The organism is Nonomuraea sp. NPDC050556, from assembly GCF_044457355.1.
Classification (GTDB): domain Bacteria; phylum Actinomycetota; class Actinomycetes; order Streptosporangiales; family Streptosporangiaceae; genus Nonomuraea.
Window position 1 is genome coordinate 54811 of the sequence record NZ_JBITGU010000008.1, and the last position, 54215, is coordinate 109025.

55 protein-coding genes and 1 tRNA gene (2 of these 56 only partly in view) are annotated in these 54215 nt (G+C 69.5%); 25 read left to right on the plus strand and 31 right to left on the minus strand.

The genetic code is table 11. The features are described from left to right. On the minus strand, positions 1–353 hold the 5' portion of the coding sequence (locus tag ACIBG8_RS52440; RefSeq protein ID WP_397350933.1) for a hypothetical protein. 136 nt of this gene lie to the left of the window's left edge; only the first 353 of its 489 coding nucleotides appear in the window; its start codon is at positions 351–353; its stop codon lies off the left edge, out of view. An 82-nt stretch (positions 354–435) separates the two neighbouring features. Between ACIBG8_RS52440 and ACIBG8_RS52445 the strand changes: the two genes are divergently transcribed. Beyond that, positions 436–810, plus strand: coding sequence for a VOC family protein (locus ACIBG8_RS52445; protein ID WP_397350934.1), 375 nt, complete (start codon positions 436–438; stop codon positions 808–810). A gap of 167 nt (positions 811–977) precedes the next feature. On the opposite strand, the gene ACIBG8_RS52450 is transcribed toward ACIBG8_RS52445, so the two are convergent. Continuing rightward, on the minus strand, positions 978–1751 hold the full coding sequence (locus ACIBG8_RS52450) for an alpha/beta fold hydrolase (protein ID WP_397350935.1): 774 nt from the start codon (positions 1749–1751) through the stop codon (positions 978–980). 56 nt (positions 1752–1807) lie between these two features. On the opposite strand from ACIBG8_RS52450, the gene ACIBG8_RS52455 reads away from it, so the two are divergent. Then, positions 1808–2236, plus strand: a complete 429-nt coding sequence (locus tag ACIBG8_RS52455; protein WP_397350936.1) for a MarR family winged helix-turn-helix transcriptional regulator — start codon at positions 1808–1810, stop codon at positions 2234–2236. Here ACIBG8_RS52455 and ACIBG8_RS52460 read toward each other — a convergent pair. Next, positions 2233–2793 carry a TetR/AcrR family transcriptional regulator gene (locus tag ACIBG8_RS52460; protein ID WP_397350937.1) on the minus strand — a complete coding sequence of 187 codons (561 nt, stop codon included), beginning with the start codon at positions 2791–2793 and terminating at the stop codon, positions 2233–2235. The two genes, ACIBG8_RS52455 and ACIBG8_RS52460, sit on opposite strands and share 4 nt — an antisense overlap. Before the next feature lie 62 nt (positions 2794–2855). On the opposite strand from ACIBG8_RS52460, the gene ACIBG8_RS52465 reads away from it, so the two are divergent. Beyond that, positions 2856–3719, plus strand: a complete 864-nt coding sequence (locus ACIBG8_RS52465) for a haloalkane dehalogenase (RefSeq protein WP_397350938.1) — start codon at positions 2856–2858, stop codon at positions 3717–3719. On the opposite strand, the gene ACIBG8_RS52470 is transcribed toward ACIBG8_RS52465, so the two are convergent. Together ACIBG8_RS52470 and ACIBG8_RS52475 are read right to left on the minus strand one after the other, a co-directional pair. Continuing rightward, positions 3716–4195 carry a cupin domain-containing protein gene (locus tag ACIBG8_RS52470; protein WP_397350939.1) on the minus strand — a complete coding sequence of 160 codons (480 nt, stop codon included), beginning with the start codon at positions 4193–4195 and terminating at the stop codon, positions 3716–3718. The two genes, ACIBG8_RS52465 and ACIBG8_RS52470, sit on opposite strands and share 4 nt — an antisense overlap. A 61-nt stretch (positions 4196–4256) precedes the next feature. After that, entirely contained in the window at positions 4257–5519 is a 1263-nt protein-coding gene (locus ACIBG8_RS52475; protein WP_397350940.1) for a Glu/Leu/Phe/Val dehydrogenase, read from the minus strand. Between the two features lie 250 nt (positions 5520–5769). Between ACIBG8_RS52475 and ACIBG8_RS52480 the strand changes: the two genes are divergently transcribed. From ACIBG8_RS52480 to ACIBG8_RS52495, 4 genes are all read left to right on the plus strand, one after another. Then, positions 5770–7323: an alkaline phosphatase D family protein gene (locus ACIBG8_RS52480; RefSeq protein ID WP_397350941.1), complete on the plus strand. Its 1554-nt coding sequence runs from the start codon at positions 5770–5772 to the stop codon at positions 7321–7323. Continuing rightward, a complete protein-coding gene (locus ACIBG8_RS52485; protein ID WP_397350942.1) occupies positions 7313–8017 on the plus strand; it encodes a class I SAM-dependent methyltransferase in 705 nt (234 codons plus the stop codon). The genes ACIBG8_RS52480 and ACIBG8_RS52485 overlap by 11 nt, the downstream gene beginning before the upstream one ends. 68 nt (positions 8018–8085) lie before the next feature. Next, positions 8086–8664 carry an RNA polymerase sigma factor gene (locus ACIBG8_RS52490; RefSeq protein WP_397350943.1) on the plus strand — a complete coding sequence of 193 codons (579 nt, stop codon included), beginning with the start codon at positions 8086–8088 and terminating at the stop codon, positions 8662–8664. Beyond that, positions 8657–9856, plus strand: a complete 1200-nt coding sequence (locus ACIBG8_RS52495) for a CU044_5270 family protein (protein WP_397350944.1) — start codon at positions 8657–8659, stop codon at positions 9854–9856. The genes ACIBG8_RS52490 and ACIBG8_RS52495 overlap by 8 nt, the downstream gene beginning before the upstream one ends. Here the strand turns inward: ACIBG8_RS52495 and ACIBG8_RS52500 are convergent. The 6 genes from ACIBG8_RS52500 to ACIBG8_RS52525 form a co-directional block, all read right to left on the minus strand. Beyond that, entirely contained in the window at positions 9822–10307 is a 486-nt protein-coding gene (locus ACIBG8_RS52500) for an endonuclease/exonuclease/phosphatase family protein (RefSeq protein WP_397350945.1), read from the minus strand. The genes ACIBG8_RS52495 and ACIBG8_RS52500 overlap by 35 nt on opposite strands. A 51-nt stretch (positions 10308–10358) precedes the next feature. Continuing rightward, on the minus strand, positions 10359–11567 hold the full coding sequence (gene rocD, locus ACIBG8_RS52505) for an ornithine--oxo-acid transaminase (RefSeq protein ID WP_397350946.1): 1209 nt from the start codon (positions 11565–11567) through the stop codon (positions 10359–10361). Positions 11568–11569: 2 nt separating this feature from the next. Further along, a complete protein-coding gene (gene ddaH / locus ACIBG8_RS52510; RefSeq protein ID WP_397350947.1) occupies positions 11570–12364 on the minus strand; it encodes a dimethylargininase in 795 nt (264 codons plus the stop codon). Between the two features lie 109 nt (positions 12365–12473). Beyond that, entirely contained in the window at positions 12474–12938 is a 465-nt protein-coding gene (locus ACIBG8_RS52515; protein ID WP_397350948.1) for an Lrp/AsnC family transcriptional regulator, read from the minus strand. A gap of 17 nt (positions 12939–12955) precedes the next feature. Continuing rightward, entirely contained in the window at positions 12956–14833 is a 1878-nt protein-coding gene (locus ACIBG8_RS52520) for a serine/threonine-protein kinase (RefSeq protein WP_397350949.1), read from the minus strand. Beyond that, complete coding sequence (locus ACIBG8_RS52525; protein ID WP_397350950.1) at positions 14833–15762, minus strand: isopenicillin N synthase family dioxygenase; 930 nt, start codon at positions 15760–15762, stop codon at positions 14833–14835. The genes ACIBG8_RS52520 and ACIBG8_RS52525 overlap by 1 nt, the downstream gene beginning before the upstream one ends. A gap of 100 nt (positions 15763–15862) precedes the next feature. Here ACIBG8_RS52525 and ACIBG8_RS52530 point away from each other — a divergent pair, with 100 nt between their 5' ends. After that, entirely contained in the window at positions 15863–16999 is a 1137-nt protein-coding gene (locus ACIBG8_RS52530) for a hypothetical protein (RefSeq protein WP_397350951.1), read from the plus strand. A gap of 376 nt (positions 17000–17375) precedes the next feature. Here the strand turns inward: ACIBG8_RS52530 and ACIBG8_RS52535 are convergent, their stop codons facing one another. Next, the gene (locus ACIBG8_RS52535) at positions 17376–19223 is read right to left on the minus strand and encodes a S8 family serine peptidase (RefSeq protein WP_397350952.1); all 1848 of its coding nucleotides are present in this window, start codon (positions 19221–19223) and stop codon (positions 17376–17378) included. Between the two features lie 158 nt (positions 19224–19381). On the opposite strand from ACIBG8_RS52535, the gene ACIBG8_RS52540 reads away from it, so the two are divergent. Further along, entirely contained in the window at positions 19382–20161 is a 780-nt protein-coding gene (locus ACIBG8_RS52540; protein WP_397350953.1) for a class I SAM-dependent methyltransferase, read from the plus strand. Here ACIBG8_RS52540 and ACIBG8_RS52545 read toward each other — a convergent pair. The 4 genes from ACIBG8_RS52545 to ACIBG8_RS52560 form a co-directional block, all read right to left on the minus strand. Continuing rightward, a complete protein-coding gene (locus ACIBG8_RS52545) occupies positions 20158–20868 on the minus strand; it encodes a vWA domain-containing protein (RefSeq protein WP_397350954.1) in 711 nt (236 codons plus the stop codon). The genes ACIBG8_RS52540 and ACIBG8_RS52545 overlap by 4 nt on opposite strands. A 19-nt stretch (positions 20869–20887) precedes the next feature. Continuing rightward, positions 20888–21799 (minus strand): hypothetical protein, encoded by a 912-nt coding sequence (locus ACIBG8_RS52550; RefSeq protein WP_397350955.1) that lies wholly within the window; start codon positions 21797–21799, stop codon positions 20888–20890. 265 nt (positions 21800–22064) lie between these two features. After that, positions 22065–22784 (minus strand): DUF5941 domain-containing protein, encoded by a 720-nt coding sequence (locus ACIBG8_RS52555; RefSeq protein ID WP_397350956.1) that lies wholly within the window; start codon positions 22782–22784, stop codon positions 22065–22067. Continuing rightward, entirely contained in the window at positions 22781–24286 is a 1506-nt protein-coding gene (locus tag ACIBG8_RS52560; protein ID WP_397350957.1) for a CDP-alcohol phosphatidyltransferase family protein, read from the minus strand. The genes ACIBG8_RS52555 and ACIBG8_RS52560 overlap by 4 nt, the downstream gene beginning before the upstream one ends. A 119-nt stretch (positions 24287–24405) precedes the next feature. Here ACIBG8_RS52560 and recO point away from each other — a divergent pair, with 119 nt between their 5' ends. Further along, a complete protein-coding gene (gene recO / locus ACIBG8_RS52565) occupies positions 24406–25143 on the plus strand; it encodes a DNA repair protein RecO (protein WP_397350958.1) in 738 nt (245 codons plus the stop codon). Continuing rightward, entirely contained in the window at positions 25140–25916 is a 777-nt protein-coding gene (locus ACIBG8_RS52570) for an isoprenyl transferase (RefSeq protein WP_397350959.1), read from the plus strand. Before recO ends, ACIBG8_RS52570 begins: the two co-directional genes overlap by 4 nt. On the opposite strand, the gene ACIBG8_RS52575 is transcribed toward ACIBG8_RS52570, so the two are convergent. Both ACIBG8_RS52575 and ACIBG8_RS52580 read right to left on the minus strand, forming a co-directional pair. Next, entirely contained in the window at positions 25909–26343 is a 435-nt protein-coding gene (locus tag ACIBG8_RS52575; RefSeq protein WP_397350960.1) for a hypothetical protein, read from the minus strand. The two genes, ACIBG8_RS52570 and ACIBG8_RS52575, sit on opposite strands and share 8 nt — an antisense overlap. Before the next feature lie 71 nt (positions 26344–26414). Beyond that, positions 26415–26828, minus strand: a complete 414-nt coding sequence (locus ACIBG8_RS52580) for a hypothetical protein (protein ID WP_397350961.1) — start codon at positions 26826–26828, stop codon at positions 26415–26417. A gap of 123 nt (positions 26829–26951) precedes the next feature. Here ACIBG8_RS52580 and ACIBG8_RS52585 point away from each other — a divergent pair, with 123 nt between their 5' ends. Then, positions 26952–27692: a helix-turn-helix domain-containing protein gene (locus ACIBG8_RS52585; protein ID WP_397350962.1), complete on the plus strand. Its 741-nt coding sequence runs from the start codon at positions 26952–26954 to the stop codon at positions 27690–27692. A 1-nt stretch (position 27693) separates the two neighbouring features. Here the strand turns inward: ACIBG8_RS52585 and ACIBG8_RS52590 are convergent, their stop codons facing one another. Continuing rightward, positions 27694–28242: a CGNR zinc finger domain-containing protein gene (locus tag ACIBG8_RS52590; RefSeq protein ID WP_397350963.1), complete on the minus strand. Its 549-nt coding sequence runs from the start codon at positions 28240–28242 to the stop codon at positions 27694–27696. Between the two features lie 94 nt (positions 28243–28336). Here ACIBG8_RS52590 and ACIBG8_RS52595 point away from each other — a divergent pair, with 94 nt between their 5' ends. Then, on the plus strand, positions 28337–29257 hold the full coding sequence (locus ACIBG8_RS52595) for a DMT family transporter (RefSeq protein WP_397350965.1): 921 nt from the start codon (positions 28337–28339) through the stop codon (positions 29255–29257). Here ACIBG8_RS52595 and ACIBG8_RS52600 read toward each other — a convergent pair. The 5 genes from ACIBG8_RS52600 to ACIBG8_RS52620 are packed head-to-tail and all read right to left on the minus strand — an operon-like array spanning position 29171 to position 32491. Further along, positions 29171–29560, minus strand: coding sequence for a Fur family transcriptional regulator (locus ACIBG8_RS52600; RefSeq protein ID WP_397350966.1), 390 nt, complete (start codon positions 29558–29560; stop codon positions 29171–29173). The two genes, ACIBG8_RS52595 and ACIBG8_RS52600, sit on opposite strands and share 87 nt — an antisense overlap. Continuing rightward, on the minus strand, positions 29557–30390 hold the full coding sequence (locus ACIBG8_RS52605; protein WP_397350967.1) for a metal ABC transporter permease: 834 nt from the start codon (positions 30388–30390) through the stop codon (positions 29557–29559). The genes ACIBG8_RS52600 and ACIBG8_RS52605 overlap by 4 nt, the downstream gene beginning before the upstream one ends. Next, positions 30387–31166 (minus strand): metal ABC transporter ATP-binding protein, encoded by a 780-nt coding sequence (locus tag ACIBG8_RS52610; RefSeq protein WP_397350968.1) that lies wholly within the window; start codon positions 31164–31166, stop codon positions 30387–30389. Before ACIBG8_RS52610 ends, ACIBG8_RS52605 begins: the two co-directional genes overlap by 4 nt. Beyond that, the gene (locus ACIBG8_RS52615) at positions 31157–32038 is read right to left on the minus strand and encodes a metal ABC transporter substrate-binding protein (protein ID WP_397350969.1); all 882 of its coding nucleotides are present in this window, start codon (positions 32036–32038) and stop codon (positions 31157–31159) included. The genes ACIBG8_RS52610 and ACIBG8_RS52615 overlap by 10 nt, the downstream gene beginning before the upstream one ends. Before the next feature lie 45 nt (positions 32039–32083). After that, complete coding sequence (locus tag ACIBG8_RS52620) at positions 32084–32491, minus strand: DUF6703 family protein (protein WP_397350970.1); 408 nt, start codon at positions 32489–32491, stop codon at positions 32084–32086. Positions 32492–32786: 295 nt separating this feature from the next. Here ACIBG8_RS52620 and ACIBG8_RS52625 point away from each other — a divergent pair, with 295 nt between their 5' ends. From ACIBG8_RS52625 to ACIBG8_RS52640, 4 genes are all read left to right on the plus strand, one after another. Continuing rightward, positions 32787–33659, plus strand: coding sequence for an IS982 family transposase (locus ACIBG8_RS52625; RefSeq protein WP_397350971.1), 873 nt, complete (start codon positions 32787–32789; stop codon positions 33657–33659). A 313-nt stretch (positions 33660–33972) separates the two neighbouring features. Beyond that, complete coding sequence (locus ACIBG8_RS52630) at positions 33973–34266, plus strand: antibiotic biosynthesis monooxygenase family protein (protein WP_397350972.1); 294 nt, start codon at positions 33973–33975, stop codon at positions 34264–34266. A 93-nt stretch (positions 34267–34359) separates the two neighbouring features. Continuing rightward, on the plus strand, positions 34360–35745 hold the full coding sequence (locus tag ACIBG8_RS52635) for a glycine--tRNA ligase (RefSeq protein ID WP_397350973.1): 1386 nt from the start codon (positions 34360–34362) through the stop codon (positions 35743–35745). 106 nt (positions 35746–35851) lie between these two features. Then, on the plus strand, positions 35852–36412 hold the full coding sequence (locus ACIBG8_RS52640; RefSeq protein ID WP_397350974.1) for an LGFP repeat-containing protein: 561 nt from the start codon (positions 35852–35854) through the stop codon (positions 36410–36412). Position 36413: 1 nt separating this feature from the next. Here the strand turns inward: ACIBG8_RS52640 and ACIBG8_RS52645 are convergent, their stop codons facing one another. Further along, positions 36414–36857, minus strand: coding sequence for a hypothetical protein (locus tag ACIBG8_RS52645; protein WP_397350975.1), 444 nt, complete (start codon positions 36855–36857; stop codon positions 36414–36416). 47 nt (positions 36858–36904) lie between these two features. Continuing rightward, on the minus strand, positions 36905–38218 hold the full coding sequence (locus tag ACIBG8_RS52650; protein ID WP_397350976.1) for a cytochrome bc complex cytochrome b subunit: 1314 nt from the start codon (positions 38216–38218) through the stop codon (positions 36905–36907). A gap of 230 nt (positions 38219–38448) precedes the next feature. Here ACIBG8_RS52650 and ppdK point away from each other — a divergent pair, with 230 nt between their 5' ends. The 3 genes from ppdK to ACIBG8_RS52665 all read left to right on the plus strand — a co-directional run bounded on the left by ppdK (position 38449) and on the right by ACIBG8_RS52665 (position 43743). Further along, positions 38449–41082: a pyruvate, phosphate dikinase gene (gene ppdK, locus ACIBG8_RS52655; RefSeq protein WP_397350977.1), complete on the plus strand. Its 2634-nt coding sequence runs from the start codon at positions 38449–38451 to the stop codon at positions 41080–41082. A gap of 284 nt (positions 41083–41366) precedes the next feature. After that, positions 41367–42587, plus strand: coding sequence for a deoxyguanosinetriphosphate triphosphohydrolase (locus ACIBG8_RS52660; RefSeq protein ID WP_397350978.1), 1221 nt, complete (start codon positions 41367–41369; stop codon positions 42585–42587). 19 nt (positions 42588–42606) lie between these two features. Further along, entirely contained in the window at positions 42607–43743 is a 1137-nt protein-coding gene (locus ACIBG8_RS52665; protein ID WP_397350979.1) for an NAD(P)/FAD-dependent oxidoreductase, read from the plus strand. Here the strand turns inward: ACIBG8_RS52665 and ACIBG8_RS52670 are convergent. Continuing rightward, entirely contained in the window at positions 43740–44585 is an 846-nt protein-coding gene (locus tag ACIBG8_RS52670; RefSeq protein WP_397351222.1) for a M23 family metallopeptidase, read from the minus strand. The two genes, ACIBG8_RS52665 and ACIBG8_RS52670, sit on opposite strands and share 4 nt — an antisense overlap. A gap of 153 nt (positions 44586–44738) precedes the next feature. Between ACIBG8_RS52670 and dnaG the strand changes: the two genes are divergently transcribed. Both dnaG and rpoD read left to right on the plus strand, forming a co-directional pair. Next, positions 44739–47537 carry a DNA primase gene (gene dnaG, locus ACIBG8_RS52675; protein WP_397350980.1) on the plus strand — a complete coding sequence of 933 codons (2799 nt, stop codon included), beginning with the start codon at positions 44739–44741 and terminating at the stop codon, positions 47535–47537. Between the two features lie 400 nt (positions 47538–47937). Next, complete coding sequence (gene rpoD, locus ACIBG8_RS52680; RefSeq protein WP_397350981.1) at positions 47938–49041, plus strand: RNA polymerase sigma factor RpoD; 1104 nt, start codon at positions 47938–47940, stop codon at positions 49039–49041. A gap of 206 nt (positions 49042–49247) precedes the next feature. On the opposite strand, the gene ACIBG8_RS52685 is transcribed toward rpoD, so the two are convergent. Then, on the minus strand, positions 49248–50111 hold the full coding sequence (locus ACIBG8_RS52685) for a protein phosphatase 2C domain-containing protein (RefSeq protein WP_397350982.1): 864 nt from the start codon (positions 50109–50111) through the stop codon (positions 49248–49250). 209 nt (positions 50112–50320) lie between these two features. Here ACIBG8_RS52685 and ACIBG8_RS52690 point away from each other — a divergent pair, with 209 nt between their 5' ends. Beyond that, positions 50321–50491, plus strand: a complete 171-nt coding sequence (locus tag ACIBG8_RS52690; protein WP_397350983.1) for a hypothetical protein — start codon at positions 50321–50323, stop codon at positions 50489–50491. A 502-nt stretch (positions 50492–50993) separates the two neighbouring features. Here ACIBG8_RS52690 and ACIBG8_RS52695 read toward each other — a convergent pair. Beyond that, a tRNA-Asn gene (locus ACIBG8_RS52695) sits at positions 50994–51066 on the minus strand. A 122-nt stretch (positions 51067–51188) separates the two neighbouring features. Between ACIBG8_RS52695 and ACIBG8_RS52700 the strand changes: the two genes are divergently transcribed. Then, entirely contained in the window at positions 51189–51491 is a 303-nt protein-coding gene (locus ACIBG8_RS52700) for a YtxH domain-containing protein (protein ID WP_397350984.1), read from the plus strand. 2 nt (positions 51492–51493) lie between these two features. On the opposite strand, the gene ACIBG8_RS52705 is transcribed toward ACIBG8_RS52700, so the two are convergent. After that, a complete protein-coding gene (locus ACIBG8_RS52705) occupies positions 51494–51970 on the minus strand; it encodes a hypothetical protein (protein WP_397350985.1) in 477 nt (158 codons plus the stop codon). Then, the gene (locus ACIBG8_RS52710; RefSeq protein ID WP_397350986.1) at positions 51967–53244 is read right to left on the minus strand and encodes an amylo-alpha-1,6-glucosidase; all 1278 of its coding nucleotides are present in this window, start codon (positions 53242–53244) and stop codon (positions 51967–51969) included. The genes ACIBG8_RS52705 and ACIBG8_RS52710 overlap by 4 nt, the downstream gene beginning before the upstream one ends. Before the next feature lie 77 nt (positions 53245–53321). Between ACIBG8_RS52710 and ACIBG8_RS52715 the strand changes: the two genes are divergently transcribed. Beyond that, positions 53322–54215, plus strand: the 5' portion of a protein-coding gene (locus ACIBG8_RS52715; protein ID WP_397350987.1) for a UDP-glucose dehydrogenase family protein. 387 nt of this gene lie beyond the right edge of the window; the window shows 894 of its 1281 coding nt (coding positions 1–894); the start codon lies at positions 53322–53324; the stop codon falls past the right edge of the window.

Sequence of the window (54215 nt, forward strand, 5' to 3'; positions counted from 1 at the left end):
TGCGGATACGCCGCCTTGAGCTGCTTCTTCGTCGACCCCAGCCCGATCCCCTCAGGCGTCTTCATCCCCTTCTGGGCGAAGATCAGCGCCACCCCCACGTTCTTCGAGATGTACACCCCCACGCTGTCCCGCCCCGTCGGGTGCGCCTTGAGGTCCCAGCCCGAGCACTGGCCCTTCATCTTGAGCGAGATCTTCCCCGTGGCCTTGGCGTCCTTCGCGCTCATCCCGAGCTTCACGCTCCCGTACCCGTACGGCCCCAGCGACGTCCGGGCCTGCGCCTGCGCCCCCGCGGGCGCCACGGACACCAGCAGTGCCGCACCGGCTACCAAAGCGGCCATTCTCTTGATCGTCATTTCGTCCTCCCTCTGTCCAAAGCTTGGATGTCGGCGAGGTGGGAAAGGTTCACCGCAGGGAGCCCTCGGTGAGGAGGACGCGATGTCCGTCGACCTGAACCACACCATCGTGCCGTGCCGGGACAACCAGGCGTCGGCCGAGTTCCTGGCCTCGATCCTGGGGCTGGAGGCCGAGCCCGTGTGGGGGCCGTTCGTCCCGGTGCAGACCGCCAACGGGGTGACGCTCGACTTCATGGTCAGTGACGATTTCGGGTGGCACCACTACTGCTTCATCGTCACGGACCAGGAGTTCGACGAGATCTTCGCGCGGGTGCGCGAGCGGGGGCTCGCCTTCTGGGCCGACCCGGGGCACAACAAGGCGGGCGAGATCAACCATCTGTACGGCGGGCGCGGGTTCTACTTCGACGACCCCAACGGGCACAACATGGAGGTCATCACCCAGCCGTACTCGCGGTGACCGAGGCCCGAGCGCCCCTTCATGAAGGGCAACTCTTCTGAAGGCGACCCTCCTCTGAGAGCAACCCTCTTCTGAGGGTGGCCCTCCTTTTGAGAGAGCCGGAGGAGGGGGAGAGCCGGAGGGAATGCGATGAGGGCCTGAGGAGGCCAGGGGTCTTGGGTGGGGCGTCAGGCGGTTAGGGTGGCGAGGATCTGGGCGGCGAAGGCGCGGGGGTGGGTGAGGTTGCCGTTGTGCCCGCCGGGAAACTCCACCACCGGAGCGCCCAGCACCTCGGCGAGGGCGAGCGTCTCGCGGTAGACGTACACGTCCTTGGGCGTCGTACGGCCGACAGCCGGGACGATGCGCGTGCCACTCGCCTTGAGCAGTGACACGTCAAGCTCGTCCTGCTGCACAGCGGTGAAGTCGTGCTCGATGAAATAGGCGAAGTTCGCCTCCCGCTGCGGCGTCATCGGCTGCGGCGTGAGCCCGGTCTCCGCGTCGTCCCCACCGGGCACGATCCCGAGGCTGGCCGCGATGGGCCGGATCGCCCCGGCCAGCCCCGCCTCCCGGTACAGCTCACGCAACGACCCGAGCTGCTCCCGATGCGCGTCCCCCGAGTCCAGCAGCCAAGGCGCCACCGGCTCGTGCGCCACCAACGTGGAAACCAGCCCGGGGTGCGACGCGGCGACGTGCAGCCCGATCACGGCCCCCATGCTGCACCCCACCATGACGGCAGGCCCGCGCCCGAGGTGGTCGAGCAGCTCGCGGACGTCCTCGGCGTGCTCGGCGATGCCGACCCCGCCGGAGGAAACGCTGCGGGACAAACCGCGCCGGTCGTAGGTGACCACGGTGTGGGTCTCGGCGAGCACGGTCGCCATGTCGATACTCCGCCCGGCGTCCCCCTCACCGCTCTCGGAGATCAGCAGGAGGGGACCATTTCCACGCATTTCGTAATGAATCATGGGAACACCATAACCCATCATTTTTGATGCATCAAGTCTGATGTATCTTGGAGAGCATGAACGGAGTAGAGCTCTTCCTGCTGGGCCGTACGCTCATGAAGATCGGTGAGGAGGCGATGCCGACCGAGGGCATCGGCGACCACTCCACCAGCGTCCGCACGGTGCTCGTCGTGGCGGGCGACGTCCGCGACCATCCCGCCACGACCGTCGGCGAGATCACCGCGCGCACCGGGCTGCCGCAGAGCGCCGTCTCCGCCGCGGTCGCCAGGCTGCGTACGGCGGGCTCGATCGTGACGGAGACCGATCCCAAGGACCGCCGCCGCACCGTCATCACCCAGGCGCCCGAGGTGTCGGGACGGGTCGCCGAGGTGCGCGCCGCCACGATCGACGACGCCCTCGGCAAGGCCCTCGACACCGAGGACCCCGCCCGCGTCGCCAGGATCGTGGCCCTCCTGGAACGGCTGGCGGCAGAGCTCGCGACCTAGAGCGTGTCCAGCCATGCCGTAAGGCGGCGGCCCTCCATCACCATCAGCTCCGGGTCGCGCAGCGCGTTGGTGAGCACCGAGATGCCCTGGTAGGCGGCGAGCAGCGCGACGGCCAGCTCGCGGGCGTCGTCGCGGCCCATCTCCTTGAACTGCCGCTCCATCCAGTCGAGGAACGTCCTGATCACCGCGCCGATCCGCTCGTCCAGCCCGTCGGCGCGCTTGTCGAGCTCGGCCGCGAGCGTCCCGGTGGGGCAGCCGTAACGGGCGGCCAGGTCGCGCTGGTCCACCCATCCGCCGACCATCGTCTTGAGCCGCTCCCGCGGGTCTGGCATCGCCTCGAGCGCCTCGATCATCGTGCGCAGGTCGCTGTCCTGCGCGTCGATGGCCGCCTCGACCAGTTGGTCCTTGGTCTTGAAGTAGTAGTACACGTTGCCGACGGGCACGTCGGCCGCGCGGGCGATGTCGGCGAGCGTCGTCTTCTCCACGCCCTGCTCGTGCAGGACCCGGGCGGCCGCGCTCGCCAGCCTCTCCCGCTTTCCCCCTCGCGAGTTAGTCACCTGACTGATTATAGGCTATGGTCGATTCAGTCAGCCAACTAACTCAACCGCAAGGACCTGACATGCCCCTCGTCAGCACGCTCGACTCGAAGATCTCCTACCGTGAGCTCGGCGCCGGAGCGCCGATCGTGTTCCTGCACGGCAACCCCACCTCCTCCTACCTGTGGCGTAACGTCATGCCCGCCGTCGGCGGCCGGACGAGGAAGCTGGCCCCCGACCTGATCGGCATGGGCGAGTCCGGCAAGCCCGCTATCGACTACACCTTCGCCGACCACGCCCGCTACCTCGACGCCTGGTTCGACGCGCTCGACCTGGACGGCGTCGTCCTGGTGGGGCACGACTGGGGCGGCGCGCTCGCCTTCGACTGGGCCTCGCGCCACCCGGGCAGGGTGCGCGGCATCGCGTTCACCGAGACCATCGTCAAGCCGATGACCTGGGAGGAGTTCCCCGAAGGCGGCCGTGAGCTGTTCAGGGCGATCAAGACGGAAGGGGTCGGCGAGGCGATGATCCTCGACGAGAACGCCTTCGTGGAACAGGGGCTGCCCGCCACCGTGGTCCGTCCGCTCGACCCCGCCGACCTCGACGCCTACCGTCGGCCGTACCCCACGCGGGAGAGCAGGGTGCCGCTGCTGAAGTGGCCCCGCTCCATGCCGCTGGGCGGCGAGCCGGCCGACGTGGTGTCACGGGTGGAGGCGTACGACACGTGGCTGGCGAACAGCCCCGAGGTGCCCAAGCTCCTGCTCGCCTTCGAGCCGGGCGTCGGCGCGATGATGACCGCCGAGCTCGTCGCCTGGTGCGCGGCCAACATGGCGAGCCTGGAGATCGAGCGGTCGGCGGAGGTGGCCGGGCACCACACGCCCGAGGACCACCCCCTCGCCATCGCGCAGGCCATCACCGCCTGGACGGCCAGGCACGGGCTGATCTAGACCCAGTGGTTGTCGTGACGCAGGTAGAAGTCGGTCTTCTCCTCGTCGCTCATCGACGCCATCTCGGTGATCCCCTCGAAATAGCCCTCACGCGGGGCTCCGGGAGCGAAGTGGATGAGCATCGAGGCGGGTTCGCCGGACTCGTTGCGGAAACCGTGCACGCCGCCGATCGGGACGTGCACCCAGTCACCCGGCGTGCAGTCGATCCACTCGTCGCCGTTGAAGATCTTCACGGTCCCGAGGAGCACGTAGAAGGACTCGGTGAGCGTCCGGTGGAAATGCGGCCCGGGGCCGGTCGGCCCCGGGCCCATGTTCCAGCGGTACAACCCGAACAGGCCCCCGGTCGAGGCGCCCGTCGCCAGGTAGTCGGCGGTGTTGCCGCTGGGGTAGACCAGTTCGTGCTCCTGCCCGTTGGGCCGGTAGGTCGCGCTGGTCTCACCCTTGTCGCCGAAATAGCGTGGCTCTGGATATGTCATGCTCGCGAGTCTCTCACCTGCCGCTGGAGCGACCCTGGACGGCCCGCCCCAGCGGTGAGGGTCAGGGGTAGAGCCCGCGCATCTGGTGGGCCTCGGCCACGCGGCCGACGCCGATGACGTGGGCCGCCTGGCGCAGCGTGATGCCGCGCTCCGCCGCCGTCGACTTCACCTCGCCGAAGGCGCCCTCCATGAGGTCGCGCAGCTTGACCTCGACCTCGTTGGCGCTCCAGGAGTAGGCCTGCATGTTCTGCACCCACTCCAGGTACGACACGATCACCCCGCCGGCGTTGGCCAGGATGTCGGGCACGATCGTGGTGCCCGCGTCGGTCAGGATCTCGTCCGCCTCGGGCGTGGTCGGCCCGTTGGCGCCCTCGACGATGAGGCGCGCCCTGATCCTCGGCGCGTTCTCCAGCGTGATCGCGCCTTCGAGGGCTGCCGGGACGAGGATGTCCACGTCCAGCTCCAGCAGCTCGTCCAGGCCGAGCGCGTCGGCGTCGCGGTAGGCGGCGATGCCGTTGGCGCGCAGCTCGGCCACGTCGAGGCCGTTGGCGTTGTACACCGCCCCGGACACGTCGGAGACCGCCACGACCTTGCACCCGGCGTCGGACAGGTACTGCGCCGCCAGCGCGCCGACCTTGCCGAAGCCCTGCACGGCGACCGTGACCCCGTCGGGGGAGCGGCCGAGCGCGGACAGCGCGGCGATCTGCACGCCGCGCGAGGTGGCCCCGGCCCTGCCCAGCGAGCCGCCCAGCGTCATCGGCTTGCCGGTGACCACGCCGGGCACCGAGTAACCGGCGTTGACGCTGTAGGTGTCCATGATCCAGGCCATGGTCTGCTCGTCGGTGCCGACGTCGGGGGCCGGGATGTCCTTCTCCGGGCCGATCAGCGGCAGGATCTCGTTGACGTAGCGCCTGGTGAGCCGTTCGAGCTCGCGGGTGGTCAGCGCGGTCGGGTCCACGGAGACGCCGCCCTTGGCGCCGCCGTACGGGATGCCGACCAGCGCGCACTTCCACGTCATCCACATGGCCAGCGCGGTGACCTCGTAGATGTCCGTGCCGGGATGAAACCGGATACCGCCCTTGGCGGGGCCGCGCGAGACGTTGTGCTGGACACGGAAGCCCTGGACGACGTCCATGCGGCCGTCCTCGCGGCGCACGGGCACCGATACGGTGAGGGAGCGGCGCGGAGTGGCGAGCATCGTGCGCAGGCCGTCGTCGAGGCCGAGCTGCGCGGCTGCCTGGTCGAGTTGGAAGAGGGCGGAATCGAGGGCCTGGCGGCCAGGGGTGATCAGGGCCGGCGTCCTTGACGGCACCATGACGGTCATGGAAGAGGATCCTCCTGTTATGGACGCCCTAAAAACGGGAAGGCGCCATTGCCTTACCTTTATGGGCGTTCTGTCGGGATCAGCCTAGAGCGGGGTGTTTGGCGTTGTATAGAGCGACTCGTTGCGTCTCTTGCTGCTCAACGGCTGATCTGTTGTCATCAATCCAAGCCGGTGATCGCGGGACTGGGAACGTGCCACTCTGGCACGCTGAAATTTGGGACTGTGCCGAACTGTCGCACCTGGGGGAAGCATGTCCGAGCTCGTGATCGGTCCGATGCTGCGCTACGTCGACTCCGCCAGCGCGTCGATCTGGGTGGAGACCAGCCAGCCGTGCCAGGTCACGATCGAGGGGCGCACGTCGCCCACGTTCACCGTGCACGGCCACCACTACGCCGTCGTCGACCTGCTCGACCTGACCGAGGACGTCGCGTCCTACAGCGTCCTGCTGGACGACACCGAGGTCTGGCCGCTGGCCGGGGCGGAACCCAGCCGGATCAGGCTGATCCCGCCCGAGGGGGTCAAGCGCATGGCGTTCGGCTCCTGCCGTACGAGCGTGCCCCACGACGCGGCGCACGTGCGCACGCACGGCGAGGACGTGCTGCGGGCCTTCGGCAACCACCTGGCGTTCGCCGCCGACGAGGAGTGGCCCGACCTGCTGCTGCTCCTGGGCGACCAGGTCTACGCCGACAGCCCCTCGCCCGAGATGCTGGAGTACATCCAGGCGCGCAGGGACACCGAGCCGCAGAAGGAGATCGCCGACTTCGAGGAGTACGCCGAGCTCTATCGCAGGGCGTGGACCGACCCGGAGATCCGCTGGCTGCTGTCCACGGTGCCCACCGCGATGATCTTCGACGACCACGACCTGCGCGACGACTGGAACACCTCCATGACGTGGCGCAGGAAGATGGCCAAGACCTCCTGGTGGAAGCGCCGGGTGATCGCCGGTCTCGGCGCCTACTGGGTCTACCAGCACCTGGGCAACCTGTCGCCGGCCGAGCGGGCGAGCGACCCGCTGCTGGCCGAGCTGGTCAAGGGCGGCGGCGCCGAGGCGCTCGACGCCTTCGCCGAGCGGGCCGACGCCGAGCCGAGCAGCAACAGGTGGAGCTACTCGCGCGAGCTGGGCGACACCAGGCTGATCATGGTGGACACCCGGTGCGCGCGCGACCTGACGCCAGGCAACCGGCGCATGCTCGACGCGGGGGAGTGGGCGTGGCTGGAGGAGCAGGTCAGGGCGCCCTCAGCGCGGCTGGTGATCGGCTCGTCGATCCCGTACATGCTGCCCGAGGGCGTGCACCACGTGCAGAACTGGAGCGAGGCCCTGTGCGACGGCAAGTGGGGCCGTACGGTGGCCCGGCTGTCCGAGGCGTTCAGGCAGGCCTTCGACCTGGAGCACTGGGCCGCGTTCCGCCGCTCGTTCGACGCCATGGCGCACCTGCTGAAGGAAGCCGACAAGCCGGTGATGATCCTCTCCGGCGACGTGCACTTCTCCTACGTGGCGCGGGCCGGGAAGATCTTCCAGCTCGTCTGCTCGCCGATACGCAACCCGCTCAGCCGTACGCTGCGCCTGGCCAACGTGTTCACCCAGTTCGGGCTGGCGACGCTGGTCGGCAGCTTCCTGGCGCGGCTGGCCCGCATCCCCAGGCCGCCGCTGAAGTGGCGGGTGACCAGGGGCCCGTGGTTCCAGAACGCGATCGCCGTGCTGCGGCTGCCCGACGAGGTGAGCTGGTGGGAGGCGTCGAGCGCCGAGCCGGGCAAGCCCATGTTGAACCGCATCGAGTCTGTACAACTGACGCATGACGAATGACCGCTACACCGCTTCCGTGGGCTTCTACGACCTCTGGCACGAGGACGGGCACGTGCCCGAGGTCCGCGCCGCGCTGCCCGCCCTCCTGTCCGGCGTACGGCGGAGCGTCCTGGAGATCGGCGCGGGCACCGGGCTGATCACCCTGACGATCGCCGACGCCGTTCCCGGCGAGGTGTTCGCGCTCGAACCGTCGGACGGCATGCGCAACGTGCTGCTCTCCCGGCTGGCCGAGCGGCGCGACCTGCTGCCCCGGGTGACCGTACTCCCGTATGGAGCCCTGGACCTCGACCTGGACGAGCAGGTCGAGGCCGTGGTGATGATCGCGGTGCTGTACCACTTCACGCCTTCTGAGCGGGTCGGGCTCTGGGAGCTCCTGGGGGAGAAGGTCGAGCCTGGCGGGCTGCTGGTGTTCAACTGGCGCGAGCGGCCGCCGCTCGTCGAAAGGCCCCTGAGGCTGGACCTCTCCTCGCAGGTGGGCAGGCACACCTACGAGATGTGGAGCGAGATCCTCGACGACACCACGGCGCGCTGGGTCTACCGGGTCACCCAGGGCGACCGGGTGATCAGCGAGACGAGCGAGACGGGGCGCGGCTACCGGGTCTCCCTGGAGCAGCTGCGCAAGGAGCTGAACGCGGCGGGATTCGACCAGGCCGACGCGCCCGAGCCGCTGTACGCGTGGCGCCGCGGGAAATAGTGGGAACCGGGTCCGATCATGCGGCCAAGTACAGGGTGACCGCATGAAACCCCCGAGAGGACCCGTTCGTGGTGACCCTCACGATGGATGACTCGACGCTGATCGGCAACTCGGTCGGCGATCCCGAGCTGTTCGCGTCCCTGTTCGACAGGCACGCGGACGAGGTCCACCGATACGCGGCCCGCAGGCTGGGCCCGGAGCTGGCGGAGGACGTGACGGCCGAGGTCTTCCTCGTCGCCTTCCGTTCCCGCGCCCGCTACGACCGCTCGCGATCCGACGCCAGACCCTGGCTGTACGGCATCGCCACCAACGTCGTGGCGCAGCACCGGCGCGCCGAGCGGCGGCGCACGCAGGCCATGGCCAAGGTCACGGTGGACCGGCCCGGCTCGTTCGACGAGCGCAGCGCCGACCGCGTGACGGCGGAGCAGCTCCAGCCGCGCCTGGCCAAGGCGCTGACCAAGCTTTCCGCCGCAGAGCGCGACCTGCTGCTCCTGCTGGCCTGGGCCGACCTGACCTACGAGGACGCGGCCGTCGCGCTCGGCATTCCCGTGGGCACCGTCAGGTCCAGGCTGCACCGGCTGCGTGCCAAGGTTCGCCGGGCGCTCGGCGGCATCGACCCGTTCAAGGAGGAGCCCACCCATGGATGACGAGATCCGGATGTTCGCAGAGGGGCGCCCGTCTGCTCCGCCGTACCGGGAAGAGGCCAGGCAGGAGGCGCGGCGGCGGCTCGTCCGCGAGACGCAGGGCCGTGGTGGGTTTCGCCTCCCGCGCTTCACCCTGCAGGTGGCGGGGGCGTTCGCGCTGACCGTCGTCCTGGTGGGCGGGGTCAGCGTGGCGCTGACCTCCGGGTCGGGTTCCCAGGGAAGCGTGGGTTCCGCCAGCGTCTCCGTCGAGCCGCAGCTGACCTTTCCCGAGCTGACGCCCCGGCCCGACCAGTACCTGCTGGTCGAGTCCGAGACGATGTTCACCTCGGAGGGGGACGGGCGCTACCTCTACCGCACCTACCGCAAGTTCTACCGGCCCGTCGACGGCAACAGGCAGGGCCTGCTGTGGATCGAGGGACGCTCGCCGAAGGAGTGGCCGGGCAACCCCCTGCCGGAGAGCGCCAAGGACTGGCAGGGCGGTTCGTGGATGGAGATCGACGGGCACTGCCCCGGGACGTCCGACGCCTTCCGCAACGACTACGCCTACCTCAGCACGCTGCCCACCGACGCCGAGGAGATGAAGAAGCGCCTTTACAAGCCCGCGCCTGAAGGGAAGGACATCTCGCCGGACCAGGAGGCGTTCACGGCGTTCGGCGACATGGTCAGGGAGACCTACCTGCCGCTGGCCCAGCGCAAAGCGCTGGTGGAGGCGGTGAAGACGATCCCGGGCGTCGAGGTGGCCGAGGGCGTCGAGGACTCGGCCGGGCGTAAGGGGATGGCCCTGGGCCGGGTGTCCGAGACGGGGCAGCTGGCGCAGTGGATCTTCGACCCCGAGACCTACACGTTCCTCGGCGAGCGCGGCACGGTCGTGGACGCGGCCAAGGCGCAGGCGCCGGTCGGCAGCGTGATGGCGCTGACGGCGCAGCTCAAGGTGACCGTGGTGGACGCGCTGCCCGAGGTGGAGGACGCCGACAAGGACGGCAGCTGCGAGATGGCCACCCAGCAGCCCACCAACGCCCCGACCCCCATGCCGACCGGCCCGTCCCCGAGCGACTCCGCCGCTCCGACCGACTCCGTCGCCCCGACCCCGACGCCGACCGGCTCGGCCCCGCCCAGCGACGAGTTCACGGTCTCCTCGACGCTCAGGCCGGAGGCGACGATCACCAAGACGGTGACGCCCACTCCGACGGGCTGAGGGTCACCATGAGCGGGAGGTGGTCAGAGGCGTCAGTGGCCACGATGCGCGCCTCGACCACCTCCAACCCGCCGCCTGCCAGCACGTAGTCGAGGCGCTCCACAGGCGCCTCGGACGGGTACGTGGGACCGGCTGCCGCGTCGGTCAGCCCGCAGGTGGAGGCGGGCTCGTTGAGGTCGCCCATGAGGATCGTCGGCGTACGCGGGTCGCCGACGACAGCCCTGACGGCGTCGAGCTGGGGCGCGCGCAGGTGCGGCTCCTCGGCGGTCGGGTGGGTCACGAAGACGGTGAGCCCGGCGGTGTGCGCTTCGAGCAGCTCGCGGTAGCCGTTGGGGGTGCGCGGCAGGCCGACCACGTCGGCCCCCTCGATGAGGGCGGCGATGCGGTCGAGGTCCTCGACGTTGTCCTGGCCGACGGCCTGCGCGATGTTGAAGGCCATGCCCGTGATCATCACGACAGGGTACGGCTCGCGCCACGCAGAGCGCGAGCCGTACTCATCTTTCTACTGGAAGGACGCGATCGCGTCCGCCAGCTGCTCGACCGCCCAGAGGAGGTCCTCCTCCGAGATCACGATCGGCGGGGCGAGCCTGATCGTGGAGCCGTGCGTGTCCTTGGCCAGGACGCCGCGGGCCATCAGCGCCTTGGACACCTCGCGCCCGGTGGCCAGCGACGGGTCGATGTCGACGCCCGCCCACAGGCCGCGCCCGCGCACCGTGATGACGCCCTTGCCGATCATCTCGCCGAGCCTGGCGTGCAGGACCTCGCCGAGCCTGGTGGCGCGCTCCTGGAACTCGCCGGTGTTCAGGATCTCGATCACCGCGTTGCCGACGGCGCAGGCCAGCGGGTTGCCGCCGAACGTGGAGCCGTGCTGGCCCGGCTTGATGACGCCCAGGACGTCCTCGTTCGCCGCGATCGCGGAGACCGGGACCACGCCGCCGCCGAGCGCCTTGCCCATGACGTAGATGTCGGGCACGACACCCTCGTGGTCGCAGGCGAAGGTCTTGCCCGTGCGGCCGAGACCCGACTGGATCTCGTCGGCGATCATCAGCACGTTGTTCTCCGTGCAGAGCTCGCGCACCTGGGTCAGGTACCCGTCCGGCGGCACCAGGACGCCCGCCTCGCCCTGGATGGGCTCGACCAGCACCGCGACGGTGTTGGCGTCGATGGCCTCGCGGATCGCCTCGGCTGAGCCGTACTTCACGATCTTGAAGCCCGGCGTGTACGGGCCGAAGTTGTCCCGGGCGTCCGGGTCGGTGGAGAAGCTGATGATCGTGGTGGTGCGGCCGTGGAAGTTGTCCTCCATCACGATGATGTTGGCCTGCTCCGGCGCGACGCCCTTGACCTCGTAGCCCCACTTGCGCGCGACCTTGACCGCCGTCTCGACGGCCTCGGCGCCGGTGTTCATCGGCAGGATCATGTCCTTGCCGGTCAGGTCGCCCAGCCCGGCGCAGAACTGCGCGAACTGGTCGTGGTAGAACGCCCGGCTGGTCAGCGTGAGGTTGCGCAACTGCTCCTGCGCCGCCTCGATGATCTTCGGGTTGCCGTGGCCGAAGTTGAGGCTGGAGTAGCCGGACAGGAAGTCCAGGTACCGCTTGCCCTCGACGTCGGTCACCCACGCGCCGTGCGCCTCGTGGATGACCACGGGCAGCGGGTGGTAGTTGTGCGCGCTGCGGCGCTCGCTTACTTCGATCAGCTCTTGGCTGGTGCTCATGGTTATTCCCCCCTGATTTCCAGTGTGCAGCACTTGGGCCCGCCGCCTGCTTTACGCAGCTCCGACAGTTCCACCGGGATGACCTCGTAGCCGCGGCGCTTCAGCTCCAGCTGGAGGTCTGCGGCCTCGGAATTGATCACGACGCTGCGGCCGTCGCTGACCGCGTTGAGTCCGAGAACGGCGGCGTCCTCGGCGCTCGCGAGCACCGCGTCCGGGAACATCCGGCGCAGCACCTCCTGGCTCCCCTTGGAGAACGCTCCGGGGTAGTAGGCGATATTCCGCCCGTCGAGCGGGAAAAGTGCCGTGTCGAGGTGGTAGAAACGCGGGTCGACCAGCTTGAGGCTGATCACCGGGAGGCCGAGGAACTCCTGCGCCTCCATGTGGGCCGCCACATCGGTGCGGAAACCGGTACCGGCCAGGATGACCTCGTCGAGGGTGAGGAAGTCGCCCTCGCCCTCGTTGGTGAGCGTCGCCTCCTTGGTGGCGTAGCCGTTCTCGGCGAACCACCGCAGGTAGGCGGGGCCTTCGGCGGCCCGCTCGGGGAAGGCGAAGCGGGCGCCGTAGACGCGCCCGCCGACCACCAGCGCGCCGTTGGCGGCGAAGACCATGTCGGGCAGGCCCTCGATCGGGTCGATCAGGCTCACCTCGTGCCCGAGCTCCTCGTAAGCCGCCTTGAGCCCCTCCCACTGCCGGACCGCGACGTCGCGGTCGGCGCCCGCCTCCGGGTCCATCCACGGGTTGATGGCGTACTCGACCGTGAAGTGCTCGGGACGGCACATCAGGTAGTGCTTGGGCATGCAGTGCTCCGTCGTCATATGCATGTGAGGGGACGGAGTAAGCGTAGAAACAGCATTTACGCAGGCCAAGCGCCTTGTCTTGCGTGTAGGCGCAGGTCTGTTGCGCGTCTCAGGCGCTCAGTGGCGATCCGTTGCGCGTCTCCGGTTCGACGAGCCGGGAGAGCACGATGGAGCTCTTCGTACGGACCACGAAGGCCTCGGCGGCGATGCGCTCGATCACCCGTTCCACGTGCCTGACGTCGGTCGCGCGGATGTGCAGCAGCGCGTCCGCCTCGCCGGTGATGGTCGCCGCGGCGACCACCTCGGGGTAGCGGGCGACGGCTATCGCGATGTCGGACGGCTTGGTCTTTCCGGCGCAGAACAGCTCGACGTACGCCTCGGTGGTCCAGCCGAGCGCCTGGGGGGCGACCCTGGCGCTGAAACCGGTGATCGCGCCGACGTCCCTGAGACGGTCGACGCGGCGCTTGACGGCGGAGGCGCTCAGGCCCACCTGCTGGCCGATCTCGGCATATGTGGTGCGCGCATCCTCGACGAGGGCGGCGATGATGTCACGATCCAGGCGGTCCAGTTCCACGAAGTCAGGTATACCGCCTAGCCGAGGCTACGGATGTCGAGCTTGCCCGCGTCCGTGGCCACGACGATCACGCGCTCGGTCGCCGCGAGGGCGGTGACCCGGCCCTGGAAGCCGGTGATGCGCCCGGCGTCCTGGCCGTCACGCAGGTTCCAGACGCGGACCTCTCCCGACGCGTCGTGCGCGGTGATCGCCGTGGAACCGCTGGTGATCAGCGCGCTCGTCCCTCGGTCGTCGGGGCTGCGGTCGCTGAACTGCCACCTGCCCCTGCGTTTGCCGGTCTTCAGGTCGTAGACGCGCAGGGTGGCGTCGACGTGCGTGGTGACGGCGACCGGCTTTCCGCCGAGGACGGCGTAGGCGACGTGCTCGATGCCGCCGATCTCGCCGGTGGGGATCGTCCTGGTGACGGTGGCCGTCTCGAGGTCCCAGACGCGCAGTTTCTCCGCGCCGTCGCCGGTGACGGCGATCCCCGGCCCGAAGGCCACGTCGTCGGCGCCCTGCCAGTGGACGGTGTTCTGGGGGCCGACGGGCTTGCCGGTGAGCGGGTTCCAGAACCGTACGGTGCCGTACAGGTCCTTGAGGCCGTCGTAGTTCTGCGAGACCGCGGTGGTGAGCGTCATCCAGAAGACGGGGGCGGAGGCGCGGTGGGTGGCGCTGTTCGCGCCCGTGCCCAGGTCCCAGATGCGGATGCGGCCGTCGGCGTGGGCCGAGGCGAGCGTGGTCCTGTCGGCGGCCAGCGCGGTCACGGGGGAGCCCTTGGCGAGGAGGCGTTTCCTCAGCTCTCCTGTCGTCAGGTCCCAGATGGCCAGGGCGCCTCTGCTCGAACCGGTGATCGCCAGAAGGCCCGAGAGGGCCAGCTTGTAGGTGGCCTCGCCACCCAGGTCGATCAGCTCACCGACCGGATCGCCGAACTCGTGGGTGGGGGAGGGGGTTGGGGTGGCCTTGCTGATCGCGGTAGGGGTCGGTTTTTCCGGATTTTTCGTTTCCTTTGTGCGGAGTACGGCGAAGGCCGAGGCGCCCGCCACCGCGGCGGCAGCCGTACCCAGGATGAGGACCCGCCGGTTGACTCGCCTGCGTCCGCCGGGAATCGTGCGCTCCGCCTCGCCGCCGGTCAGGCGGTCCAGGAGCTGCGCCGCCGTCGGGCGGGCCGCTGGGTCCTTGGCCAGGCACGCGGCGATCGGCTCGACCCACGCGCCAGGCAGCCCGCGCAGGTCGGGCTCGCCGCTCAGGACGCTGTGTAAGAGCGCGGGCACCGTACCCGCCGTGAAGGCCGGATGCCCCGTCGCCGCGAACACCATCGTGCCCGCCCAGCTGAACACGTCGGACGCGGGCCCCACCGGCTGCCCGCCGGCCTGCTCCGGCGACATGTAAGCGGGCGTGCCCAGCGAAGCCGACGTGGCCGTGCCCGTGGCGTCCAGCGCCTTGGCGATGCCGAAGTCGATGACGACCGGACCCTCCCGGCCCATCAGCACGTTGCCCGGCTTGAAGTCGCGGTGCACGATGCCCGCCCGGTGGATCGCCGCCAGCGCGGTCAGCGTCGCGATCGCGAGGCGGTCGAGGCCGCCGCCCGCGCGCGGACCCTGGGTCTGCACCAGGGCGGCGAGGGTTTCGCCTTCGACGAACTCGCTCACCAGGTAGGGCTGGTCGTGGAAGACTCCTACGTCCAGGACGCTCGCCGTACAGAAGAGGGCGACCCTGCGGGCGGCCTCCGCCTCGGCCACGAACCGGCGGTGCGCGCGCGGATCGTCGGCCAGGCGGGCGTGCAGGAGCTTGACCGCCACCTTGCGGCCGTCGGGCGCGACCCCCTGGTAGACCGTGCCCTGCCCGCCGGTGCCCAGGGCTCCGGTGAGGCGGTAGTGGCTGATCTGCGGGGGTTCTCCCGGCCGCAGGGGGCGCATCAGTCGATGACCTCCGCGCGCAGCTGCGGGAAGACCTTGGAGACCTTGCCCAGGAGGTAGTCGCCGTAGGTGCCGGTGAAGGCGCGCAGGTCCTGGCCGTCCCAGCGCTCCCTGCCGCCTTCCGAGTACGGCAGGGCGGGCACCTCGTCGTGCCAGCCGGGGTCGAAGAAGAACGGGAAGCTCAGCCGTTCGTTGCCGCTGAGGTTGCGCACCCGGTGGGGCGTGGAGCGGTAGAGGCCGCCGGTGAGCTTGTCGAGCATGTCGCCGATGTTGCAGACGAACGTGCCCTCGATCGGCGGCGCGTCGATCCAGCCGTCCTTGGTGTGGACCTGCAGGCCGCCGTTGCCGTCCTGGAGGAGGAGGGTGAGCAGGCCGTAGTCGGTGTGCTCGCCGACGCCCCAGCCGTCGTCGTCCGGAGGCGCGGGCGGGTAGTGGAAGATCCGGAACAGGATCGTCGGATCCTTGGTGTAGCTGTCGGCGAAGTAGCCTTCGTCGAGCCCGAGACTGAGGGCGATCTTTCGCATGATTCGCTGGGCGACCGCCGCCATCAGGTCCAGATATTTCAGGACAGCGGTCTTGAGCTCGGGCACTTCCTCGGGGAACAGGTTGGGCCCGTGCAGCGGCAGGTCGCTCGGCGGCCCTTCCGCGCCGAAGTAGACGCCTTCCTTGAGGTCGGGCCTGCCCGAGGTGAGCTCGCCGCCCACCGGGAAGAACCCGCGCCAGGCGCGGCCGCCGCGCTCCATGGAGATCGCGTTCTTCCGCTCCAGCGGCAGCTCGAAGAACGCCCTGGCGGCCGTGTCGAGCTCGGTGATCAGCTCTGATGGCACGCCGTGGCCGCTGACGTAGAAGAACCCGCTGTCGCGGCAGGCCCTCCCGATCGCCTCGTGGCTGTCGGCTGCGGCTATATCGATCACCGGCAATTCGCTCACGGGCCCATTGTTCCGCATATCTGGCGATTAGCATCGAAATCCAGGGACCCCTGGAGGCCAGATGCGCTTCTTCTCTCGACCCTCACGACCCGTCCGGTCAGTGGACGCGGGTGAGGTCACCCGCATCGCTCCCGCCGTTTCCTACGACGGCGACCTCTACCACCTGCCCGACTGGACGGCCCGCCGTACGGCGGAGCGCGACCTGGGCCGTGCGCACGCCAGTGAGGGGCACATCGACACCCTCACCCTCGAGACGGGCAGCGTGCCACGCTTCCACGAGCTGGAGGACGAACGGCTGGCAGAACTGGCCCAGATCGACGACGCGACCGCCAGGGAGACGTCGCGGGCGCGGGCCGAGTTCGAATCCCAGAAGATCAAGCTGGCCGAGTCGCAACGAGCCTTCGCCGAGGCACGCAAGACACTGGACGACTCGCAGCGCCGGGTCACGGAGCTGGAGCTCCCCTCCAAACGCCCCGGCGACGGCCGTCCCAGCTCGATAGCCCTGTCCGGCAGCCGGTGGCCGTTGGTCCGCAGATGGCTCCCGGCGGCGTTGCTGTTGCTCCTGCTGCTGATCGTCGAGGTCCCGATCCTTTACCAGGTGATCCTGAACTGGGGCGACAGCATCTACATGACCGCCCTGCTGGCGGCGGGAGCAGCCCTGATCATGCTGGTGGCTCCCCACATGTACGGCAGGGCATTTCGCGGATGGCAGGAACACGGCGGTTCGGCCCGCGGCCGAGTATTGCTGATCCTGGTAGCCCTGGTGTGGCTGGGCTTGATCGTCGCGGTGGCAGTGTTGCGCCGAGACGCCCTGGTGAAGCCCTTGGTAGTGGACGGCCAGGCCATAGGCCCCACCTCGTCCGGCGTGGGCCAGCTCCCCACGATGGTGTTGTTGCTGGCCCTGCTGATCGCCACCGCCCTGATCGCCGCCGACCTGGGCCGACGCATGCACAACCCCAACGACCGCCGCCTCCGCGAACTGCGCGCGAAGAGGGACCAGGACCAGGAGACGTGTGCGCGTGCCCAGGGGGTGTACCAGCAGGACGCGGCGTATGCGGAGAGCGTCGCCCAGTACGCCCAGTCGGGCGAACGGCGGCGGGCGAGCTTGGTGAGGCAGGTGGACAACGGCTTCGACAGCCTGGCCACGGCGTATTTGGGCGGCGTAGTGGAAGGATTGCACGACCCGGAGGCGGCGAGCTGGGCAGAACGCATCCTCAGAGGCCGCCGAGTCCGCTGACCCCGCACCACGACCCACCGCGATGCCGCCCAGCCGCTCACCCTTGGCTGCCAGCGGCAGGCTCTGGCGACGTCCCTCCGTGACTGCGGCAGCGGACGGACCCTTGCCTGAGCACTCCCGCACGACCCTCACCGACCAACGACGGCCCATGGCCTGTTCGCGGTCGGGCTTCATGGGGAAGGTGGGTCCCCGCCCTCAGCAGATCCACAGATCTCAGGCGTCGCTTCTCGTCATCCTGCGCGACGCTGCGATCTGAAGCTCTTCTTCCCACACTGACGGCAACTGCCAGAGGTCGTCAGCCACAGCAGGACCAGGGGCGGGAGGTGGGGGTGACCCCGTGCAGAGGGATGGCACGGGGTCACCGCTCGTTGGAGGGTTAGGGCTTGGTGTAGCCGCCCGTGTAGGCGCCGGAGCCGCTATACGCGTGCACCCGCACCCGGTAAGTCCCCGCCGTCCCGTTGTACGTCAGTGACTCGTCCGGCCCCGACCCATTGCTGCTCGCCACAGTCGTCCACCCGAAGATGCCCTGCTTCTGCAGATACAGGTCGAAGTCCACCCCGGTAGGCCCGTCCAGGCATGCCCGGTGTGTCCCCGCCACCGCCGTGTAACCCGTGCTGCTGGGGTAGTACACGTTCTGGCCGCTGGTCAGGGAGCCGCTGATCGGGGTCTGGTAGCCGGTGCAGTTCCCCGGCGTCGTCCCGACGGTGATGTTCTTGCTGGTGGAGTTCGTGGCTCCGCCGTTGTCGGTCACGGTCAACGTGACCGTGTACGTCCCCGCGGCCGCGTAGGTGTGCGACACGGTCGCGCCGCTGCCGGAGGTGCTGTCGCCGAAGGTCCACGCGTACGACGCGATCGACCCGTCGGGGTCGGTCGAACCGGACCCGTTGAACGAGCACACCCGGGTCGTGTTGTCGCACGACTGCGTGAAGCTCGCCACCGGCGGCTGGTTGCCACCCGTGGTCGGCGGATACTGCGTGGCGTCGTGCACGTCGAGCAGCGGTTCCTTGACCCCGTCCGTGGAGTCGTCGGTCCAGTTGGAGTTGCCCGTCGCCTTCAGCTTGTCCCGTACGGCCAGCGCACCCGTCCGGTTGGTGGGCTTGTTGGTGCCGCTGGTCAGGACCGCCGCCGCGCCCGCGACGTGCGGGCTGGCCATGGACGTGCCGCTGATGGTGTTGTAGCCGCCGTTCATCCACGTGGAGTAGATGCACGTGCCGGGCGCCGCGACCTCGACGGTGGTGCCGAAGTTGGAGTACCAGGCGAGCGTGTCGTCGGTGTCCGTGGCTCCGTCCGTACGGCAGGGCACGGTGATGTTACCGACCAGCCCACCGGGCAGCCCGTCGAAGTCGGTCAGCGCCGAGACCGTCACCACGTCGGGGTGGTTGGCGGGGAAGAAGCCGGAGGCGTTGGCCGAGCTGTTGCCCGCTGCCACGACCACGACGACGCCCGCGTTGGTGGCGTTGGTGATGGCGTTGCTGATCGCGGAGCTGCTGCAGCCCTGGCAGCCGAGGCTCATGTTGATGACCTCGATGGTGCTGGCCCTGGCCACGACCCAGTCGATGCCGGCCGCGATGGCGGACAGCGTTCCGGAACCCGCCGAGTTGAGCACCTTGACGGCGTGGATCCTGGCGCCGGGGGCGACGCCGACGGCGCCGATGGCGTTGTCGATGGCGCCGATGGTGCCCGCGACGTGGCTGCCGTGGCCGTTGTCGTCGTCACCGGTGCCCGAGCAGGAGCCGCTGGTGCAGTTGGTGCTCGCCACCACGTTCAGGTCGGGGTGGTCGAGGTCGACACCGGTGTCGACGACCGCTGCGTCCACGTTGATGCGGACGTCGTCGACGCCGTCGATGTCGAGGTTGATGTTCTGGTCGGCGTAGATGCGCTTGATGCCGCTGGGGACGGTCTGGGCGAAGGCGTGCACCTCCTGGTCGGGTTCGACGGTGAGGACACCCGCCTCACCGGCCAGCTTGGCTGCCTCCGCCGGGCTGAGCAGGGCCGTGTAGCCCCTGAACGCATACCGGTAGGTGCCCACCAGCACGCCGTTGTGCTCCGCGACCTGCTGCTGCGCCTGGCTCGCCACCTGCGCCCGAGTGACGTTGGCGAGCTGGACGATGTAGCGCTGCTGGTCGGCGGTGCTGACGGATGTGGCCTCCGCGGCGATGGCCCAGCTGGACATTGCCAGGCATAGGCCGGAGGCCAGGGCTAAGACGGTCGAGGTTCGACGCATGGAAACGCCTTTCTCGAGGGGGGTGACATGAGCTGTGCTCATGCGGTCTGCCCGCAACATCGCATATGACAGCAAGTCGGGCAATACTGAAAAATCTGTCATAGATCACCAGGCGTAATCCATTTGTCCGGTTCGCCGGCCGTATCCGAAGATCAGGTATGACAGTCACCAGGGAGTTGCTCGCCTACTACGAGCAGGACATCGAGCACACGCGGCTCAGCGAGGGGCGTAACAGGCTGGAGTTCTGGCGCACCCAGGACGTCCTGCGCAGAACCCTCCCACCGGCGCCCGCGCGCGTGCTCGACGTCGGCGGCGGCACGGGCGCGCACGCCGCCTGGCTGGTCGCCGACGGCTACGAGGTCGAGCTGCTCGACCCCGTCCCGCTGCACGTCGAGCGGGCAGCCGAGCTGGACGGCGTGACCGCGCGGCTGGGCGACGCCCGCAGCCTGCCGGTCCGTGACGCGAGCTTCGACGCCGTGCTCATGCTCGGCCCGCTCTACCACCTGGCCGAGCGGGCCGACCGCGTGCTGGCGCTGTCCGAGGCCAGGCGGGCCGTACGGCAGGGCGGCTACGTGGCCGCCGCGACCATCAACCGCTACGCGGGCCTGCACGACACCTTCTACACCGGTTCCTACCTGCGCGAGCCAGAGCGGCGAGCCGTACACACCTCTGTCGCCGACGGGGTCATGCTGTCGCCGAAGCGGGGGTTCACCGCCTACTTCCACGACCCTGACGAGGTGCCCGGCGAGTTCGCCGACGCCGGGTTCCCCTCGGTCACGCGGTACGGCCTGGAGGGCGCGTTCTGGCTCTACGGCGACGTCGGCGACTGGCTCGACGACCCTGAGCGCCGCTCGCTCATGCTCGACGCGCAGCGCTCCATGGAGTCCGTGCCGTCCCTGCTCGGGATCAGCGGCCACCTGCTCACGGTCGCCCGTTAGAGCAGGTCCGCCGTGGTCGCGCCCGCGGCGGTGAGCGCCTCGTGCCAGAAGCTCTCCAGCAACGGGAACCGGTCGGGGTCCGAGCCCTTCTTGCGCAGGAACCCGTGCACCACGACCGTGTAGCCGGTCAGGTCGGGGAGCAGGTGGCTGCCGACCAGCTCCTGGATCTTCTGCTTCCTGGCGCCCTCGGACAGGTCGAGCTTGTTCACGTCGAGGTCGCCGCGGTTGTTGATGAGGTCGCTGAACACGATGATCTGGTGCGGCTGGCCGGGATGGCGCTGGGCGCTCATCTGCTTGACCACGTACCGCAGCGCGCCGAGCACGTCGGAGCCCTTGCCCTCGGTCGGGCAGTCGAACAGCTGCAACGCCCTCGGCAGGATCTGCGTGATGCGATGCGCCCTGATCTTGTCGCCGACGACCGGGTTGTCGTTGGGGTTCTCCGCCTGCGTCGCGGCGACGGGCACCGGCTCCTGGCGGCACGGGCTGCTCTCCGACGTGCCGGTCACGGCGGCGAACGCCATCCAGTCGCAGCCGTCGGCGAAGGCGGGCAGCTTCTCCTGCACGTCGGTGCGGGAGGTGGCCGGTTCCGCGTAGGAGGTGGAGTCGACCACCGTCCCGCACACCGCCCTGGCCTCGCTGCCGCACCCGGCCACCAGGGCGCACACCCCCAGCAGCACGACCGCCAGCGCTCCGCGTAACCCCGTCATCGTTCCCCCCGCTCGCCGCCTACTCCCCGTCACGCGACCCGGCCACCCACCCGCCGGCCCGCCCGTTCCCCGCCTGCTCGCCGTTCTTCCAGGGCCCGTCCTCGAAATCATCCGGTCTGACGAGGCGTTCCTCGGGCTGTTGCGCCCCGTCCTCACCCGAGGCCGCCACCCGGGGGAGTTCCCTGCGCGCTGGCTCGTCCAGCTCGGGTACGGCATGCCGCCCGGCGCTCCACGCCTCGATGCGGAGGTCGGCGTCGCCGAGCAACCGCCCGAAGCTCTCCCGCCCCGCGATGGCCGCCGGGCTGTCCATGGTGGAGTCCATCGCCACCACCTCGCCCTTCCACAGCGCCACGATCTCCTCCCGGCGCGGATGGGCCTGCATCACCCCGGCACGGTAGGCGGCGATGCGTTGCTCGGCCCGCGCGTGGATCGCGTCGACCGCGTGGTTGCGCCCGACCAGCACGCTGTCCCACTCCTGCTTCAGCCGGTCGATCCTGGCCCTGGCCCGCAGCACCGCGTCCCCGGCCGCGCGCGACGCCTCCCGCCGCTCCTTGGCCGCCCGCCGCCGCCGCGACTCCCCGATGGAGATGAACGCGTCCCCCTCGGACTCCTCGGAGGGGGGTACGGCAGGCAGCGCGAACAGCTCGGGACGCGACGTCTCGCGCGTGATGACCTCGTGCGCGCCGCCGGCCTCCCTGGCCAGTTCGGTGCGCGTCTCTTCAAGCTGCTGGTCCAGGAGCGCGATCCGCTCCTTGGCCCACGCCCGTACCGCGCTCACGTAGGCGGGCTGCACGTCCGGATCGGTGAACTCGCCCAGCGCGTGGCTGCGAGCGTCGCGCACGCCCTGCCGGTGCGCCTCCCGCAGCTCGCGCTCGCGGTCGGCGAGGGGGTCGCCGTCCCCCCGCCTGAACAGGCGTGACCAGAGCCCCATCCGCGTCTCCCGGCTCTGCCGGAACGATCCCGGCCCGAGTGTCCCTGACCACCCAGCCTAATCTCTCGCTTTGCCGCTATAGCGCGAAAAAATCACCCATAACGAATGCGCGTAGCGGTGCCCGACCCTGTGCGCCCGCTGACCGTAACCCTGGACAGACCCCAGCCCCGTACGGCGGGAGGCGCATCTCCCGGCCCCGCCGTACCCCCAAAGAGACGGAAAGACCCCCGCACAGACCAGCCGTGCGGGGGTGAATCCAGAAAAATCAGCCCTTGTCGGCGTCGCCGGTGGCCTGCTCCATCGCGTCCTCAGGAGAAGCCTCCAGGTCCTGCTCGGCGTCCGCGCCCGCCTGGGCCGACGCCTTGTCCAGCCGCACCCAGGACGTCACGCTCTCCACCGCGAACAGCACCAGCAGGTACCCCGTGAGCACGATCAGCACCGGCGTCAGCCACCCCACCGCGGCCGCGGCCCCGATGATCAGCAGCCGCAGCTCCCACCCGAGCCCCGCGTGGAACACCCACGCCGGCGGCCAGATGCTCTGCCGCGTCCGGTAGACCGTGTCATACGTGTGGTAACCCACCACGTAGAGCAGCACGAACAGCAGCCACTTGGGCGCGTCGGCCGCCAGCCCGGTCAGGATGACGACCACGAACTCGGTGCCGCGCAGCAGCGGCGGCGTCAGCCAGTCGAACCGCCCCAGGTGGTCGCGCGAGGCCGTCGGCAGCACCAGCACGACCATGATCAGCGCGGGCACCAGCAACATGAAGCCGCGCTCGGGCAGCCCGATCAGCGACACCGCGATGACGCCCGCCAGGGCGAGCAGCGTGGTCGGCACCGGCGGCAGGCCGAAGCCCAGCTTCGGCGCCAGCGCGTGCACCAGCGGGCCGTCGTCGCGGTAGGCGAGCAGGCGGGCGGTCTGGATGCGCCGGCGCTCCTCGTCGGGGTCCGGCGCCGGGGTCGAGAGATCCTGCGGTTGTGTGATCATGATGCGAGCGACCTCATGAGACGTCCGGCGAGGGTGTAGCAGGCGGCGACGGAGCCCCAGATCACCATCGTGAGGAAGGTGACCTGAGCGTCGAAGAAGGCGGCGGTGATCGCGATGACCGCGAACCGCTCGCCGATGGGGAACACGACCATCTTGCGCGCCCAGTGGACGGCGCGGTAGCGGCCGGCCCTGGTCCACATGCGCAGCACGCCGCGGATGCCGGTGCTGCGCTCGATCTTGCGCTTCTCCAGCGCCTTGCGCAGCCCCACGTCGGAGGGCGCGTCGAGCGGCGTGGTCGGCAGCGGGGACGGCGGCTTGCGCCGGTTGGAGATGCCGAAGGAGAAGTCGAGCAGGTGGCGCACCGACTGCAGGGACAGCGCGACGAGCGCCAGGATCCAGATGTCGTCGGAGTGCCCGGACACCACGTAGCCGACCGCGAGCCCGGCGAAGACCACGTACTCCTTGAACCGGTCGAACGTCGCGTCCAGCCAGGCGCCGAGCACGCCGAACTTGCGCGCGTAGCGGGCGACCTGCCCGTCGACGCAGTCGAAGACGAACGCGAAGTAGATCAGCACGCCGCCCGCGACCATCCAGACCCGCTCGCCGGTGGCGAAACAGGCGGCGGCCGCCACGCCGAGCGCGATCGAGATCAGCGTCACCTGGTTGGGGGTGAGGCCGCGGTGCGCCGCCCAGCGGGCGATGAAGCGGGAGTAGGTGCTGACGAAGTAGGTGGTGAAGAAGCCGTCGGCGCCCTTGACCGCGTTGTTGAGCCTGGCGCGGTCCTCGTCCATGCCGGAGATCTCGGCGCCGGCCTCGTTGGCCTCCTCCTGCGTGGTGACCCGGCGGTAGAACAGGTCGCGCCGGCCGCGGATGCCGACCGACACGCCCTTGCGCACCAGGCCGAACACGACGAGCTGGACCAGGTCGTCCTCCTGGCCGAACAGGTGGGTCAGCTCGGCCAGCTCGCGGCAGGTCTCGGCCAGCACGGGCAGGTGCTTGGCCTGCAGGTGCAGCGGGCCGAGCAGCACCGTGTTGGGCCTGGTGACCGCGAGCTGCGCGGTGCCGACCGAGATCACGCGGGACTTGCCCGCGCGGACGCGCACCAGCAGGCCTTCGAGGGTGCGCTCGCCGATCTCCGGCTCCGCCTCCTCGATCGGGACGGGCTCGTCGTCGGGGGCGTCCTCGGGCCGTGGCTCCTTGGCGACGAGCGCCAGCGCGGCGCGCTTGGCCTTGGTGATCTGGTAGATCAGCTCGTCGTGCACGATCGAGTTGTCCGGCAGGAGGAGGAGGTTGTCGGTCGTCGACTCGGCCACTTCGGCGAGGGCGCGAAGGGCGGCGGCGGTGTCTCCTGGCTCGATCGCGGCAGGCTGCGGATCCAGGGAGAGGATCTGGCTGCGCAGGCGCTCGCCCACGGTGGGGGTACCGGGCAGCGCGGCCAGCCTGAGGCCGGTCGGAGCGGTGTCGGGGCCGGGCGAGGAGCCCAGCAGGACCACGCGGGTCATGTCTCCCTTTCAAGGCTGTTGCGGGGGGTTGTACAGCGGGTGAAGCGGGGGTAGACGTCAAAGTCTAGTGAGCCTTGAGTAAAGCCCGTCCACCCGGCGGAGGTCCGTAGACTAGGGCGGTGAGTCTCTATCGTGACGAGGGTGTTGTTCTGCGTACGCAGAAGCTCGGCGAAGCCGACCGCATCGTCACTATTCTCACGAAACGCACAGGAAAGGTGCGCGGTGTCGCAAAAGGTGTGCGGCGCACCACTTCCCGCTTCGGCGCCCGCCTCGAACCCTTCACCCACGTCGACCTGCAGCTCCACGTCGGCCGCACCCTCGACGTGATCACCCAGGCCGAGACCATCAGGCCGTACGGCGAGGCCCTGGCGATCGACTACCCCCGCTACACCGCGGGCACGGCGATGCTCGAAACGGCCGACCGCCTCACCCAGGGCGAGAAGGAGCCGGCGCTACGCCACTTCCTGCTGCTGGTCGGCGGGCTCCGCACGCTGGCCGAGGCGACCCACGAGGCCAGGCTGGTGCTCGACGCCTACTTCCTGCGCTCGCTCGCCGTGGCCGGATACGCCCCTGCGCTCGACGCGTGCGCCCGCTGCCAGGCTCCGGCGGTCAGGGCGTTCGCGATCGTGGCCGGCGGCGTGGTGTGCGGTGCGTGCAGACCGGCCGGCTCCGCCGTACCGGCAGGGGAGACGATCGCGCTCATGACGGCGCTGCTGCGCGGCGACTGGACGTCGGCCGACGCGTCGGAGGGGCGCCACCGCAGCGAGTGCAGCGGGCTGGTCGCCGCCTACCTGCAATGGCACCTCGAACACGGAATACGCTCTCTCAAACACGTCGAAAGGGAGCCAATAGCGTGAGCGTCCGTCCCCCAGCGCCCCACCCCTCAGGAGCCATCCCGCCTTCCATCCCGCGCGAGTTCGTGCCCAGGCACGTCGCGATCGTGATGGACGGCAACGGCCGCTGGGCCAAGCAGCGCGGCCTGCCGCGCACCGAGGGGCACAAGGCGGGCGAGGCCTCGCTGTTCGACGTCATCGAGGGCGCGATCGAGCTCGGCATCCCCTACCTCAGCGCCTACGCCTTCTCCACGGAGAACTGGCGGCGCTCGCCCGACGAGGTCCGCTTCCTCATGGGCTTCAACCGCGACGTCATCAGGCGGCGCCGCGACGAGCTCAACGCGATGGGCGTCCGCGTGCGGTGGGCGGGCAAGCCGGGGCGGCTGTGGAAGAGCGTCATCTCCGAGCTGCAGACGGCTGAGGAGATGACGCGGGGGAACAGCACGCTGACGCTGCAGTTCTGCGTCAACTACGGCGGCCAGGCCGAGATCGTCGACGCGGCGGTGAAGCTGGCCGCCGACATCGCGTCAGGCCGGGTCAATCCCGGCAAGGTCAACGAGAAGGTCTTCTCCCGCTACCTCCACGTGCCCGAGGTCCCGGCGGTCGACCTGTTCCTGCGCTCGTCGGGGGAGCAGCGCTTCTCCAACTACCTGCTGTGGCAGTCGGCCTATGCCGAGATGGTGTTCCTCGACCGGCTCTGGCCCGACTTCGACCGCCGCGACCTGTGGGAGGCGTGCGAGATCTACGCCAAGCGCGACCGCCGGTACGGCGGAGCCGTACCGAACCAGGTCACGTGAAGCTCTTCCATCCGGTGCACTTCCAGCGGCCCGAGTAGACGCAGCCGCGGAAGCTGCGCCCGCCCCACTGGTCCACGGCCCAGGTCTGGGCGCGACCCCACCTGTCGGGCTTGGCGTAGCACCCGTGCCAGGTCCGGCCCCCGGTGTCGGACCAGTCGAGGGTGATCTTCTCGCCGCGCTTGAGCCTGGCCGTGGAGTAGTAGATCTTCCTGCCCTTGTAGGGGCGGTCCTTCGACATCCACAGGTTGACGAACCCGCTGCCGACCTCGGCGTACCCGATCTGCTTCTCCCCGCCTGCGATCTCCAGGTTGATCTTGGGGCCGCAGCTGTGGTCGATGACCCCGGATCCCGCCGCCGTGGCGTTCGCCGGGCTCATCGGCATGACCAGCGTCGCGAGCCCTGCCGCGACGACGAGTGCCTTCCGCATGTTTCCTCCCTGTCCTGAACCTGTGGGGAGATCATGCGGCGGGCGGTGTTGAGTCCGTGTTGAGTCCGCGTCTACAGGCAGCGCAGCTTCCACCACGTGCCGTAGGCCTTGGCGATCGGGCGGTCCTGGCCCTGGAACCGGATGAAGACCCGGTAGCTGGTGCCGCAGGTGAGCGAGATCAGGCGGGACCACGCCACGGGGCGCAGGGACCAGTCGCTCCCGCCCTGCGTGCCCGCGCCGGGGTGACCGTACCGGAGGAGCTGGCAGGAGTGGATCTTCATGTAGACGGGTGCGTTGTTGATGGCGCACCAGGCGTAGGCGCGCCCGCGGTTGTTGCCGGCGATCGTGAGATCGAGCTGGTAACCGTACGCGTAGCGGTACACGTCCCGGTGCAGGACGGGCCCCGCGGCCTGCGCGGGGGCGGCGAAGAGCGTGGCCGCTGACACGATGAGCGCGCAGACGAGCGCGCATACCCTGCCTGCCATCTGTCGTCTCCTTGCTCGGGATGAACTCGGACACTGCTAGCTGGCCACGCGGGAATCGCTCTTGTCATCGCCTCCGGCCTGCGCATAAATAGCAACAACAACCGCAACAACGCGGAGCAGCCGATGGGGCGAGGCGGACGTAAGGATCAGCCGATCGACCGGGAGGCGGGGCCCGTCGCGGAGTTCGTCGACGACCTGCGCCGCCTGCGGGGCGAGCTGTCCCTGCAGGAGGTCGGGCGGCGCATGCGCTACCACTCCAGCACGATCTCCCGCCGGCTCAACCCGGGGGAGCTGCCGCCGCTGGACTTCGTCCGCTCCTACGTGGCGGCGTGCGAGGCGGACCCTGCCGCGTGGGAGGCGCGCTGGCGCGAGCTCGCCCAGGAGCCTCCGCAGGAGAGCGGGCCACGGCAACGGCTGCGTCCCCTGCTCGCGGCCGGGATCGCCGTGCTCGTCCTGGCCGCCGGAGGGGTCTTCCTCCTGCGTGACACCGGCCCGCCGGACGCCACTTCCGCGTCCGGGCCACCGCCGGTCGTCCCGGCCAACGGGTTCCCCTGGCAGGTCAAGAACATGTACAAGCAGGTGACCTCGCGCGAGTGGACCCAGCAGGCCGACGGCGACCTAGAGGTCTGGGCGAACCTCACCTGCCCGGTGGGCACCACGGAGTACTGGATCGCGCTGCGCCCCGGCGGCTCCTCGGCGAGGTACAGCTGCAACGCCTGGCAGATGCACCGGTGGTCAGGCCTGCGCGCGGGGCGCTACAACTTCGAGCTCTGGAAGGACAACGACGGCCGCGCGGTGACGGGCACCGGCGCGGTCCGCTCCACCTCGCCGATCATCCAGCACCAGAAGGCGTCACCCCTCTGAGTCAGGCCCTGCGCCGCGCCCTGTAGGCGGCCACGTGCATCCGGTTTCCACACGTACGGCTGTCGCAGTAGACGCGCGAGCGGTTGCGCGACTCGTCGAAGAACACCCGGTCGCAGTCGGGGGCCGAGCAGGTGCGCAGCCGTTCGAACTCGCCGTCGACCAGCAGGTGCGCCAGCGCCACCCCGCAGTCGGCGGCCAGGTGCTCGGTCAGCGACGACCCGGGCGCGAAGTAGTGGACGTGCAGCGGGTGCCCGTCGTGCTCGGTCAGCCGCGGCGTGATGCGCGTCTCGGCCAGCAGCAGGTTGAGCTGGCGCACCGCGGCGGGCTGGTCGGTCGCGGTGAACACCCGGTGGAAGGCCTCGCGCAGCAGCCTGACCTGCCCGAGGTCGCGGGCGGTGAGGTCGCCGATGCCACTGACCTGTCGGGAGTCCACGAACTCCTGCAACTCGGCCAGATCGCCCAGCCCGTCGTCGCCGCCCGTGGAGGGAGAGGTGTTGATCAGCTCGACGACGGTGGCGAGCGAATACACCATGTCATGCCCAAAAGGCATATTGACTCCTGTCAAAGCCCGGCTCTAGCGTGTAAGGAGCGTATCTCTCTTACGAGCCTTCGGGGGCACCTCCATGAGTCCACACCGTCGTATCGTGCTGATCGCGGTGGCGGGGGCTCTGATCATCTCCACGTCGGCGCCGTTGGTGCGGCTGTCCGGGGTTTCCCCGGCTACGTCGGCGTTCTTCCGCTGCCTCTACGCGGTGCCGCCGCTGCTCGCCATGGCGATCGCGGAGCGGCGCAGGCACGGGCCGCTGCCCGCCCGACCGCGCAACCTGGCCTGGGTGGCCGGGGTGCTGTTCGCGCTCGACCTGCTGTTCTGGCACCACGCCATCTCCTACGTCGGCGCCGGGCTGGCCACCGTGCTGGGCAACCTTCAGGTGTTCCTGGTGGCGTTCGGGGCGTGGCTGGTGTTCAAGGAGCGGCCGACGCGCAACCTCATGATCGCCACCCCGGTGGTCTTCTGCGGCGTCGTGCTCATCTCCGGGCTGTTCGACAGCGCGGCCTACGGGGCGAACCCGCTGCTCGGGGTGGTGTTCGGGCTGGCCACCTCGATCGCCTACGCCGCCTACCTGCTCCTGGTGAAGGGCGGTTCCGGCGGGCCTGGCCGTACGGGCGGGTTGCTCGCGCACTCCACGGCCGTGGCCGCGCTGGTCATCGCGGTGCTGAGCCCGTTCTCCGGCGGCGCCGACTTCGTGCCGACCTGGCCGGCGCACGGGTGGCTGCTGCTGCTCGCGCTCGGCCCGCAGGTGCTGGGCTGGACGCTGATCACCTACACGCTGCCCAGGCAGCCCGCCGCGCTGATCTCGCTGCTCCTGCTCGTCCAGCCGATGACGACCATGACGATCTCCGCGATCATCCTGTCGGAGCGCCCCTCCGCGCTGCAGCTGGCCGGGTGCGCGGTGATCGTCCTCGGGGTCCTGTACGGATCACGCTCTGGGGGAGGTGGTCGAGCACGAGGCACACGTGCCGAAGACCTCGACCGTGTGGGTGATCTCGGTAAAGCCGTGCTCTGAGCCCACGGCCTCGGCCCAGCGCTCGACCGCGGGCCCCGCCACCTCGGCCGTGCGCCCGCACCTGCGGCACACCAGGTGATGGTGATGGTCGTCGCTGGCGCAGGCACGGTAGACGGACTCGCCGTCGTCGGTGCGCAGGACGTCGACCTTGCCGCCGTCGGCCAGCGCCTGGAGCGCCCGGTAGACGGTGGTCAGCCCGATCTTGGCGCCGTCGGTGCGCAGCTGGGCGTAGACGTCCTGCGCGCTACGGAAACCGTCGTTCCTGCGCAGGATGTCGTGCACGGCGTCCCTGCGACTGGTCATACTGTCTCCTCGGGTCTGCTTCGCCGTACGAATTTACCGACTGTGAGAGCCAGGACGAAGCCGGCGAGCGCGAGAAGGACGATGGAGGCTCCAGGCGCCACCTTGGGCGACACGGTCGACACCAGCAGCCCGCCGACGGCCGCCACGACGCCGAAGACCATGGCCAGTCCCATCGTGGCACGGAAGCCGCGCGTCAGTTGCTGACTCGTCGCGACCGGGATGACCATCAGCGCGCTGACCAGCAGCAGGCCCACCACGCGCATGGCGATGACCACGGTCAGCGCGGCCGTGACCGCGATCAGCAGGCTGAGGAAGCGCACCGGCAGCCCGCTGGCCTTGGCGACCTCCTCGTCCTGGCAGAGCACGAACAGCTCGCGGCCGAAGATCGCCACCACGGCGATGACGGCCACGGCGAGCGCGCCGATGATCCAGATGTCCTGCCTGGTGACGCTGGCGATCGCGCCGAACAGGTAGGAGTTGAGCTTGGCGTTGCTGCCGCCAGGCGCGATGCCCATGAGCATGACGCCGCCCGCGATGCCGCCGTAGAACAGCAGCGCCAGCGCGACGTCGCCGCTCGTCCTGCCGCGCGCCCTGACCAGCTCGATCGCGATCGCGCCCGCCACGGACACCACCACGGCCGTCACCACGGGCGCCGTGCCGGTCAGGAACCCCAGCGCGACCCCCGTCAGGGCCACGTGCCCGATGCCGTCGCCGAGCAGGGACAACTTCCGCTGCACGATGAACGTGCCCACGGCCGGCGCGCACAGCCCCACCAGCAGGGCGGCGACCAGGGCGAGCTGGAAGAACTCGCGGCCCAGCAGATCGCTCATCGTTTCACCTGCAACCCGGTCAGCGGCCCGCCGACCACTTCTTCCTCGTGCGGGTGCACGTGCTCGTGCCCCGGTTTCGCGCACTCGCCCTCAGGCTGCGGCGGGCGCCCGTCGTGGTCGACGCGGCCGTCCCTGATGACGACGCCGCGGGTGATGACCGGCTCCAGCGGGCCAAGCTCGTGCGCCACCAGGACCACGGTCCTGCCGTCGCGCACCAGCGTGGTCAGCGTGTCCGCGAGCAGCGACTGGCTCTCCGCGTCGACGCCGGCCGTCGGCTCGTCCATGACGAACGTGTCCGGCTTCCCCGCCAGCGCGCGGGCGATGAGCACCCGCTGCTGCTGGCCGCCGGAGAGCGACTGCACGGGGTCCTTCGCCCGAGCCGCCAGCCCGACCGCCTCCAGCGCCTCGGCCGTCGCGGCCCTGTCTTCCTTCGTCGTACGGCGCAGCCTGCTCTGCCTGGCGATCCGCCCCGAGGCCACGACCTCCTGCACCGTGGCGGGAACGCCGCCGCCGACCGCCAGGCGCTGCGGCACGTAGCCGATGCGCCACCAGTCGCCGAACCTCGCGGGCTGCTCGCCGTACAGCAGGGTCTTGCCGCCGGACAGCGGGGTGAGGCCGAGCAGCGCCCGGACCAGCGTCGACTTGCCCGAGCCGTTGGCGCCCATGATCGCGACGACCTCGCCGGGGCAGACCGTCAGGTCGACGCCGCGCAGGATCGGACGGCGGTCCAGGGTCACCTGGCCGCCGATCATCTGGAAGACATTGCTCACGAGCATCCCAGCGCCGTTCTGATGGTCTTGAGATTCTGCCGCATCTCCGACAGGTAGTCGCCGTGCGCCGGCTTGCTCTCCAGCGGGTCGAGCACGGCCGTCCGCGCGCCCACCTCCTTGGCGAGCACCTCGGCGACCTTGGGGCTGACCAGGGACTCGGTGAAGATCGTGGTGACCCGCTCGCTCATCGCCAGCTTGGCGACCTCGGCGATGCGGGCGGGGGACGGCTCGGTCTCGGGGTCGAGGGTGATGCCGACCTGCTTGAGGTGGTAGCGGTCGGCGAGGTAGCCGAAGGCCTCGTGGCTGGTGACCATGGTCTTGGAGGAGCAGGAGCTCAGGCCCTTGGCCATCTCCTGGTCCAGGGTGGTGAGGGCCTTCGTGGTCTCGGCCGCGCGCTGCTCGTACGCCTGGGCGTGGTCGGGGTCGGCCGCGCCGAGACGCTTGCCGAGCTCGGTGGCGACGGTCGCCAGGCGGGCGGGGTCGAGCCACAGGTGCGGGTCGTAGGCGGCGTGCTCGTCGGGGGTCGTCGCCTGGAGGGTCTTGACGGCGGAGGCGGCGTCGAACGACTTGTCCTCCTGCTGCTGCCCGACGGCCTCGTCGACGGCGGGCTGGAGGCCCTTGATGTAGACGGTGAGGCTGGAGTCCTGGAGGGTGGCGACCTGCTGGGCGCTGAGCTCGATGTCGTGCGGCTCCACGCCGGGGGCGGTGAGTCCGGTGACCTTGATGTCAGGGCCGGCGACCTGCTCGGTGAGCCACTGGAGGGGGTAGAAGGCGGCGGTGACCTTGGGGGCGGCGTTGGCGGCGCCCGTGCCGCAGGCGGTGAGCGTGGTTCCAGCGAGCAGACCCGCAAGGGCAACCCGGACATGTCCTGACATCATGTGAGTCAGTATGCGGCAAAATGAAAACGGTTGTCAAAATCGCTCTCAGAAGGCTCCGAACCGGGTGGCGATCACCAGCACCAGGAACGTCACCATGACCACCCGCAGCAACTTTCCCCCGACGGAGAGGGACGGCCAGGACAGGTAGCCCAGCCAGGCCACGAAGAGGGCAACAGGAAGAACCGCCACCCCACCGAGCCAGCTCTGCACCGCGAACCCGGCGAGCAGCAGGACGACCATGACGGCGGGCGCGACCCAGCGGGGGACCTGCGTGAAGAGGTACGCCATGGGCGTGGCGCTGCGCTCCTCCACGGCTTTGCGCAGGCCGGTGGCCCCAGGGGTGAAGAACTGCTCACCTGGGGGAAGGGGGCGCTTGGCCTTGCTTGTGGGGGTACGCCCGGGTGGGGTGCGCTGGGCCATGGGATGCCTGGGCCGATCGTCCTTGGAAGCCACCCCTGGAGCCTAGCGCCGACCCCCACGATCCGCCCGCCCACAACCCACCCGCCTGCCTCACCCACCAACCCACCTGCCGTATCCATCCCTCCACGCCCGCCCGCCCACCCTCCGCCCGCCCACCCGCCCGCCCCCGCTCCTGCAGTGGCTGAGGACCTCTGGCAGTGACCGCCCGTTCGTGCCTCCGCCTCAACTGCTGCTGCCGCTAGCTAACCCGGTGTGCGGGTTTCTGGGGGTCTCGGAGACCCTCGTACGCTGCCGATGAAGCCGTCATCTCGCGTACGAGGGTCCCGCCATGGACATTACGACGTTCGTCATCACCGTGTTCTGTCTCATTGACGACTGGTTGGCCGATCAACGCCTGCGCAGTCGCGGCCCGGCCCCGACCTTGGCCGACAGCGAGGTCCTGACGATCGAGTGTGTCGGAGAGTTCCTCGGCATCGACACCGACGTTGGGCTGTATCAGTACTTTCGGCGGCACTGGGCGGCCTGGTTCCCCGCCCTGTGCCGGGTGCACCGCACCACCTTCACCCGCCAGGCGGCCAACCTGTGGGCCACCAAGCAGCGCCTGCACCAGCACCTGCTCGACCACGTGTCCTACGACCCACAGATCTCCCTCATCGACAGCATCACCATCCCGATCTGCCGCTTCGCTCGCGCCTATCGCTGCCGCCGCCTGCGTGAGGTGGCGGCCTGGAGCCGCGATGAGGTCGCCAAGCAAACCTTCCTCGGCCTGCGCGGCCATCTACGCGTGTGCTGGCCAGGCATTATCGTGGACGCCCGGCTCACCGCGGCCAACATCGGCGACATCACCATGGCACCCACCCTGCTGGCCGACGCCCGCGGCTGGGTCCTGGCCGACCGCGCCTACGGCGGCGCCGCGCTGACCCAGCAGCTGCGCGAACAGGGCCTGCACCTGCTCGCACCGCTGCTGGCCAAAACCGCAACCAACCGCCCACCGCGCTGGAGCGTGGGCAAACGCCGCCGCATCGAAACGGTCTTCGGCCAGCTCGCCACCCGCTATCACCTTAAACAGGTCTGGGCGCGAGACGCCTGGCACTTGTGGTCGCGCTGGTTACGCAAAATCCTCAGCCACACCATGGCCATCCTGCTCTGCCAACGCGCTGGCCTATCCCCGCTACGGTTCGCCCAACTCCTGACCAGCTAACCCGCACACCGGGTTAGCTAACTGAGGCACCAAGCCCGCCTCGCTTGCGCATGTGACCTTCGGCGCCTCGCCCGGATCGGCTGCCTGTCGGTTGTCCCCCGAGCGGAGGGGAACTGCCAGAGGTCCTCAGCCACAGCAGGAGCGGGGGGCGGGCGGGTGGGCGGGCGGAGGGCGGGCAGGCGGGGGTGGGTGGAAGGGTGGGGCGGGCGGGGTGGGGGGGAGGGTTGGGGAGGTGGAGCGCGACAACTACCTCCGGGGGTGGGTGAGGGGTAAACGGGATTGCGGAGGGTGATCGTCTGACATCCTTGAAGATGTGCTCGCCGTAATCCGCTACACCGTGCCAGAAGCGCAGTCCCAGGAGTTCATCAAGCAAGGCCAGGGCATCATCGACACGCTCGCCGCCCAGCCCGGCTACCTGCGCGGCCGCCTGGCCCGCTCCGTCGACGAGCCCAACCTCTGGGCGCTGGTCAGCGAATGGGAAGGCGCCGGCTTCTACCGCAGAGCCCTGTCCGCCGCCCGCATGGCCATGTACCCCCTCATGATCCTCATGGTCAACGAACCCAGCGCATACGAGGATGTCTACTTTTCCGGGCAAGACGGGGCGTGACGAATAGTCGCGCGCGGGGCCGCGCGGACGTCCCCTAAGCTGGGACCTCATCCATTCCCTCGCCGACCTCCAGCCGGAAAGAGACTCATCCTCATGGCACGCCGTACAGACGTCATGGACACCATCGTCAGCCTCGCCAAGCGTCGCGGGCTCGTTTACCCCTCGAGCGAGATCTACGGCGGGCTGCGCGCTTCATGGGACTACGGCCCGCTGGGCGTCGAGCTGAAGAACAACGTGAAGCGGCAGTGGTGGCTGTCGATGGTCCAGGCGCGTGAGGACGTGGTGGGTCTCGACTCGTGCGTCATCCTGGCCCGCGAGGTGTGGCAGGCCAGCGGCCACGTCGAGACGTTCACGGACCCGCTGACCGAGTGCCAGTCGTGCCACAAGCGCTACCGCGCCGACCACCTCGAAGAGGCCTACGAGGAGAAGCACGGCAAGGCCCCCGAGCACGGCCTGGCCGACATCACCTGCCCCAACTGCGGCAACAAGGGCTCGTTCACCGCGCCCAAGCAGTTCAGCGGCCTGCTGAAGACCTACCTCGGCGCGGTCGAGGACGAGTCGGGCCTGGCCTACCTGCGGCCGGAGACGGCGCAGGGCATCTTCATCAACTACCTCAACGTGCAGCAGTCGGCGCGCAGGAAGATCCCGTTCGGCATCGGCCAGATCGGCAAGTCGTTCCGCAACGAGATCACGCCGGGCAACTTCATCTTCCGCACCCGCGAGTTCGAGCAGATGGAGATGGAGTTCTTCGTCAAGCCGGGCAGCGACGAGGAGTGGCACCAGTACTGGATCGACCAGCGCATGCAGTGGTACGTCGACCTCGGCGTGAGCCAGGACAACCTGCGGCTGTACGAGCACCCGAAGGACAAGCTGTCGCACTACTCGACGCGCACGGTCGACATCGAGTACCGCTTCAACTTCACCGGCTCCGAGTGGGGTGAGCTGGAGGGCATCGCCAACCGCACCAACTACGACCTGTCGACGCACTCCGAGGCGTCGGGCGTCGACCTGAGCTTCTTCGAGCAGGACACCGGCGAGCGCTACATCCCCTACGTGATCGAGCCGGCCGCGGGTGTCGACCGCGCGGCGCTGATGTTCATGCTCGACGCCTACACCGAGGACGAGGCGCCCAACGCCAAGGGCGTCATGGAGAAGCGCACGGTCATGCGCCTCGACCACCGCCTCGCGCCGGTCAAGGCGGCCGTGCTGCCGCTGAGCAGGAACGCCGACCTGTCGCCGAAGGCCCGCGACCTGGCCGCGCAGCTGCGCAGGCGCTGGAACGTGGAGTTCGACGACGCGGGGGCGATCGGCCGCCGCTACCGCCGCCAGGACGAGATCGGCACGCCGTTCTGCATCACGGTCGACTTCGACACCCTGGAGGACCAGGCGGTGACGATCAGGGAGCGCGACTCGATGCAGCAGCAGCGCGTCGCCCTCGACCAGGTCGACTCCTACATGCGCCAGCACCTGAACGACTAGGTGTACGGCGGGGCCCTGCCTGCGGCATTTGGGTAGGGCCCTACTCATGTGCTGAAAGATCACCTGTTCCTACCTTGAGATCACACCCCTTGAGGAGGAGCAGGTCATGGTGAAGAAGGCAGTTCTCGCACTGGCGCTGGCCGTACCGGCGATCGCGGCGTCACCCGCCCACGCGGCCACCACAGCGTGCAAGATCCAGCCCTATGGGTTCATCGGCGACTACTGGCACACGCTCGGCGGCGAGTCGGCGATCATCGGTTGCCCGACCCGCGCCGAGTACGGCATCCCGAACCGCAACGGCCGCCGCCAGGACTTCGAGAACGGGCAGATCGCCTGGTCCCCCGACCAGGGCGGCAAGATGATCGTGGCCGCCTATGGCGCCACGGTGGGCGGCAAGCCGGGTGTGGTGCTCCGCTGGGGCCCGACCGACCCGTTCAACTACGACTACTTCAAGATCACCGTGAAGACCGACTTCGCCGGCACCCAGGTCAACCAGGCCAGGAACCAGGCGCGCACCAGGGGCCGCGAGGTCTTCTGGCCCCCGGCCGGGCGCAACGCCGGCGGTTCGCTGGGCCACTACAGCTTCTCCGTGATCGGTTGCGACAGCAAGATCACCGGTGACACCTGCCGCCAGGGCTGGTCGATCTGGGTGTCCGCGGACGCCTGACCTACTTGATCACCTTCGAGGTGAGCGTGGCCTGCCCGGGCCCGGTCACCGCGACGCAGTAGGCGGTGCGGTAGCGGGGGTTCTGCCGCCACTCCCGCTCCAGCGGCAGCAGCACCCCGGGCACGGCGGCGTCCGGCTCGACCAGCCGGGCCTTCACCCGGGGTACGCACCAGTCCTCCGACAGCGCCCGCGCCCTCTCCTCGCCCGGCCACGGACCCTCGGGCAAGATGTAGCTCGTCACGAACTCGGCCACGTGCGGCTCGGCGCACGACCCCCGCGCCGCCATGAGGTCGTCGATCGCGACCAGACAGTCGCCCGGCACCAGGTAGTTGGCGTCGACGCGGGGCCTGCCGTCGTCGAGTGACGTCAGCGAGGCCCGCGCGGTCGAGCAACCGGCTATGAGGGCGACGGCGACCAGCGCGGCCCCGCGAGTGAAGGCGGACACAGGGCAGAGGATCGCAGCGGCAGATTTCCACATGGTTGCGATTGGGGTCAGGATCGGCGACGGCACACGGCCAGGGTGAGCGCGTAGGCGATCGGGGGGAGCACGAACACCGCGACGCGCAGGCCGTACAGGAGGATCGTGTAGGTCTCCGGCGAGACCGCCAGGAGCGGGTCATAACCCTTGGCGGGTACGGAGAACCACGTGGCCGACCACACCACGGTGAAGAACGTGATCGCGGCGACGCCCAGCGCGGTGCGGACGGGCTGCTCGGCCGGCCGGTCGTTGAGCTGGTGCACGCGCCGGTCCCCGGTCACGCGCCGCTCGATGAACGGGTAGAAGAACAGCACGGTGAAGAACGTCAGCAGCACCAGCATGGGCACGAGCAGCCCGAGGTTTATCGGCCCGAGGTCCCAGCCGGGCATGAGCCGCATCGAGCCGTCGAGCACCCCGGCGTACCAGAACGGCTGCGCGGCGTGCGGCGTGCCGCCGGGCTGCCAGGCGCCGGAGCGCCAGACGGGGTTGAGCACGAAGATCGTCGACAGCGTGGCCATCGCGGTGATCACCGTGAACGTGCCCAGCGACGTGATGCCCTGCTTCAGCGCGAAGTAGGGGAAGAACGGCCCGCCGGTCACGCGGCGCTCGTCGGAGGTGGCCTCGCGCCGGTCGGTGTGCTTCTGCACCCAGGTGAGCACGAGCGCGTGCAACGGGACGATCGCCAGCAGGATGCCGGGCACCAGCAGCACGTGCGCCACGAACAGCCTGGGCACCGCCGTACCGGGGAAGCCGCCGCCGAAGGCGAGGTCGGACAGGTACGTGCCCACGAGCGGGATCGCCAGCAGCAGCCCGTCGCCCTCGCGCAGCCCCGCGAACGCCATCTGGTCGGCGGGCAGGGAGAAGCCGAGGAACGACTCGAACAGCACGGTCGCGAAGAGGATCACGCCCAGCATCCAGGTCAGCTCGCGCGGCCTGCGGAACGCGCCGGTGAAGAAGACCCGGAGCAGGTGCGCCACGATCGACAGCACGAAGATCATCGCCGACCAGTGGTGCATCTGGCGGAGCAGCAGGCCGCCGCGCACGTGCAGGCTCAGCTCCTGGACCGAGGCGAAGGCCGCGGTGGGCGTGGCCTTGTAGAAGAACGTCAGGAACGTCCCGGTCAGGACGAGCAGGACGAACGAGTAGAGCGCGAACTCGCCGAGCAGGAACGACCAGTGGCTGGGGAAGAGCTTGCGCAGGTTCGGCCGGAGCCAGCGGCCGAGGCCGAGCCGGTCGTCGAGATAGCCGGCCGTACCTGCGGCGGCCTTCGCCGAGCCGACGGCTAAACGCTCGCGACGGGTGGGTTTGGCGGGGGCCGGAGTGGCCATGGGCGCCTCCCTGGGGGGTTGATCCGATTCTGCACCCAGCGCGGAGGTTTCTCAAGAATTGGTTTACACCAATTGGTATAAACCAATTCTCCGATGACCAGAATATTAATTGGATTAGACCGCCGTGAGTGGTTTGAGCTGGGGAAACATGGACTTAACCACTGGGTGCCGTTTCGTCATCTTTTTGATCGGTAGAGTCCCCGATAGTGGCGTTGGAAGAAGGAGCAGCGGTGGCCAAGTATGTTTACGACTTCACCGAGGGCAACAAGGATCTCAAGGATCTGCTCGGCGGTAAGGGCGCCAACCTCGCCGAGATGACCAATCTCGGGCTGCCCGTTCCCCCCGGATTCACGATCACGACCGAGGCCTGCCGGCACTACCTGGCCGAGGGCGCGGTGCCGAGGGGGCTGGAGGAGGAGATCGCGCAGCACCTGTCCGCGCTGGAGGCGCGGATGGGCAGGAAGCTCGGCCAGTCCGACGACCCGCTGCTGGTCAGCGTGCGCTCAGGCGCGAAGTTCTCCATGCCCGGCATGATGGACACCGTCCTCAACATCGGACTCAACGACGAGTCCGTGCACGGGCTGGCCAAGCAGGCGGGCGGCAACGAGCGCTTCGCCTGGGACTCCTACCGCAGGCTCGTCCAGATGTTCGGCAAGACCGTGCTCGACATCGACGGCGACCGCTTCGAAGAGGCCCTGGAGTCGGTGAAGGGCGCCAGGCAGGACACCGACCTGTCGGCCGAGGAGCTGCAGCGGCTGGTGGAGACGTTCAAGGGCATCGTGCGCGAGGAGACGGGCGCCGACTTCCCCGCCGACCCGCGCGAGCAGATGCGCCTGGCCATCAAGGCCGTCTTCGAGTCGTGGAACTCCGGGCGCGCCGTCCTCTACCGCCGCCAGGAGCGCATCCCCGCCGACCTCGGCACCGCGGTCAACGTCTGCTCCATGGTCTTCGGCAACGTCGGCGACGACTCGGGCACCGGCGTCGCCTTCACCCGCGACCCGGGCTCGGGCCGCCAGGGCATCTACGGCGACTACCTGCAGAACGCCCAGGGCGAGGACGTCGTCGCCGGCATACGCAACACCGTGCCGCTGCAGGACCTCGAGCACATCGACAAGGATTCCTACGACAACCTGCTGTCGATCATGAAGACGCTCGAGAACCACTACCGCGACCTGTGCGACATCGAGTTCACCGTCGAGCGCGGCAAGCTCTGGATGCTCCAGACCCGCGTCGGCAAGCGCACGGCCGCCGCCGCGTTCCGCATCGCCACCCAGCTCGTCGACCAGGGCCTGATCTCGATGGACGAGGCGGTCCAGCGGGTCACCGGCGACCAGCTCGCCCAGCTGATGTTCCCGCGCTTCGCCCAGGACACCGGGAACAAGCTGCTCACCAAGGGCATGAACGCCTCACCCGGCGCGGCCGTCGGCAAGGCGGTCTTCTCCTCCCCGCGCGCCGTCGAGCTGGCCGCCAAGGGCGAGGACGTCATCCTGGTCCGCCGCGAGACCACACCGGACGACCTGTCCGGCATGATCGCCGCCCAGGGCGTCCTCACCTCGCGCGGCGGCAAGACCTCGCACGCGGCCGTCGTCGCCCGCGGCATGGGCAAGGTGTGCGTGTGCGGCGCGGAGGAGCTGGAGGTCTCGATCTCCGGCAAGAAGTTCACCGCTCCCGGCGGGGTCGAGGTCGTCGAGGGCGACGTCATCTCCATCGACGGCTCGACGGGCGAGGTGTTCCTGGGCGAGGTGCCGGTGGCCGACTCCGTCGTGGTCGAGTACTTCGAGGGAGCCGAGCCCGAGGACGAGCTGGTCAGGGCGGTCGACCGGATCATGCGGCACGCCGACTCCAAGCGCAGACTGGGCGTGCGGGCCAACGCCGACAACCCGGAGGACTCGGCGCGGGCGCGCCGCTTCGGCGCGCAGGGGATCGGGCTCTGCCGTACGGAGCACATGTTCCTGGGCGAGCGCAGGCAGCTCGTCGAGGACCTGGTGCTGGCCTCGGACAAGGAGGAACGGCAGGCGGCGCTGGACGCGTTGGCGCCGCTCCAGAAGTCCGACTTCATCGGGATTTTTCAGGCTATGGAGGGGTTGCCGGTCACGGTCAGGCTCATCGACCCGCCCCTGCACGAGTTCCTGCCCGACCTCGTCGACCTGTCGGTCAAGGTGGCGCTCGGCAACGCCTCCGACAAGGACAAGCGGCTCCTCGACGCCGTGCGCAGGCTGCACGAGCAGAACCCCATGCTGGGCCTGCGCGGCGTACGGCTCGGCCTGGTCATCCCCGGCCTCTTCGCCATGCAGGTGCGCGCGATCGCCGAGGCGGCCCGCGAGGTGCCCGGCGCGCAGCCGGAGATCATGATCCCGCTGGTCGGGGCGGTCCAGGAGCTCGAAGCCGTCCGCGAGGAGGCGCTGGGCATCCTGGCCGAGGTCGGCGTCGAGGCGCTCATCGGAACCATGATCGAGGTGCCCCGGGCGGCGCTGACCGCCGGGCAGATCGCCGAGGCGGCCCAGTTCTTCTCCTTCGGCACCAACGACCTGACCCAGATGACGTGGGGCTTCTCCCGCGACGACGTCGAGGCCGCGTTCTTCTCCCGCTACCTGGAGCTGGGCATCTTCGGCGTCTCCCCGTTCGAGACGCTCGACCGCGACGGGGTCGGGCGGCTGGTGCGGATCGCGGCGGAGGAGGGGCGCAGGACCAGGCCCGACCTCAAGCTCGGCATCTGCGGCGAGCACGGCGGAGACCCGGACTCGGTGCACTTCTGCCACGAGGTGGGCCTCGACTACGTCTCCTGCTCGCCGTTCCGCATCCCGGTCGCCAGGCTGGAGGCGGGCCGCGCGGCACTGGCGGGCCACGACTCCGACACCCGGTAGTCGAGGGGCACGCCTAGCCCGGCCACCCACGCGCGGAGGCCGGGCACGCCGTCGGGTTCCCACGCCACGCGGAGGGCGTAGTCGGTGACCTCGACCTCCTCACCACCGTCGACGAACAGCAGCCGGGCGGGGCTCGACCAGGACAGGGTCCACCTGGCCGGCCGCGCTCGACCCCAGGAGGGAGAAACCGGCGAGGAGGGCGAACGCGACGGCTGCCCTTGATGCGGCGGTCATGGGGGGTGTACTCCGGAGCGAAGGGGAGTCACCTACTATATGCAGCACATATGGCGCTCTACGACCACCATGACCAGGCGCGATGGGTACCGGAACCGCCCGGCAACCCCGAGCGCGGCGCGTTCGGCAGGGACCGCGCGCGGGTGCTGCACAGCGCCGCCCTCCGCAGGCTCGCCGCCAAGACCCAGGTCGTCGGACCCGGCGAGACCCTCGGCAGCGGCCAGCACGTCCCGCGCACCCGCCTCACCCACTCCCTGGAATGCGCCCAGATCGGCAGGGAGATGGGCGAGACGCTCGGCGTCGACCCCGACCTCGTCGAGACCGCCTGCCTCGCGCACGACCTGGGCCACCCGCCCTTCGGCCACAACGGCGAGGCCGCGCTCGACGACCTCGCGTCGAGCTGCGGCGGGTTCGAGGGCAACGCGCAGAGCCTGCGCCTGCTCGTCAGGCTGGAGGCCAAGGTGCTCACCGAGGACGGGCGCAGCGCCGGGCTGAACCTCACCCGCGCCTCCCTCGACTCCTCGATCAAGTACCCGTGGCCGCGCGGCGAGTCGCGCAAGTTCGGCGTCTACGACGACGACCTGCCGGTCTTCGCGTGGATCAGGGAGGGCGCGCCCGAGGGCAGGGCCAGCTTCGAGGCGCAGATCATGGACTGGGCCGACGACGTCGCCTACTCCGTCCACGACCTGGAGGACGCGCTGCACTCCGGGCACGTCACCCCCGAGATGCTGCGCTCGGCCGGCGACCGCAGCGAGGTCTGCGAGCTCACCCGCGTCTGGTACGCCCCCGACGCCTCCCAGAACGAGCTCGAAGAGATCTTCGCCCACCTCGTCGCGGGACCGCTCTGGCCGCGCCACTTCGCCGCCACCCTCGCCGACCTGGCCGGGCTCAAGGCCCTGACCAGCGGTCTCATCGGCCGCTTCTGCACGTCCGCGCAGGCAGCCACCAGGGAGGCGTACGGCTCGCGCCACCGCGCCGACCTCGTCGTGCCGCGCGTCACCCGCCTGGAGTGCGCCTTGCTCAAGGGCGTCGCGGCGCACTACGTCATGGCCACGGACGACCACAACGCCACCCAGGCCAGGCAGCGCCAGCTGATCCACGAGCTCGCCGCCGCGATCGTTCTTGGCGCTCCAGGAACTTTGGAACCCGCCTTCCGCCCCGCGTTCCAGCAGGCGGCGGACGATGCGGGCAAGATGCGGGTGATCATCGACCAGGTGGCCTCGCTCACCGATACCTCGGCAGTCGCCTGGCATCGTCGCCTTTCGCGCTAGGCAGGCGGATACTGCGTCCATGGCGAGATATGTGATCGTCGGCGCCGGCCTCGCGGGGGCCAAGGCGGCGCAGACGTTGCGCGACGAGGGCTTCGACGGCGAGATCGTCCTCCTCGGCGCAGAGACCGAACGGCCCTACGAGCGGCCCCCGCTGTCCAAGGGGTACCTGCAGGGCAAGAGCGAGCGCGAGAAGATCTTCGTGCACCCTCCAGGCTGGTACGCCGAGCACGACGTCGAACTGCACACCGGGGTGACGGCGACCCGCATCGACCGCGACGGTCACACCGTCCTGCTGTCGGACGGCTCGCGCCAGCCGTACCAGAAGCTGCTCCTGGCCACCGGAGCCACCCCCAGGCGGCTGCCGGGGCCGGCGCACTACCTGCGGACGGTCCAGGACAGCGAGGCGCTCAAGGAGCGTTTCGCGGCCGGGGGGAACGTGATCGTGGTCGGCGCCGGGTGGATCGGCCTGGAATGTGCCGCAGCGGCCAAGAAGGCGGGCTGCGCCGTCACCGTCGTCGAGCCGCAGGAGCAGCCGCTGCTCCAGGCGCTCGGCCCCGAGCTCGGCGCGGTCTTCGCCAAGGTGCACCGCGCCAACGGCGTCGACCTGCGCCTGGGCGTCGGCGCCGCCGAGATCACCGCGGAGGGCGTGCGGCTGTCCACCGGCGAGCGGCTGCCCGCCGACCTGGTCGTCGTCGGCATCGGCGCGGCGCCCAACGTGGAGCTGGCCCGCGACGCGGGCCTGGAGGTGCGCTCTGGCGTCGTGACCGACGCCGCGCTGCGCACCTCGGACCCCGCGGTGTTCGCCGCCGGCGACGTCGCCGAGTCCTTCAACCCGCTGTACGGCAGGCACCTGCGGGTCGAGCACTGGGCCAACGCGCTCAACGGCGGTCCGGCTGCCGCCCGCTCGATGCTCGGGCAGGACGTCGTCTACGACCGGGTCCCGTACTTCTACACCGACCAGTTCGAGCTCGGCATGGAGTTCTCCGGCGACATCCAGGGCTACGACGAGGTCGCCTACCGCGGCTCCGTCGACGACCTCGAGTTCGTCGCCTACTGGCTGCGCGAGGGCCGGGTGATCGCCGGGATGAACGTCAACGTCTGGGACGTCGTCGCCGACATCCAGGAGCTCATCCGCACGGGAGGGAAGCTCGACTAGCCGTTGAGGATCGGCCCGGGGTCGTCTTCTTCCTCGTCCTTGGGCTGATCGTTCCTCTCCGGCTGCGACGGCTTCTTCGACTTGCACTGCACCTGGCACCGCGGCGTCTCGCCGACGGCGCTGCGCAGCTTGAAGGTCGCGTCCTTGGGCGAGAGCGTGGGGTTGCCCGACAGCCACGCGTCGAGGTAGTCCCAGGGCGCGACCATGCCGCGCCGTACCCACCAGTAGGCCGGGGCGGTCTTCCAGGAGATCGCGAAGTACAGGTTCGCGGCGGTGTCGCGGGCGTTGCCCGAGTTGCCGATCGTGCCCAGCGCCTGGCCCGCCTTGACCTTCGCGCCCGGCTTGACGAGCACGGTGTCGAGGTGGCCGCCCAGGTAACGCACGCCGTCGTCGCCGATCACGGTGACGAACCTGCCCTCGCGGTCGGCGCCCTTGTCGGTGGACGGCTTCCACTTGTTCTGCACGTTGACCTCGTCGACGACGCCGTCGACGGGGGAGACGAACGCGCAGCCCTTGCCCGCCCAGATGGTCGTCTTGGGGAGGATGAGCAGCCTGCGCTGGTAGCTGGTCCTGCACCCCTTCACGGGGAAGGCGTAGGTGTACTTGGACAGCTTCGGCGGCGGCACCTTGACCGGGTCCTCGCCGACCGGCTTCTGCTCACCGGCCTGGTGGACGGCGGTCGGCGACGGGATCGTCGCGGTCACCGACGGGGTTCCCGACGGGACCGGCGTGGGCGGGGGCTGCGTGCTGATGCCGGCCACCCCGGTCGCCTGGGCACAGGCGCCGGTCAACAGCAGGGCGCCGGTCATGGCCGCCAGTCGTGCAACGTTCCCCGATCGCATGATCTCCACCCGTGTCACCGTATCCAACGACAACCTTTACCTTTGTAGCCGACCCGGACACCCCTCACGACCGCTTTCCACGTATCGGCAGGTCCGGGACCGGATATGCGCTCAAGGACCGAACCTGTCGGTGGGGCGGAATAGACTCGCCGCGTGGCTGGCCGGATCCGTGATGTTGATATCGCACTCGTACGTGAACGTTCCCCGATCGCCGACGTCATCGGCGAACACATCCAGTTGCGCAACGCGGGCGGAGGCAACCTCAAGGGCCTGTGCCCCTTCCATGATGAGAAGTCCCCCTCGTTCAACGTCACCCCAGAACGCGGCATGTACTACTGCCTGGCGGCCGAGACGCGCGTGCTCACCTGGGAGGGCGTTCGGCCCATCGCCGAACTCGCCGGTGGTGTGCACCGCATCCTGGCCGCTGACGGCACCTGGGTGGATGCGCCGTTCAAGTCCTTCGGCGTCCAGCGGTTGATGCGCCTCGTGCTGAGCCGCAACGGTCAGACGAAGGAGATCTTCGCGACGCCCGAGCACCGGTGGTTCGTCAAGTCGGGCAAGAAGCGCGACAAGCGCGCCGAGGTCATCACCAAGGACCTCAAACCCGACCACCGGCTGGTATCGGTGTTCGCGGGGTCCAGGATCAAGCGCACGAGGCCCTCACCCTTCGGGGTCGCCCATGGGATCACCTTCGGGGACGGCACCAGGGCGGGCACGGGCAGCAGGGCCACGCTGGACGGCGTCAAGGACGCGCAGCTGCTCAAGTGGTTCCCGAACAGCTACGTCACCGAGGGCCATGGCGGCGCCTCGGCTCGCACGCAGCTTCTCGTGCACGATCTGCCGCGCGCCTTCAAGGACCTCCCGCCTCTCGATGAGTCGGTGTCCTACCTGTACGGCTGGCTCGCCGGCTACGTCGCGGCCGACGGCCACGTCGCGAAGGACGGCACGGTGATGCTCAACTGCGCGGACAGGGCGACGCTCGAGTTCGTCCGCGCGGTCTGCACCAGGTTGGGCATCGGAACCTACGGCATCACCGAGCAGATCCGCGAGGGATTCCCCGGCCGACCGCTCAGCTCGATCTTCCGAGTCCACTTCGTCAATGACGATCTCACCGAAGACTTCTTCCTGATCGACGATCATCGCCTGCGTTACGTACGGTCGACCAAGTCCTTCGCCAGGCTCGGCTGGGTTGTGCAATCGGTCGAGGAGACAGATCGTGTCGAGGAGGTGTTCTGCGCCACCGTCGAGCACGGTCATGCGTTTGTCCTGGAGGATAACCTTCTGACCGGCAATTGCTTCGGCTGCGGCGAGGGCGGGGACGTCATCACGTTCGTGGAGAAGCTGGAGCACCTCACCTTCAGCGAGTCCGTCGAACGGCTGGCGCAGCGCGCCGGGATCATGCTGCAGTACGAGCAGGGCGGCTACGTCCCCAAGCGCGACCACGGCGAGCGCGCCCGGCTGATCGAGGCGCACAAGGTCGCCGCCGAGTTCTACGTCGAGAAGCTCATGACGCCGGACGCCGCCCCCGGGCGCAAGTTCCTGTCCGAGCGCGGGTTCGAGCGCGCCGACGCCGAGACGTTCGGCGTCGGTTACGCGCCCAACGAGTGGGAGGCGCTGACCCGGCACCTCATGGGCCGCGGGTTCACCGCCGACGAGATCGTCAAGGGCGGCCTGGCCAAGGAGGGGCGGCGCGGGCCGATGGACCGGTTCCGCGGCAGGCTCATCTGGCCGATCCGCGACGCCACCGGCGACGTGATCGGGTTCGGGGCGCGCAAGCTGCTCGAGTCCGACGACGGGCCCAAATACCTCAACACCCCCGACTCGCCGCTCTACAAGAAGTCCCAGGTGCTCTACGGCATCGACCTGGCCAAAAAGGAGATCTCCAAGAGATCCCAGGCGGTGATCGTCGAGGGCTACACCGACGTCATGGCGTGTTACCTGTCCGGCGTGCCCACCGCGGTCGCCACCTGCGGCACGGCGTTCGGCGAGGAGCACATCAAGGTGCTGCGCCGCTTCCTGCTCGACCAGGCCGAGTTCCGCGGCGAGGTGATCTTCACCTTCGACGGCGACGCGGCGGGGCAGAAGGCGGCGCTGCGTGCCTTCGCCGACGAGCAGAAGTTCGTCACCCAGACCTACGTCGCCGTCCAGCCGGACGGGCTCGACCCGTGCGACCTGCGGGTCAAGCAGGGCGACGCGGCGGTGCGGGACCTGATCGCCTCGCGGGAGCCACTGTTCCAGTTCGCGATCCGCAGCACGATCGCCCGCTACGACCTGCGCAGCAACGAGGGCAAGATCGCGGCGCTCGACGCGGCCGCGCCGATCGTGGCCGGGATCAAGGACAGCGGGCTGCGCAAGCGCTACGCGATCGACCTCGACCGGTGGCTGGGGTTCATGGACGAGCGGTTCGTGATCCAGCGCATCTCCGAGCACGCGGGGGCGCAGGCGGGCCGCCCGCAGCGGCAGCAGCGGGCCGCGCCCATCGATCCGAACGTCCGGGTGGAGGGGGAGTTGCTCAAGCTCGCCGTCCAGCGCCCCGCCCTGCTCGGGCCGCGGTTCGACTCGCTCGACGTGCAGGCGTTCAGCTCGCCGGAGCACGTGGCGCTGTTCGGGCTGATCATGGCGGCCGGGGGAGCGGCCTCGGCGGGCAGCGGGGGCAGGGAGTGGGTGGACCGGCTCCTGGAGCAGGCGCCGGACGACGCGATGCGCGGCATGGTCACCCGGTTCGCCGTGGAGGCGATCCAGGCGGAGTCGCACGTGGAGGAGCGCTACGGCGCGGCCATGCTGGCGGCGATCGAGGCCATCTCGGTGGACCGGGCGATCGCGCAGGTGAAGACGCGCATGCAGCGGCTCAACCCGGTGGAGGAGCAGGCGGAGTACAACAAGCTGTTCGGCGAGCTGGTGGCGCTGGAGCAGCAGCGCCGCGTCCTGAGGGACCGCGCGGCGGGCAGCTAGCGGGTTTCGGGCGTCCGCGTTCGCGTACGGCGGGCGTGGCGTGATGCGCGACCCCGCTTCTCGCCGTGTATCCGGGAAATCGCGGGTTTGTCCTGCGGCGTGCCGTACGCGGGAGAAGGCCGGCCGGATGCTGGGATCTGCAGGGTTCCGGGGGGTTTCGCGCGTGCGGGAGCGGAGGGCCGGCGCCACGTCGCGCCACCCGTGCACTAACTAGACCGCGTAATTGACTTTACTTTCCTGATCAATCCAACGCTAAACATTCAATAGATCTCGATTTGATAATGATGAACGTCTTACCTTCTGTGCCAAAAATAGGTCTGCCATTTTATGGAACCAATACTGCAGACTGTGTCCCGTGGGTGCATCGGTGCTGCCAAGTGGGCCGCCATCGGTAGACCAGGTGGCGGACCTTGTCGCGAAAGGGAGAGAGCGCGGAAGCGTGACGGTCGACGACGTCGCGGCCGCGCTCGACCGATCCGAGCTACCGTCCGACGCGCTGGAACGCGTCGTGCGGATGCTCGCAGAGAACGGTGTGGAGGTCCTCGAACCGCAAGACCAGGAGGAGACCACCCGCGCCGACGAGGAGGATGTAGGTAAACGGGCGCCGACCAGCGATCTCGTCCGCATCTATCTGCGCGAGATCGGCCGCGTCCCGCTGCTGACCGCAGAGGAGGAGGTGGAGCTCGCCAAATCCATTGAGGCGGGTCTGTTCGCCGAGGACAAGCTGGGCAACGGAGTTTCCCGACTTGCTTTCCCGGAATTCAGGGAACTCGTCTGGCAGGGCACCAGGGCCAAACAACGCCTGATCGAGGCGAACCTGCGCCTGGTGGTGTCGATCGCGAAACGCTATGTTGGGCGCGGGATGCTCTTCCTCGACCTGATCCAGGAGGGCAACCTCGGTCTGATCCGCGCGGTCGAGAAGTTCGACTACACCAAGGGTTACAAGTTCTCCACCTACGCCACCTGGTGGATTCGCCAGGCGATCACCAGGGCGATAGCCGACCAGGCGCGCACCATCCGCATCCCGGTGCACATGGTGGAGACGATCAACAAGCTGGTTCGCGTGCAACGTCAGCTCCACCAGGACCTGGGTCGAGAGCCGGCGCCCGAGGAGATCGCGAAGGAGATGGACCTGCCGGTCGATCGCGTGGTGGAGATCCAGCGAATCGCGCAGGAACCGGTCTCCCTCCAGTCGCCTATCGGCGAGGAGGATTCGGACCTCGGTGACTTCATCGAGGACGCCGACGCGGTCGTGCCCATGGAGGCGGCTGCCTTCATCATGCTGCAGGACCAGCTCGACGACATCCTGGCCACTCTGTCCGACCGCGAGCAGCGCATCATCCAGCTGCGCTTCGGCCTGGCCGACGGGCATCCGCGGACGTTGGAGGAGGTGGGCAGGGAGTTCGGCGTGACCAGGGAGCGCATCAGGCAGATCGAGTCGAAGACCCTGGCCAAACTCCGCCACCCGACGCGCGCCCAGATGCTGCGCGACTACCTGGACTGAAAGGCAGCCGAGGGGGCGCCCGTCTGCGGGCGCCCCTTTGGGTCTTTCAAGGGCCTTTGGGGGTACGGCGGAGCCGGGGGACACACCACTCGCCGTCGTGCGCTCACGGCCTTCCTGGCGATTCTTCCTCGCTCACGGGGTCCCCGCCGTCACGACGCTGCGGGACGCCCCGGGATCACCACGCTTTACGAGGCGCTCGGCCCCTTTTATGAGGCGCTCGGCACCGGGATCACCACTGCGGTGATGTTGTCCCTGCCTCCGCAGCCCAGGGCGTGGCGTAACAGCTCTCGCGCGCGCTGAAGGGGGCTGCCGCTGCCCGGGACCTGGCCGTTGAAGTAGCCCCACAGGCCGTCGGTGCAGATGAGCAGCTGACCGGGGGAGTCCGGGGTCACCGTGCGGACCTTGACGGTCGGTTCGCCCGCGTCGGCGCCCAGCCAGGCGGTGAGGACGCCGGGCTGGGCCACGTCGTCCACGGTCAGCAGCGCGGGCGCGGCGCCGTCCGGCAGCCAGTAGGCGCGGCTGTCGCCCACCCACCCGACCGTGACCCGCCCAGGCCCGGCGATCGCCGACAGGTAGGTGCAGGCGGGGGCCTGCCGTACGGTGGCCGCCAGTTCTGCGACCGCGCGCAGCGCCCGGCCGAACGCGGCCCGCGTGGCGGCCTCCGGGTCGTGGCCGCCGCTCAGCGCCTCCACGAGGGCGGCGGCGCCGGTCTCGGCCGCCACGGCCGCCGCCTGGTCGGGCCTGGGGGAGGTGGAGACCCCGTCGCACACCACGCCCACGGTCAGCCCGGCCGCCTCGGTGAGGGCCATGGCGTCCTCGTTGCGGCGGTGGCGCAGGCCGCGGTCGCTCACGCCCGCCGCGCCGCAGGGGAGTTCGGCCTCGCGGTGGTCCCTGTCGCCTGGCTGCTTGAGGCCGCATCCCTCGCAGTAGCCCTCGGCGTCGACGGGGGCGGCGCAGGCCGTACAGGAGGGTTGTACGAGCCGGTGGCCGCACCCTTCGCAGAAGGAGTGCTCCGGGAGGACGCGCCAGCCGCACACGGGGCACGTCATCGTCTGTTCAGCGGCCGTCACGCTTGTCTGACCTCCTGCGCGGGGTGTGTTGGAGGACATTCACCCCCCATTTATCGGCCCAGCGCGGCGAATGTCCATGGGGAGCCGTGAAGCTGCGAAAAATCCGGATTTCGGGGCACCCTTACCCGGGTGGGGGTCGACCCTGAGTTGTCCCTGATCCGGGGGGTGAAACCCGCTACGCGGGGTCCGCAGGGCGTACCGTCGAAGACATGGCACGCATCCTTCTCATCGTCGCCGCCGTCATCGTCGGCCTCATGCTCATCGGTCCCCTTCTGGGCTTCGCCTTCACGCTCCTCAAGTGGGGGCTCATCATCGGCGGCGTCGCGCTCGCGGTGATGTTCGTCTCCAAGTGGGTCAAGAGCAACGACCACGCCCACTAACCCACAGCTCTCCCCGGACAGAGCAACCCCCTCCCCGGATCCCCGAACCCCATGAGGGGTTGCGGCCCCAGAGGGTGGCGCTCCAGTGAGGAGTGGCGGTCCCGCGAGGGCGGTAACCCCGTCAGAGAGACGGCGGACCCACCAGAGGGGCGGTGACCCTGTCAGAGGGGTCACGGTCCCATCCGGGGTGGAGGTCTCGTCAGGGGCACTCCCAAGCTCGGGGGCTGGTCATCCAAGCAGGGCGCGACTCCTTCGGGGAGTGGGCTCGGCGACGGGTGGCGCTGGGCTCAATGAGGAGCCCGCGTCGTCGGGCGATCCTCGCGTCCTTGGGTGGATCTCGCGTCCTTGGGCAGTCCTCGCCTCCCTGGACGGTCCTCGCGTCGTTGGGTGGCCGCTGAAGCGCCCGCCACCAAGAAGCGCCCGTCGCCACGAAAGACGCCCGCCACCAAGCCGCCCCCCGTGGAACGGCGAAGGCCCCTCCGGAGAGGGGCCTTCTTTGTTGCTCCCGCGATAGGACTCGAACCTATAACCTGCCGGTTAACAGCCGGCTGCTCTGCCGATTGAGCTACACGGGATCGGACTTCACGCTGTTCGCAGGGCCTTGGCCCGTCCGTTCGGCGCAGGAATAGATTAGCGCACTCCGGGAGTGCGTGTCGCATCGGTTTCGGGGTAGGCCCGGAGACAGCGGAGGTGGAAGATGCGTTACAAGATGATGTTCGCTGTCGGGCTGGGTGTCGGTTATGTGCTGGGCACCCGCGCCGGCCGCGAACGCTACGAGCAGATCAAGCGCGGCGTCCGGCGCGTCGCGGACAGCCCCACGGTGCAGGAGGCCGCGGGCCTCGTGGGCGCCCAGGTCTCCAAGGTCGCCGGCGCGGCCAAGGGCAAGGTGGGAGACGCGCTGCACCAGCGCATCCCGTTCCTCAACAGGAATGACCACCTGGACACCGGCACGGGCTGGCCAGAGGGGGAGAAGGCCGACAAGACCGGCGTCCCCTACTGACCTCACACCCCCATGCTGCGCCGTACCCCTTCGAGCGCCTGCTCGGCGAGGGCCCTCAGCCCCGGATCCTCGGGGTCGAGGCCCTCGTCGTAGAGGAACGTCCAGCCGACCACGTCGCCGCCCGGCTTGCGTCTGGCCACCAGCCGCACACCTCCCCGGCCGGGCAGGTCGACGTGCTTGCTGACCACGATCGTGGCGTTGACGCGCTCGCGCAGCGCCTCGGGCACGTTGCGCGGCTCGGGCACCCTGGCGTGGTGGCGCCGCTGCTTGGTGGTGACGACGGTCAGCAGGCCGTGCTCGTCCCACGACGCCCTGTCGATCTCCTCGTACGGCACGCGCACCCCGCCAGGCAGGTGCAGCGCGAGATCGGTCGCCACGACGTGCCCCTCGTCCGCCGCGGCGAAGGTGAGCACGCGCTCGCCCTTCTCCAGGTCCAGCGCGGCACGCGCCTCAGAGGGAAGCCGGTGGAAAACACTCATTCCTCCACCGTATCGGCGAGCAGATCCAGGGTGAGCGCCGCGCTCCAGGAGAAGTCGCGGCAGCCCCTCCCGCTGCCGTCGAAGGGGTCGAAGCACTCCCTGAACCCGGCCTGCCGTACCAGCCTGAGGGTGCCCGACGTGAGCAACTGGCCCAGAGAGCCAAGGTCGTGTACGGCTGCCGCCCGGCGCAGGAGCCAGTTGGTGTTCACCCACGAGGGCCCGCGCCAGTAGCGGGTGCGGTCGAACTGCGCGGCGCGGATCTCGCACGAAGGCACCGGGTAGCCGGTGGCGCCCATGAACCTGGCCGACTCCAGCACCTCGACCAGCGCCGTGACCTGCGCGCTGGGCAGCCCGGGGTCGAGGAGCGGGCCGAACCCGCCGACGGTGCAGAGCGGGATGAGCCGCCCGCTGCGCACGTCCCTGGCGTAGAAACCGTCGTTCCACAGCCGCTCGATCAGCGCGGACCTGATGCGTTCCGCCCGTTCCACGTGCGGCGCCGGGTCCTCGCCCGCCACCGGGGCCAGCTCGGCCAGCGCGTGGCAGGAGGCGAGCCAGATGCCGTTGAACATCGGGTCCTCGACGGCGAACGGGTGGTCGTCGCGCAAGTACTCGGCGCGGTAGCCGGCGTTGCGGTAGCGCAGGGCCAGCCAGACGTAGCGGTCGTGGTCGCTGTCCGGGTGGCGCTCGTCGAGCTCGACGTTGCGGTAGCCGTACCTGATCTCGGGGAGGGCGGACAGCGGCTCGTCCCAGGCCGGGCTGTCGTCCATGCCGGACTCCCACGGGTGCACGATCGCGGCCAGCCCCCCGCCGCCGAGGTCGCGCTCGCGGGCCAGGTAGTCGTGCTGAGCCCTTAATGCGCCGAACGCCTGCCGTACGAAGGTGTCGTCGCCGGTGTGCTTCCACACCCACCACACCGCCAGCGCGTGCAGCGGCGGCGCGGTGAGCCCCGAGGTGAGGACGTTGGACGGCGCGGCCTCGATGTCCTGCGAGCGCCAGACGGCAGGGCCGGGAAAGTAGGCCTCAGGGGTGTGGAAGACGATGTGCGGGAGCATCCCGGTGGCCCACTGGCCGTCGAGCAGGCTGAGCAGCTCGGTCCTGGACCGGTCGGGCAGGTGCCTGGCCAGGCCGATGGCGACGAACGCGGAGTCCCAGCTCCACTGGTGCGGGTAGAGACCGGGAGCGGGGATGGTGGAGGAGCCCGTCCAGTTGGCTTCCAGCACGGCCAGCGCCTCGCGCCCGAGCGCGGCGTCGTCAACGGCGGGCCGGCCTTCCATCAACCAACTATGCGCGCCCCGGGGCCAAGAGAACAGCCGCTGTCATAGATCCCTTTTGGGGTGGTTATTGTGGATCAATGGCCAACATCGCTGTCTTCGGCGCGGGTTACATCGGTCTCGTCACCGCCGCCTGCCTGGCCGACCTCGGGCACACGGTCGCGGTGCGCGACATCCAGCAGGACCGCGTCGACCGGCTGCGCGCCGGTGAGGTGCCCATCCACGAGCCGGGGCTGGGCGAGCTGATCGCCCGCAACACCGAGCGGCTCACCTTCACGCTCAACGCCGACGACGCGCTGGCCGGGGCCGAGATCGTCTACATCTGCGTGGACACCCCGCCCACGATGGCCGGCGACGCGGACCTTTCGCGGGTCTGGTCGGTCGTCAACTCGCTGAAGGGCGCGACGGACCTGCGGGCCGTGGTCGTCAAGAGCACGGTGCCGGTCGGCACCGGGGCGCGGGTGCGTTCGGTGCTCAACGAGGCGGGTCTCGCGCACGTCGGTTACGCGGCCAACCCCGAGTTCACCGCCGAGGGGCGCGCGGTCGCCGACTTCATGACGCCCGACCGGGTGGTCATCGGCGGCTCGGACGAGGCCACCGTACAGCTGATCGCCGACCTGCACCGGGGCGTGGACGGGCCGGTCGAGATCATGGACGTGGCGTCGGCCGAGATGGTGAAGCTGGCCAGCAACGCGGCGCTGATGACGAAGATCAGCTTCATGAACGAGATCGCGGTGCTGTGCGAGCTGACCGGCGCCGACGTGGAGCTGGTCGCGCACGCCGTCGGGCTGGACCACCGGATCGGCGGCCACTTCCTGCAGGCGGGCATCGGGTGGGGTGGCAGCTGTTTCCCCAAGGACTCCGAGGCGCTGAAGCAGCTCGCCAGCAACACCGGGCACCACCCGCAGCTGCTCAACGCGGTCATCGAGGTCAACAACCTGCAGAAGCGGCGGGCGATCCAGAAGCTCAAGCAG

Excerpts from the sequence above, each read along its gene's own strand:
- ACIBG8_RS52480 (WP_397350941.1), top strand. The coding sequence starts at position 5,770 with ATGTCCGAGCTCGTGATCGGTCCGATGCTGCGCTACGTCGACTCCGCC.
- ACIBG8_RS52495 (WP_397350944.1), top strand. The coding sequence starts at position 8,657 with ATGGATGACGAGATCCGGATGTTCGCAGAGGGGCGCCCGTCTGCTCCG.
- ACIBG8_RS52605 (WP_397350967.1), bottom strand. The coding sequence starts at position 30,390 with ATGAGCGATCTGCTGGGCCGCGAGTTCTTCCAGCTCGCCCTGGTCGCC.
- ACIBG8_RS52500 (WP_397350945.1), bottom strand. The coding sequence starts at position 10,307 with ATGATCACGGGCATGGCCTTCAACATCGCGCAGGCCGTCGGCCAGGAC.
- ACIBG8_RS52470 (WP_397350939.1), bottom strand. The coding sequence starts at position 4,195 with ATGACATATCCAGAGCCACGCTATTTCGGCGACAAGGGTGAGACCAGC.
- ACIBG8_RS52560 (WP_397350957.1), bottom strand. The coding sequence starts at position 24,286 with ATGACCCGCGTGGTCCTGCTGGGCTCCTCGCCCGGCCCCGACACCGCT.
- ACIBG8_RS52445 (WP_397350934.1), top strand. The coding sequence starts at position 436 with ATGTCCGTCGACCTGAACCACACCATCGTGCCGTGCCGGGACAACCAG.
- ACIBG8_RS52450 (WP_397350935.1), bottom strand. The coding sequence starts at position 1,751 with ATGATTCATTACGAAATGCGTGGAAATGGTCCCCTCCTGCTGATCTCC.
- ACIBG8_RS52585 (WP_397350962.1), top strand. The coding sequence starts at position 26,952 with ATGGGGCGAGGCGGACGTAAGGATCAGCCGATCGACCGGGAGGCGGGG.
- ACIBG8_RS52575 (WP_397350960.1), bottom strand. The coding sequence starts at position 26,343 with ATGCGGAAGGCACTCGTCGTCGCGGCAGGGCTCGCGACGCTGGTCATG.
- ACIBG8_RS52690 (WP_397350983.1), top strand. The coding sequence starts at position 50,321 with ATGGCACGCATCCTTCTCATCGTCGCCGCCGTCATCGTCGGCCTCATG.
- ACIBG8_RS52665 (WP_397350979.1), top strand. The coding sequence starts at position 42,607 with ATGGCGAGATATGTGATCGTCGGCGCCGGCCTCGCGGGGGCCAAGGCG.
- ACIBG8_RS52475 (WP_397350940.1), bottom strand. The coding sequence starts at position 5,519 with ATGACCGTCATGGTGCCGTCAAGGACGCCGGCCCTGATCACCCCTGGC.
- ACIBG8_RS52455 (WP_397350936.1), top strand. The coding sequence starts at position 1,808 with ATGAACGGAGTAGAGCTCTTCCTGCTGGGCCGTACGCTCATGAAGATC.
- ACIBG8_RS52610 (WP_397350968.1), bottom strand. The coding sequence starts at position 31,166 with ATGCTCGTGAGCAATGTCTTCCAGATGATCGGCGGCCAGGTGACCCTG.
- ACIBG8_RS52545 (WP_397350954.1), bottom strand. The coding sequence starts at position 20,868 with ATGACGGGGTTACGCGGAGCGCTGGCGGTCGTGCTGCTGGGGGTGTGC.
- ACIBG8_RS52550 (WP_397350955.1), bottom strand. The coding sequence starts at position 21,799 with ATGGGGCTCTGGTCACGCCTGTTCAGGCGGGGGGACGGCGACCCCCTC.
- ACIBG8_RS52650 (WP_397350976.1), bottom strand. The coding sequence starts at position 38,218 with ATGGCCACTCCGGCCCCCGCCAAACCCACCCGTCGCGAGCGTTTAGCC.
- ACIBG8_RS52555 (WP_397350956.1), bottom strand. The coding sequence starts at position 22,784 with ATGATCACACAACCGCAGGATCTCTCGACCCCGGCGCCGGACCCCGAC.
- ACIBG8_RS52640 (WP_397350974.1), top strand. The coding sequence starts at position 35,852 with ATGGTGAAGAAGGCAGTTCTCGCACTGGCGCTGGCCGTACCGGCGATC.
- ACIBG8_RS52540 (WP_397350953.1), top strand. The coding sequence starts at position 19,382 with ATGACAGTCACCAGGGAGTTGCTCGCCTACTACGAGCAGGACATCGAG.
- rocD (WP_397350946.1), bottom strand. The coding sequence starts at position 11,567 with ATGAGCACCAGCCAAGAGCTGATCGAAGTAAGCGAGCGCCGCAGCGCG.
- ACIBG8_RS52590 (WP_397350963.1), bottom strand. The coding sequence starts at position 28,242 with ATGCCTTTTGGGCATGACATGGTGTATTCGCTCGCCACCGTCGTCGAG.
- ACIBG8_RS52710 (WP_397350986.1), bottom strand. The coding sequence starts at position 53,244 with ATGGAAGGCCGGCCCGCCGTTGACGACGCCGCGCTCGGGCGCGAGGCG.
- ACIBG8_RS52625 (WP_397350971.1), top strand. The coding sequence starts at position 32,787 with ATGGACATTACGACGTTCGTCATCACCGTGTTCTGTCTCATTGACGAC.
- ACIBG8_RS52660 (WP_397350978.1), top strand. The coding sequence starts at position 41,367 with ATGGCGCTCTACGACCACCATGACCAGGCGCGATGGGTACCGGAACCG.
- ACIBG8_RS52580 (WP_397350961.1), bottom strand. The coding sequence starts at position 26,828 with ATGGCAGGCAGGGTATGCGCGCTCGTCTGCGCGCTCATCGTGTCAGCG.
- ACIBG8_RS52485 (WP_397350942.1), top strand. The coding sequence starts at position 7,313 with ATGACGAATGACCGCTACACCGCTTCCGTGGGCTTCTACGACCTCTGG.
- ACIBG8_RS52465 (WP_397350938.1), top strand. The coding sequence starts at position 2,856 with ATGCCCCTCGTCAGCACGCTCGACTCGAAGATCTCCTACCGTGAGCTC.
- ACIBG8_RS52700 (WP_397350984.1), top strand. The coding sequence starts at position 51,189 with ATGCGTTACAAGATGATGTTCGCTGTCGGGCTGGGTGTCGGTTATGTG.
- ACIBG8_RS52705 (WP_397350985.1), bottom strand. The coding sequence starts at position 51,970 with ATGAGTGTTTTCCACCGGCTTCCCTCTGAGGCGCGTGCCGCGCTGGAC.
- ACIBG8_RS52520 (WP_397350949.1), bottom strand. The coding sequence starts at position 14,833 with ATGCGCCCCCTGCGGCCGGGAGAACCCCCGCAGATCAGCCACTACCGC.
- ACIBG8_RS52535 (WP_397350952.1), bottom strand. The coding sequence starts at position 19,223 with ATGCGTCGAACCTCGACCGTCTTAGCCCTGGCCTCCGGCCTATGCCTG.
- ACIBG8_RS52600 (WP_397350966.1), bottom strand. The coding sequence starts at position 29,560 with ATGACCAGTCGCAGGGACGCCGTGCACGACATCCTGCGCAGGAACGAC.
- ACIBG8_RS52670 (WP_397351222.1), bottom strand. The coding sequence starts at position 44,585 with ATGCGATCGGGGAACGTTGCACGACTGGCGGCCATGACCGGCGCCCTG.
- ACIBG8_RS52635 (WP_397350973.1), top strand. The coding sequence starts at position 34,360 with ATGGCACGCCGTACAGACGTCATGGACACCATCGTCAGCCTCGCCAAG.
- ddaH (WP_397350947.1), bottom strand. The coding sequence starts at position 12,364 with ATGCCCAAGCACTACCTGATGTGCCGTCCCGAGCACTTCACGGTCGAG.
- ACIBG8_RS52615 (WP_397350969.1), bottom strand. The coding sequence starts at position 32,038 with ATGATGTCAGGACATGTCCGGGTTGCCCTTGCGGGTCTGCTCGCTGGA.